This is a genomic window from Pelagibius sp., assembly GCF_028289705.1.
Taxonomy (GTDB): Bacteria; Pseudomonadota; Alphaproteobacteria; order Kiloniellales; family Kiloniellaceae; genus Pelagibius.
In genome coordinates this window covers 1-54,770 of record NZ_JANQOI010000175.1, presented here as the reverse complement: position 1 = coordinate 54,770, position 54,770 = coordinate 1, and the positions used below count along the sequence as shown (strand labels likewise).

54 protein-coding genes and 1 pseudogene are annotated in these 54,770 nt (G+C 67.4%); 22 read left to right on the top strand and 33 right to left on the bottom strand.

Features of this window, described 5'->3' with window-relative positions:
- Positions 1–136: 136 nt before the first annotated feature.
- Complete coding sequence (locus Q0996_RS21920) at positions 137–760, bottom strand: exopolysaccharide biosynthesis protein (RefSeq protein WP_299625037.1); 624 nt, start codon at positions 758–760, stop codon at positions 137–139.
- 390 nt (positions 761–1,150) lie between these two features.
- Between Q0996_RS21920 and Q0996_RS21915 the strand changes: the two genes are divergently transcribed.
- Complete coding sequence (locus Q0996_RS21915) at positions 1,151–1,798, top strand: DUF6064 family protein (protein WP_299625034.1); 648 nt, start codon at positions 1,151–1,153, stop codon at positions 1,796–1,798.
- Here the strand turns inward: Q0996_RS21915 and Q0996_RS21910 are convergent.
- The gene (locus Q0996_RS21910) at positions 1,795–2,256 is read right to left on the bottom strand and encodes a MarR family winged helix-turn-helix transcriptional regulator (RefSeq protein WP_299625031.1); all 462 of its coding nucleotides are present in this window, start codon (positions 2,254–2,256) and stop codon (positions 1,795–1,797) included. The two genes, Q0996_RS21915 and Q0996_RS21910, sit on opposite strands and share 4 nt — an antisense overlap.
- A 97-nt stretch (positions 2,257–2,353) precedes the next feature.
- Here Q0996_RS21910 and Q0996_RS21905 point away from each other — a divergent pair, with 97 nt between their 5' ends.
- From Q0996_RS21905 to Q0996_RS21880, 6 genes are all read left to right on the top strand, one after another.
- Positions 2,354–2,887 carry a hypothetical protein gene (locus Q0996_RS21905; protein ID WP_299625028.1) on the top strand — a complete coding sequence of 178 codons (534 nt, stop codon included), beginning with the start codon at positions 2,354–2,356 and terminating at the stop codon, positions 2,885–2,887.
- 14 nt (positions 2,888–2,901) lie between these two features.
- Positions 2,902–3,471: a metal-dependent hydrolase gene (locus tag Q0996_RS21900; protein WP_299625025.1), complete on the top strand. Its 570-nt coding sequence runs from the start codon at positions 2,902–2,904 to the stop codon at positions 3,469–3,471.
- Positions 3,472–3,524: 53 nt separating this feature from the next.
- A complete protein-coding gene (locus tag Q0996_RS21895; RefSeq protein ID WP_299625022.1) occupies positions 3,525–4,013 on the top strand; it encodes a YbaK/EbsC family protein in 489 nt (162 codons plus the stop codon).
- Positions 4,014–4,111: 98 nt separating this feature from the next.
- Positions 4,112–4,717 carry a TetR/AcrR family transcriptional regulator gene (locus Q0996_RS21890; protein WP_299625019.1) on the top strand — a complete coding sequence of 202 codons (606 nt, stop codon included), beginning with the start codon at positions 4,112–4,114 and terminating at the stop codon, positions 4,715–4,717.
- Positions 4,718–4,975: 258 nt separating this feature from the next.
- Positions 4,976–5,482, top strand: a complete 507-nt coding sequence (locus tag Q0996_RS21885; RefSeq protein WP_299625016.1) for a phasin family protein — start codon at positions 4,976–4,978, stop codon at positions 5,480–5,482.
- Between the two features lie 179 nt (positions 5,483–5,661).
- The gene (locus Q0996_RS21880; protein ID WP_299625013.1) at positions 5,662–6,009 is read left to right on the top strand and encodes a tRNA-binding protein; all 348 of its coding nucleotides are present in this window, start codon (positions 5,662–5,664) and stop codon (positions 6,007–6,009) included.
- 54 nt (positions 6,010–6,063) lie between these two features.
- Here Q0996_RS21880 and Q0996_RS21875 read toward each other — a convergent pair whose 3' ends face one another.
- From Q0996_RS21875 to Q0996_RS21865, 3 genes are read right to left on the bottom strand one after another with little or no spacing between them, the layout of a single operon-like run.
- Positions 6,064–6,441, bottom strand: coding sequence for a nuclear transport factor 2 family protein (locus Q0996_RS21875; RefSeq protein ID WP_299625010.1), 378 nt, complete (start codon positions 6,439–6,441; stop codon positions 6,064–6,066).
- A 14-nt stretch (positions 6,442–6,455) separates the two neighbouring features.
- Positions 6,456–10,901: a WD40 repeat domain-containing serine/threonine protein kinase gene (locus Q0996_RS21870; RefSeq protein WP_299625007.1), complete on the bottom strand. Its 4,446-nt coding sequence runs from the start codon at positions 10,899–10,901 to the stop codon at positions 6,456–6,458.
- An 8-nt stretch (positions 10,902–10,909) separates the two neighbouring features.
- Complete coding sequence (locus Q0996_RS21865) at positions 10,910–11,386, bottom strand: hypothetical protein (RefSeq protein WP_299625004.1); 477 nt, start codon at positions 11,384–11,386, stop codon at positions 10,910–10,912.
- Between the two features lie 230 nt (positions 11,387–11,616).
- Here Q0996_RS21865 and Q0996_RS21860 point away from each other — a divergent pair, with 230 nt between their 5' ends.
- Positions 11,617–13,299 carry an isovaleryl-CoA dehydrogenase gene (locus tag Q0996_RS21860; protein ID WP_299625002.1) on the top strand — a complete coding sequence of 561 codons (1,683 nt, stop codon included), beginning with the start codon at positions 11,617–11,619 and terminating at the stop codon, positions 13,297–13,299.
- A gap of 27 nt (positions 13,300–13,326) precedes the next feature.
- Here Q0996_RS21860 and Q0996_RS21855 read toward each other — a convergent pair whose 3' ends face one another.
- The 6 genes from Q0996_RS21855 to Q0996_RS21830 form a co-directional block, all read right to left on the bottom strand.
- Positions 13,327–14,406: an adenylate/guanylate cyclase domain-containing protein gene (locus Q0996_RS21855; RefSeq protein ID WP_299625000.1), complete on the bottom strand. Its 1,080-nt coding sequence runs from the start codon at positions 14,404–14,406 to the stop codon at positions 13,327–13,329.
- A gap of 12 nt (positions 14,407–14,418) precedes the next feature.
- Complete coding sequence (locus Q0996_RS21850) at positions 14,419–14,781, bottom strand: group 1 truncated hemoglobin (protein ID WP_299624998.1); 363 nt, start codon at positions 14,779–14,781, stop codon at positions 14,419–14,421.
- Positions 14,782–14,970: 189 nt separating this feature from the next.
- Positions 14,971–15,753 carry a PleD family two-component system response regulator gene (locus Q0996_RS21845; protein ID WP_299624996.1) on the bottom strand — a complete coding sequence of 261 codons (783 nt, stop codon included), beginning with the start codon at positions 15,751–15,753 and terminating at the stop codon, positions 14,971–14,973.
- Positions 15,754–15,945: 192 nt separating this feature from the next.
- Entirely contained in the window at positions 15,946–17,304 is a 1,359-nt protein-coding gene (locus Q0996_RS21840; RefSeq protein WP_299624994.1) for an ATP-binding protein, read from the bottom strand.
- A 10-nt stretch (positions 17,305–17,314) separates the two neighbouring features.
- The gene (locus Q0996_RS21835) at positions 17,315–18,013 is read right to left on the bottom strand and encodes a response regulator (RefSeq protein ID WP_299624992.1); all 699 of its coding nucleotides are present in this window, start codon (positions 18,011–18,013) and stop codon (positions 17,315–17,317) included.
- Positions 18,014–18,046: 33 nt separating this feature from the next.
- Positions 18,047–18,595, bottom strand: coding sequence for a MarR family winged helix-turn-helix transcriptional regulator (locus Q0996_RS21830; protein WP_299624989.1), 549 nt, complete (start codon positions 18,593–18,595; stop codon positions 18,047–18,049).
- A 285-nt stretch (positions 18,596–18,880) separates the two neighbouring features.
- On the opposite strand from Q0996_RS21830, the gene Q0996_RS21825 reads away from it, so the two are divergent.
- Positions 18,881–19,783 carry a branched-chain amino acid aminotransferase gene (locus Q0996_RS21825; RefSeq protein WP_299624985.1) on the top strand — a complete coding sequence of 301 codons (903 nt, stop codon included), beginning with the start codon at positions 18,881–18,883 and terminating at the stop codon, positions 19,781–19,783.
- Positions 19,784–19,947: 164 nt separating this feature from the next.
- Complete coding sequence (locus Q0996_RS21820) at positions 19,948–20,457, top strand: GreA/GreB family elongation factor (protein ID WP_299624982.1); 510 nt, start codon at positions 19,948–19,950, stop codon at positions 20,455–20,457.
- A 20-nt stretch (positions 20,458–20,477) separates the two neighbouring features.
- On the opposite strand, the gene Q0996_RS21815 is transcribed toward Q0996_RS21820, so the two are convergent.
- On the bottom strand, positions 20,478–21,272 hold the full coding sequence (locus tag Q0996_RS21815) for a hypothetical protein (protein WP_299624979.1): 795 nt from the start codon (positions 21,270–21,272) through the stop codon (positions 20,478–20,480).
- A gap of 86 nt (positions 21,273–21,358) precedes the next feature.
- Positions 21,359–21,832, bottom strand: coding sequence for an Lrp/AsnC family transcriptional regulator (locus Q0996_RS21810; protein ID WP_299624976.1), 474 nt, complete (start codon positions 21,830–21,832; stop codon positions 21,359–21,361).
- Positions 21,833–21,929: 97 nt separating this feature from the next.
- On the opposite strand from Q0996_RS21810, the gene Q0996_RS21805 reads away from it, so the two are divergent.
- The gene (locus Q0996_RS21805) at positions 21,930–23,126 is read left to right on the top strand and encodes an MFS transporter (RefSeq protein WP_299624973.1); all 1,197 of its coding nucleotides are present in this window, start codon (positions 21,930–21,932) and stop codon (positions 23,124–23,126) included.
- A 117-nt stretch (positions 23,127–23,243) separates the two neighbouring features.
- Here the strand turns inward: Q0996_RS21805 and Q0996_RS21800 are convergent, their stop codons facing one another.
- The 13 genes from Q0996_RS21800 to Q0996_RS21740 form a co-directional block, all read right to left on the bottom strand.
- Positions 23,244–23,714, bottom strand: coding sequence for a molybdenum cofactor biosynthesis protein MoaE (locus Q0996_RS21800; RefSeq protein ID WP_299624970.1), 471 nt, complete (start codon positions 23,712–23,714; stop codon positions 23,244–23,246).
- A 2-nt stretch (positions 23,715–23,716) separates the two neighbouring features.
- Positions 23,717–23,968: a molybdopterin converting factor subunit 1 gene (moaD, locus tag Q0996_RS21795; protein WP_299624967.1), complete on the bottom strand. Its 252-nt coding sequence runs from the start codon at positions 23,966–23,968 to the stop codon at positions 23,717–23,719.
- Positions 23,969–23,978: 10 nt separating this feature from the next.
- On the bottom strand, positions 23,979–25,247 hold the full coding sequence (gene glp / locus Q0996_RS21790; protein WP_299624964.1) for a gephyrin-like molybdotransferase Glp: 1,269 nt from the start codon (positions 25,245–25,247) through the stop codon (positions 23,979–23,981).
- 125 nt (positions 25,248–25,372) lie between these two features.
- On the bottom strand, positions 25,373–25,900 hold the full coding sequence (gene mobB / locus Q0996_RS21785; protein ID WP_299624961.1) for a molybdopterin-guanine dinucleotide biosynthesis protein B: 528 nt from the start codon (positions 25,898–25,900) through the stop codon (positions 25,373–25,375).
- A 44-nt stretch (positions 25,901–25,944) separates the two neighbouring features.
- Entirely contained in the window at positions 25,945–26,514 is a 570-nt protein-coding gene (gene pgsA / locus Q0996_RS21780) for a CDP-diacylglycerol--glycerol-3-phosphate 3-phosphatidyltransferase (protein WP_299624958.1), read from the bottom strand.
- Positions 26,515–26,909: 395 nt separating this feature from the next.
- Entirely contained in the window at positions 26,910–28,763 is a 1,854-nt protein-coding gene (gene uvrC, locus Q0996_RS21775; RefSeq protein ID WP_322096780.1) for an excinuclease ABC subunit UvrC, read from the bottom strand.
- Positions 28,764–29,366: 603 nt separating this feature from the next.
- A complete protein-coding gene (locus Q0996_RS21770) occupies positions 29,367–29,777 on the bottom strand; it encodes a dihydroneopterin aldolase (RefSeq protein WP_299624952.1) in 411 nt (136 codons plus the stop codon).
- Positions 29,778–29,868: 91 nt separating this feature from the next.
- Complete coding sequence (locus Q0996_RS21765; protein WP_299624949.1) at positions 29,869–30,900, bottom strand: calcium/sodium antiporter; 1,032 nt, start codon at positions 30,898–30,900, stop codon at positions 29,869–29,871.
- Between the two features lie 169 nt (positions 30,901–31,069).
- A complete protein-coding gene (gene msrB, locus Q0996_RS21760; protein WP_299624946.1) occupies positions 31,070–31,495 on the bottom strand; it encodes a peptide-methionine (R)-S-oxide reductase MsrB in 426 nt (141 codons plus the stop codon).
- A gap of 118 nt (positions 31,496–31,613) precedes the next feature.
- Complete coding sequence (locus tag Q0996_RS21755; protein WP_322096779.1) at positions 31,614–32,069, bottom strand: YaiI/YqxD family protein; 456 nt, start codon at positions 32,067–32,069, stop codon at positions 31,614–31,616.
- Between the two features lie 32 nt (positions 32,070–32,101).
- Positions 32,102–32,620 (bottom strand): DUF6653 family protein, encoded by a 519-nt coding sequence (locus Q0996_RS21750; RefSeq protein ID WP_299624940.1) that lies wholly within the window; start codon positions 32,618–32,620, stop codon positions 32,102–32,104.
- Positions 32,621–32,642: 22 nt separating this feature from the next.
- The gene (gene uvrB, locus Q0996_RS21745) at positions 32,643–34,817 is read right to left on the bottom strand and encodes an excinuclease ABC subunit UvrB (RefSeq protein ID WP_299624937.1); all 2,175 of its coding nucleotides are present in this window, start codon (positions 34,815–34,817) and stop codon (positions 32,643–32,645) included.
- A gap of 56 nt (positions 34,818–34,873) precedes the next feature.
- On the bottom strand, positions 34,874–35,515 hold the full coding sequence (locus Q0996_RS21740; RefSeq protein ID WP_299624934.1) for a hypothetical protein: 642 nt from the start codon (positions 35,513–35,515) through the stop codon (positions 34,874–34,876).
- 227 nt (positions 35,516–35,742) lie between these two features.
- Here Q0996_RS21740 and Q0996_RS21735 point away from each other — a divergent pair, with 227 nt between their 5' ends.
- The 4 genes from Q0996_RS21735 to Q0996_RS21720 all read left to right on the top strand — a co-directional run bounded on the left by Q0996_RS21735 (position 35,743) and on the right by Q0996_RS21720 (position 37,923).
- Complete coding sequence (locus tag Q0996_RS21735; RefSeq protein ID WP_299624931.1) at positions 35,743–36,111, top strand: helix-turn-helix transcriptional regulator; 369 nt, start codon at positions 35,743–35,745, stop codon at positions 36,109–36,111.
- On the top strand, positions 36,108–36,593 hold the full coding sequence (locus Q0996_RS21730) for an SRPBCC domain-containing protein (RefSeq protein ID WP_299624929.1): 486 nt from the start codon (positions 36,108–36,110) through the stop codon (positions 36,591–36,593). Before Q0996_RS21735 ends, Q0996_RS21730 begins: the two co-directional genes overlap by 4 nt.
- A gap of 42 nt (positions 36,594–36,635) precedes the next feature.
- A complete protein-coding gene (locus Q0996_RS21725; protein ID WP_299624926.1) occupies positions 36,636–37,073 on the top strand; it encodes an SRPBCC domain-containing protein in 438 nt (145 codons plus the stop codon).
- 127 nt (positions 37,074–37,200) lie between these two features.
- Positions 37,201–37,923, top strand: a complete 723-nt coding sequence (locus Q0996_RS21720; protein ID WP_299624923.1) for a DUF899 family protein — start codon at positions 37,201–37,203, stop codon at positions 37,921–37,923.
- A 212-nt stretch (positions 37,924–38,135) separates the two neighbouring features.
- Here the strand turns inward: Q0996_RS21720 and Q0996_RS21715 are convergent, their stop codons facing one another.
- From Q0996_RS21715 to Q0996_RS21705, 3 genes are read right to left on the bottom strand one after another with little or no spacing between them, the layout of a single operon-like run.
- Entirely contained in the window at positions 38,136–38,288 is a 153-nt protein-coding gene (locus Q0996_RS21715; RefSeq protein WP_299624920.1) for a hypothetical protein, read from the bottom strand.
- 18 nt (positions 38,289–38,306) lie between these two features.
- Positions 38,307–38,963 (bottom strand): class GN sortase, encoded by a 657-nt coding sequence (locus Q0996_RS21710; RefSeq protein WP_299624917.1) that lies wholly within the window; start codon positions 38,961–38,963, stop codon positions 38,307–38,309.
- On the bottom strand, positions 38,956–41,292 hold the full coding sequence (locus Q0996_RS21705; protein WP_299624914.1) for a marine proteobacterial sortase target protein: 2,337 nt from the start codon (positions 41,290–41,292) through the stop codon (positions 38,956–38,958). The genes Q0996_RS21710 and Q0996_RS21705 overlap by 8 nt, the downstream gene beginning before the upstream one ends.
- Before the next feature lie 310 nt (positions 41,293–41,602).
- Between Q0996_RS21705 and Q0996_RS21700 the strand changes: the two genes are divergently transcribed.
- From Q0996_RS21700 to Q0996_RS21685, 4 genes are all read left to right on the top strand, one after another.
- Positions 41,603–42,808: an aspartate transaminase gene (locus Q0996_RS21700; RefSeq protein WP_299624911.1), complete on the top strand. Its 1,206-nt coding sequence runs from the start codon at positions 41,603–41,605 to the stop codon at positions 42,806–42,808.
- A 38-nt stretch (positions 42,809–42,846) separates the two neighbouring features.
- On the top strand, positions 42,847–44,262 hold the full coding sequence (locus Q0996_RS21695) for an amidase (protein WP_299624908.1): 1,416 nt from the start codon (positions 42,847–42,849) through the stop codon (positions 44,260–44,262).
- Positions 44,263–44,306: 44 nt separating this feature from the next.
- Positions 44,307–44,921, top strand: a complete 615-nt coding sequence (locus Q0996_RS21690) for a glutathione S-transferase family protein (RefSeq protein WP_299624905.1) — start codon at positions 44,307–44,309, stop codon at positions 44,919–44,921.
- 97 nt (positions 44,922–45,018) lie between these two features.
- A complete protein-coding gene (locus tag Q0996_RS21685; protein WP_299624902.1) occupies positions 45,019–45,411 on the top strand; it encodes a VOC family protein in 393 nt (130 codons plus the stop codon).
- Between the two features lie 48 nt (positions 45,412–45,459).
- On the opposite strand, the gene argC is transcribed toward Q0996_RS21685, so the two are convergent.
- Positions 45,460–46,425 (bottom strand): N-acetyl-gamma-glutamyl-phosphate reductase, encoded by a 966-nt coding sequence (gene argC, locus Q0996_RS21680; RefSeq protein WP_299624899.1) that lies wholly within the window; start codon positions 46,423–46,425, stop codon positions 45,460–45,462.
- Positions 46,426–46,811: 386 nt separating this feature from the next.
- Here argC and Q0996_RS21675 point away from each other — a divergent pair, with 386 nt between their 5' ends.
- Together Q0996_RS21675 and Q0996_RS21670 are read left to right on the top strand one after the other, a co-directional pair.
- A complete protein-coding gene (locus tag Q0996_RS21675; protein ID WP_299624896.1) occupies positions 46,812–48,845 on the top strand; it encodes an elongation factor G in 2,034 nt (677 codons plus the stop codon).
- Between the two features lie 191 nt (positions 48,846–49,036).
- Complete coding sequence (locus Q0996_RS21670) at positions 49,037–49,504, top strand: Dps family protein (RefSeq protein ID WP_299624893.1); 468 nt, start codon at positions 49,037–49,039, stop codon at positions 49,502–49,504.
- Positions 49,505–49,544: 40 nt separating this feature from the next.
- On the opposite strand, the gene Q0996_RS21665 is transcribed toward Q0996_RS21670, so the two are convergent.
- On the bottom strand, positions 49,545–51,023 hold the full coding sequence (locus tag Q0996_RS21665; RefSeq protein WP_299624890.1) for a sensor histidine kinase KdpD: 1,479 nt from the start codon (positions 51,021–51,023) through the stop codon (positions 49,545–49,547).
- 248 nt (positions 51,024–51,271) lie between these two features.
- Between Q0996_RS21665 and msrP the strand changes: the two genes are divergently transcribed.
- Entirely contained in the window at positions 51,272–52,279 is a 1,008-nt protein-coding gene (gene msrP, locus Q0996_RS21660; protein WP_299624887.1) for a protein-methionine-sulfoxide reductase catalytic subunit MsrP, read from the top strand.
- Positions 52,280–52,300: 21 nt separating this feature from the next.
- Here the strand turns inward: msrP and Q0996_RS21655 are convergent, their stop codons facing one another.
- The gene (locus Q0996_RS21655) at positions 52,301–54,175 is read right to left on the bottom strand and encodes a GMC family oxidoreductase (RefSeq protein WP_299624884.1); all 1,875 of its coding nucleotides are present in this window, start codon (positions 54,173–54,175) and stop codon (positions 52,301–52,303) included.
- A gap of 6 nt (positions 54,176–54,181) precedes the next feature.
- Positions 54,182–54,770, bottom strand: a pseudogene (locus Q0996_RS21650) (hypothetical protein); the annotation flags it as partial.

Genomic DNA, 54,770 nt, shown 5'->3' with positions numbered 1-54,770 from the left:
ATTGTGGCGCTCGCTGGAGCCTCCGCCGGAGGGGTTCGGGTCTGTGCGAACCATGGATGCTCGGGACAAGCCCGAGCATGACGGCTGTGATGCAATGGACGCTGCGGAAGGTGACTGCAGACGCTGGTCCCTTGTCTCAGATCAGGCTGTTGGCGCCGATGATGAGGGCGGTGCCGGCTACCGTGGTGACGATCAGCGCCACCACGCAGAGGCCGAGGCCCAGCAGGGTGACGATGCCGTCGCGCTCGACCAGCCCCATGGCCGAGACGAAGAGGGCGGCGGCGGAAAGCCAGCCGCTGAAGGGGATCGGCAGGAACAGCGCCGAGGAAACGGCGAACAGCAGAATGCCGATCAGCCGTTCCGACTGCGCGCTGAAGAGATCCGGCGGGCGCGGGCGGATCACCTTTTCGATGGGCCGCAGCAGGGGCTTCAGCCGCAGCACCACGCGCTGGAAGTTGCGCCGCGGCACCTGGCGCCGGTTGATGAAGCCGGGCAGGCGCACATAGGTATATCCCAGGGCCATCTGGCCGGTCAGCAGCAACAGGGGGATGGCGGTAATGACGTTGGAGCCGATGGGCAGCGGCATCAGGTTGATCGCCGCGAAGATCAGGATCGACCAGCCGAAGGAGCCCTGGCCCTGGTCTTCCAGGATCCGACCCAGGGGAACCGCGTCCAACTCCCGATAGCGGCTGACGGCCCACATCAGCGCCCTGGACAGGGAGCGCCGTGCCGCGCCCGACCGATCCTGCGATGCCGTCATCCGCTGTTCCCGATCATTCCCGCCCGCGTTCATATCGTGCCAATTGCAGCCGACTGCAAGCGGCAAGTGCAGTGCTAGAGGGTTTCATGTATTGACGGCACCAGCCCGCTCCCCCGCCCGGCCACTCATAGGATACTGGCGCTGGGTGGCCGGGCGGGGGAGCGGGCTGGAACCGATTTCGACGTAGGTCGAAACCACGCTAGCCCTAATGGTTGCCGGAAACGACGTGGGGTGGATGTCCCTGCCTTGGAATGCGTTGGAATAGCGGATGGGCGTTTTCGATTCGAAAGTCGCGCGCAAGGACCGAAGTGGATGCGATATCGACGTTTTGCGAACACTGCCGCTTCCGTTAGAACCTGAAGGACCCGAGCTCAAGGAGATGGCGGAGGTATGCTGTCCTTCGACGCGGAGGTGCTTTCCGCGCTCTTCGCCGAGATCAACCGAAGCCTCTGGCCCTGGCAGATCGCCTGTCTGGCGGCAGCTTTCGGGGCGGTCGGGCTTGCGGCCACGCGCCACCGCCTTGCCGGACGCGCCATCGGGGTGATCCTCGCCGGGGCCTGGCTGGCCTGCGGCCTGGTCTTCCACCTGCACTATTTCGCCGCGCTCAGCTTCACCGCCCCGGCGTTTGGGGTCCTGTTCCTGGCCCAGGCCGCGCTGCTGGCCTGGAGCCTGGTGTTGCGCGGGGGCATCCGCTTCGCGGTGGGACGCGGCGCGTCCGCCTGGTTCGGATTCTTCTGCATCGCCACTGCGTTGGTCTTGCTGCCGTTGCTCGCGGGCCTGGGGGAGGGCTGGGCCTCGGCTCGACTCTTTGCACTGGCGCCGGGCCCGACGGCGCTCTTCACCCTGGGCCTGCTGCTGCTGGCCGAGGGACGCCACCCGCTGCATCTCCTCATCCTGCCGTTTGTCTGGACCTTGATTGCGGGCGCCACCGCCTGGGAACTGGGGATCGCGGCGGACCTCCTGCAGCCCGCCCTGGGCAGTGCTGCGCTGGCTCTCGCGCTCGCACACAATCGACGAGCTGCCCAACGGCCGGCTTAGGCGGCGCGGTCGTCGAAGCCTCTTGCGATCAGCCTTTCCAGCAGCCGGCGGAGCTGGGTCATGCCCTCCGCGCCCAGGCCCTCGGTCATGCGCGCTTCAATCAGTCTTTTGATCTGGGCGCCGTCCTTGAGGGCGGCCTTGCCCTTGGCGGTGAAGCGGATGATCTTCGCGCGCCGGTCCTCCGGGTCGGGACTGCGGCTGACGATCCCGGCGGCCTCCAGGTCGTCGACCAACTGCTGGACCGCCTGCTTGGTCAGCCCGGAGCGCGCGACCAGATCGCGCTGGCGGGTGCCGCGCGGGTCGAGAAAGGCGGTGATGTTGCTCTGCGCCCGGCCATACCAGTCGTGCCCTGCCGCCTGCATGGCGGCAATATAGGCCTCCTTCCAGAGGAAGGCTGCCTGCCATAGCGGCCAGCCGATGTGGTCCGGCCTCAGATCCTCGTTTTCGCGTGCAGTCACCTCAGCGGAGTCCTTCCTTGATGGTCAAGGAGCTTGACTAAATGTGATCTCTGTCATTATAGTCAAGTTTCTTGACCATAAATGCAAGGACGGTGCGATGCGGTGCCTCGAACGCCGGTTCTTTCTCACCGGCATGCTGCTTCTGGGCAGCTCGGTGAACAGCCAGGCGTCGCCGGGTCAAGCCGGTGCCGGTCCGGACTGGTCCGCGGTGGAGGCCGGCGGCCTGCGCTTTCGCTGGCGTCACCGTGACGATGCTCTGCAGGGCAGGCTGAGCGCGCCCACCGCCGGCTGGCTGGCGGTCGGCTTCAACGACGTGGAGCGGCTGAAGGGAACCTGTTTCGTCATCGCCCAGGTCTCGCAGGCACCCACCCGCGTGGCGCTGCACCGGGCCATCGTGCCGACCCACGCGCCGGTCGCGGATGCCGAGGCCCGCGCCGCCCTGATCCGGGAAGGTGCCTCCTTTGCCGAGGGGCGCTCCCACCTCGGCTTTCGCCTGCCGCACCGCAGCGGCAAGGCCCTGGGTGTGAGGCTTACGCCGGGCGCGGCCAGCTATCTGATGCTGGCCTGGAGCCACGCGACCGACTTCACGCACCACTCGGCCTTCCGCGGCCACCGCTGGGTCACACTCTGATAGGGGCGTGGAGCGTGAAGACTCCGACACACCTCCTTATTGGATACGGCTGTGCGCAGCTCTTCGGTTGGCGTGGGACCGCGCGCCGGGCCTGCTTGCTGGGCGCTGTGGCGCCGGACATTCCGGTGGCCGCGGTCTGGATGGCCCTGGCGACGAAGGTGACCTGGCGGGAGGGCGGATTTGCCCAGCCTGTGGTCCAGCGCGAGATGGACGCGCTCTATTTCTCCGACTCGGTGGTGATCGGCCTGCACAATCTGCTGCACGCACCCCTCAGCCTTCTGGGGCTGGCACTCCTCGCCACTCTGCTGCTCCGCGCTGCGCCGGACCTGGGCCGCTGCTGTCTGGCCTTTCTCGCCGGGGCGATGACCCATGCCCTGGCCGACATCGTGAGCCACGTGAACGACGGCCCGCTGCTATTCTGGCCCCTGGACAGCGGTTTGCGGCTGGCCGGGCCGTTCAGCCACTGGGACCCGGCCCACGGCGGCCTCTGGATCAGCGCGATGGAACTGATCTGTGCGCTGGCTGGCGGTCTCTGGCTGCTGCGGCGGCGCTGGCGGCGCCCGCTCGCGGCCGGCCGCGCTTGATGTGGCCCGGCAAAGGCGGCACCTTGGGGCGCCGCGGTGAGAGGAAAGGGTCCATGCCGGAAGGATCGCTGAAGGAAAGTGCCCGCAAGGTCCAGACCGCCCTGCAGGCTGTCGGCTATGCGTTCGAGGTGCGGGAGTTTCCCGCCTCCACGCGCAGCGCCGAAGACGCCGCTGCCGCCATCGGCTGTTCGGTGGCGCAGATCGTGAAGTCCCTGATCTTCCGCGCTGCCGGCAGCGGCGCGCCGGTGCTGGTGCTGGCCAGCGGCGCCAACCGGGTCGACGAGGCTGCCGTCGGCAGCCTGCTGGGCGAGCCCATCGAACGGGCCAGGGCGGACTTCGTGCGCGAGGCCACCGGCTTTGCCATCGGCGGCGTGCCGCCGGTGGCCCACCGCGTGAAACCCCATGCCTTCATCGACCGGGACCTGATGGACCTGCCGGAGCTCTGGGCCGCGGCGGGCACGCCCAACGCGGTCTTCTCCCTGCAGCCGGACCAGCTCCGCAGCCTCACCGACGGGGTGGTGGCGGACATCAAGCAGCGCTGAACTGCCGCAGGGCGCCGGCGGGACGGAGGCTTCACCTGGCATCCCCGGCTGCCTAGAATGGGGCCATCGACCGGCGACCGCAGCCAAGGAGTTCCCCCATGGTGAAGAAGGCCGACATTCCAAAGCACATCATCGATACCGCTTTCGCCCTGGCGGCGGAGCGGGGCTGGCGGGATCTCTCCCTCGCGGAGATTGCCGAAGCGGCAAAGGTGCCGCTGTCGACCCTCTACCCGCTCTATCCCTCCAAGCAGGCGATCATCGAGGGCTTTGCCGACCATGTCGACGCGGCGGTGATGGCCGAGGAGGACGGTGAGGCCGGGGAGGTCGGCGAGGGGCCGGCCCTAGACCGCCTGTTCGACGTCCTCATGCGGCGTTTCGAGGCCATGCAGCCGCAGCGTGAGGCCATCGGCGCGATCCTGCAGGACCAGCTTCGCGATCCGCTTTCCGTCTGCTGCGGACTGGCCCGGCTGCGCCGCTCCATGGCGGCCATGCTGGAGACCGCGGGCTTCTCCACCACGGGTCTGCGCGGCATCGTGCGGATCAAGGGCATCTCGGCAATCTATCTCTCGACCCTCAGGGTCTGGCTGCGTGACGACAGCGAGGACATGGCCAAGACCATGGCCAGCCTCGACAAGCAGTTGAAGCGGGCCGATGCCATGCTCGGGCGCTGGGCCAGCCGCAGGGCCGGCGGCGCGGCGGGCTAGAGTCTTCATAGTTTGACGGCGGCGGCCGGCGCCTCCTGCGGTGCCGGAGCCAACAGGTTTTTTGGCCCGGGCACTACCACCGGAGCCTGTGCCGGCAGCCAAATCCCAACCGAATCAGACCCTTCGCAGATTTATTGTGCAGTGCAAAAAAAATCCCTTGACCCTGTGCTGGGAACCGCCTATATCACGGTCACGCAAGGAATTGTGCGGTGCAACATAAAGGCGGGCGGCGCCCGCACAGATCGAGGAGTTCGAGTAATGGCTGTTTCCGGTAACCCCTTTCTGAACGGCGATTTTTCTAAGTTTGATTTCGCCGCCTTCATGGACCCCAGCAAGTTCGCCGAGCAGTGGGAGAAGGTCGACTTCACCGCCGTTCCCGAGCAGTTCAAGGTCCCCGGCGTTGACGCCCAGACCCTGGTCCAGGCCCAGAAGCGCAACATCGAAGCCGTCGCTTCCGCCAACAAGGTCGCCCTCGAGGGCGCTCAGGCGGTGATCCGCCGCCAGGCCGAGATCGTCCGTCAGGGCATCGAGGAAGCCTCCAAGGCTTTCACCGAAGTGAACGCCGCCGGCACCCCGCAGGACAAGCTCGCCAAGCAGCTCGAGCTGAGCAAGCAGGCCTACGAGGCCGCTCTCGCCAACCTGCGTGAGCTGTCCGAGATGGTTGCCAAGTCCAACGGTGAAGCGACCGACCTCCTGACCAAGCGCGTCAGCGAGACCTTCGGCGAGTTCACCAGCGAAGTGAAGAAGACCGCGAAGAAGAAGTAAGTCTTCGACGCATCTTCCAAGACTTGATCGGTTAAGGGGCCGCCTTCGGGCGGCCCTTGTTTTTTGCCCCGCCCGCACATCGCTGGCCTGGGCTGGCCCGGGCTTGCCCGGGCTTGGCCGGCGGTGATAGCGTCGCCGCGCCGCCGTCCCATAGCCTTACGAGAGCGATCCCCAGCGCGATGAGCGAAAACGGCCACATTTCCTACGACGATTTTCTCAAGGTCGACGTGCGCGTCGGCACCATCGCGCGGGCGGAGGCCTTCCCAGAGGCGCGGCGCCCGGCGATCAAGCTCTGGGTCGATTTCGGCGAGCCCCTGGGGGTCAAGAAGACCTCGGCCCAGATCACCGTCCACTACGCGGCGGAGCATCTGGTGGGCAAACAGGTGGCCGCCGTGGTGAACTTCCCGCCCAAGCAGATCGGCAAGTTCATGTCGGAGATCCTGGTCCTGGGCTTTCCCGATGGCGCGGGCGAGGTGGTGCTGGTGACCGCCGACCAGCCGGTGCCCAACGGCGGCCGGCTCTACTGACGGACGGGGTCTCGCCGCGATTGGTCACGTATGCTGGCCCCAAGCGATGCGCCCTCAGTCCGGACTGAAGAAGGCCTTGTTGACGATGCGCCAGCCCGCCGCGGTCTTTTGCAGCGTCAGATAATCGGTGAAATGCCGGTTCTGATAGCGGACCGCGACCTTCGCAATCGCGACGGGACCGCTACGGTCGACCGAGACGAGGTGCATGTCGAAGGGTTCGTCCTCGGTCTTGGGCACAGGCCCGCTTGCGATCTGATCCAGAAAGCCGGACAGAGGGAACTCGTGACTGCCTCGGCGGTTCTCTCCGAAGAGCCAGCACTGCGGATTGAAGATCCGCCTTAGACGCTCGACATCTCCCTCATACATGCCGAGAAAGTAGTCTTGAACCAGCGCCTCGATGGCGGGGCCCTCAACATTCGTACTGTCGGCCATGATTGATCTCCAACCTATCGGTCGAAAGGAGCCTGGCAGGCCGCGGGGTCTTCACCGAGGCCGAGGTACTGATCCCGGCGGTTGCGGTCGAAGGCCGGCCGGCTGATCGCGCAGGCGCGGGTGAGGCTGAGCTGGTTCCACAGCTGCACCTGACCATCGTCGCCGCTGGTGGCGAAGCGCTCGCCATCGGGATGGACGGCGATCCGCCAGCTCGCCCCCTGATGGCCCTGCGCGCTCGCGGCCAGCCGGCGGCCCGTCGGCGCGTCCCAGAGATGGAGCTGGCCGCTGCGGTCGGTGACCGCCAGGGTGACACCGTCGGCGAGATAGGCGAGGTCGGTGGCCCCGCCGCTGTGGCCGGTCAGGACCCCGGTCCGCTGGCCGCTCTCGACATCCCAGAGCGCCACGACTTCGTCGCTCGAGGCCGTCGCCAAATGCCGTCCGTCGGGGCTGAAGGCCACGCTCCAGACCACATCGTCCTCCGCCGCCAGTTCCCGTGTCACGCTGGCGGACTCCAGATCCCAGAGCCTGACCCGGCCGTCGGTCGCCACCGTGGCCAGCAACGCGCCGTCCGGCGACAGCGCCGCGCGGGTTATGCGCCCCGCCGGGTGGTCCAGGGTGGCTTCGGCGCTGGCCGTCTCGACGTTCCAAAGCCCGACGCCGGCGTCGCTGGCGGTCACCAGCCGGCTTCCCTCGGCGGTGAACAGCAGCGACCAGATGGCCCCCTGCTGAGCGGCGAAAGACCGGAGCAGCCGCCCGTCGCCCAGGTCCCAGAGGCGCACCTCGCCGCTGCGGTCGCCGGAGGCCAGCAGCGCCCCGTCCGGCGAAAAAGCCAGGGCCCAGACCTGGTGGCCGTGGCCGGTCAGGGTCTGGGGGCTGCTGCGCCCGTCCGGACGCCAGACCTGAATGGTCCCGTCGTTGTCGCCCGCCGCCAGGCGCAGACCGTCGGGGCTGATGGCCAGCCCCTTCGCCGCCTCGCCCGGCACGCTGCGCGTCTGGGCCAGAGCATGGCTGCTGCCCATGCTCCACAGGCGGATCAACTGGTCGCGGCCAAGGGTGGCGAGGCGCCGACCGTCCTGGCTCACCTCGATATCGGCGATGGCCTGGCTGTGTCCGCCGGGCGCCGAGGCGAGCAGGCGTTCGCGGTCCACATGCCAGAGGTGCAGGGCACCGTCCAATCCGCCGCCGAACAGCAGTTCGCCGTCCGGCGAAAAGGCGACCGCGTTGATCGGGCCGGCGTCGGCGAAGGCCGGGCCCAGGATGCGGCCGCTTGGGTAGTCGAACATCACGGCGGTCGCATCGCTGCTGGCCGTGGCGAAGCGGTCGCCCGAGGGGCTGAATTCCAGCTCCCAGACATCGCTGCTGTGGGCATCGCCGATGGGCTCGAAGAGCGGTTTCGCCGAGGGCAGGGCCCAGGCGAAGATTGCGCCGTCGCCGGTGCCGGCCACCAGGGCACGCCCGTCGGGACTGAAGGAAACGCTCAGGAAGTCGCGTACCACGTCTACCAGAGGCGCGCGCTCCGCCGCGCCTTCGCTGGCGCCCCAGAGACGGACCGTGCCGTCTTCGCCGGCGGTGGCCAGGCTCGTTCCCTGCGGGTCGAAGCGCACGCCCCAGAGGATGTCCGGCGTCTGGCCGAGGCTGCGTTCGTGGCGTCCCAGACCGTCGGCGACGCTCCAGAAGTGGACCGCGCCGTCGTCGCCCACCGAGACCAGCCGGCGGCCGTCCGGGGCGAAGTCGAGGTCCTGAACCCCGCCGGCATGCCCCTGCAGGCTTGGCCCGATGGGCCGGCGCAGGGTCGCGTCGATCAACTCGATGGAGCCGTCGCGCCGCCCTGCCGCCAGGAGGGAGCCGTCCGGCGTCATGGCGATGGCCAGCGCGTCGCCGGCCGAAATCGGGCTGCCGACGACGAAAGGTCCTGCCCCGGCCAGGGCCCGGCGTGCCGCGATCATGGCGGCGCGGGCATCGTAGCCGGGGCTCGCCGCCGGCGCGCGGGCGACCGCTTCGGCGGCGAGCGCGAGGGCGAGCAGCGGATCGGACTCCACAAGGCCGTTTGCGGCGGCGCCCAGGGCCCCGGCGAAGCGTTCGGTGGCCACGGCGGTCGCCCGCTCGGCCATCTCCTCGTTCTGACGGGCCTCGCGCCAGGCCAGGAAGGCCACCACCGAGGCGGCGGAGGCGCCGACCGAGAGGAAGGACAGCACGGCGATGGCGAAGCGCCGCGCCCGCCGGGCCCGCTGGCGCCGCTCCGCGTCGATGGCCTCGGCTTCGGCCTTGGCTCTTGTCGAGGCCTCGAGGAAGGCCAGATCCAGTTCGCCCAAGAGGTCGGGGCTCTTGGTCATCCAGTCCTGGGCGGAGAGCAGGGGCGTGCCGCGGTAGAGCAGATCCGCATCCCGCTCCGCCGCATCCCATTCGGCGGCGGCGCGGGCGATGCGCTGACGGGTGCGCAGGTCGTCGCGGCTTTCCTCGATCCAGTCGCGCAGCCGCGGCCAGGTGCGCAGCAGGGCCTCGTGGGCGATCTGCACGCTGGTATCGTCGACGGTCAGCAGCCGGACCTCGGTCAGGCGTTCCACCACCCGCCGCATGACCTCCGCGTCGGTGTCGTGGTCGATCTCGGAGCGTCCCAGGATCCGCCGGGTGTCCGGGGTCTCCTCGCCGGGGGTCACCAGCCGCAGGAAGAGCCGTTTGGTGGCCTCGCGCTCGGCCGGGCCGAAGGTGTTCTGATAGGTGGCATCGGCGGTCTGGCTGATCGCCCCGGCAACGCCCCCGGCATCGCGAAAGCCGTCGACGGTCAGGGTGTTGCCCTGGCGGCGCACCCAGGTCTCCACCAGGGCATGGGCGATCAGCGGCAGCGATCCGGCTTCTTCGCCGGCCTCGTCGATGATGGCTTCGACGAGGTTGCGCTCGACGTAGAGGCCGGCGCGGCGGGCCGGTTCGCTGATCGCGCGGCGCAGGTCCGAGCGGGTCATCGGCCCCACCAGCACCTGATTGCCGGTGATGCGTTCGGCCAGCCAGGGCACCGTCGCGCAGGCGGCGTAGAAATCCGCGCGCACGGAGATGACGACCCGGACCGTGCTGTCGGCCGGGTCGGTCATGGCGGAGAGCGCGGTGATGAAGGCGCTGCGCTGGGTCTCCGGCGCCAGGGTGAACAGTTCCTCGAACTGGTCGATGCACAGCAGCAGCGGGTTCTGCGGGTCGCCGGCCTCGCCGAGATGGCGGGCCATGGTGGGCCGGGCCAGCAGGTCTTCGATCGACACCGACGGGTTCCCATCCGGCAGGCTGGCGGCGACACGGTGGTGCAGCTCCGCCAGCGGGTCGCGGCCCGGCGTCAGCAGCGCGATCCGCCAGGACTCGCTGCCGAGCAGGGCACCGGCGCGCAAGGCGGGGATGAGCCCGGCGCGCACCAGCGAGGACTTGCCGCTGCCCGACGGCCCGCCGACCACCAGCACCCGCTCGAGCTGCACCCGGCGCACCAGCTCGTCGATCAGGGCCTCGCGGCCGAAGAAATTGCCCGCGTCTTCGGGCTGATAGGCGGCCAGACCCTTGTAGGGGCAGGCGGTCGATGGCGTGACGCGGGTCTCGGTGGGGCGGTCATCGTCGATCGTGGTGACCTCGTGGGCGAGGACGTCGTGAATGGCCGAGCGCCAGGCTTCGACGGTGGTGAAGCGGGCCCCTGGGTCCAGCGCCATGCCTTGCTCGACCACCGTGTGCCAGTGGGCGGGCAGGCCGGGCAGGCGGCCGGGAACGGCTTCGGCATTGGGCGGGCGCTCCGCGGTCAGCACGTGCCACAGCAGGGCGGTGGCGGAATAGATGTCGGCGGCGGGGGTGATCTCGGGGAGGCCGTCGCGCTGCTCCGGCGCTTCATAAAGCGGGGTGCCGCCCATGATGGTCGCCAAGGGGCCGTGCTTGGCCAGGTCCTTGGCGATGCCGAGGTCGCCGACCAGGACGCGCTCGTCCTCGGTTACCAGACGCTGCGGCGTGGCCTCCGCGCCGATCACCGTGGCGTCGGGATCGCTGGGGGCCCGGCGGGCAAGCTGAAACAGGATGTTGGCCGGCTTGACGTCGCGATGCACCAGGCCGGCCTCGTGAATCGCCGTCAGGCCGTCGGCCAGGGCGTCGATCAAAACGGTCAGATCGCGCGGATCGGGGCCGTTCCCGTCCCCCGGGCGAATGCGATCGGCCAGAGTGGCGCGGTCCGCGAAGTCCATCACGAAGTAGGGCCGGCCGTCGTTCAGCCGGCCCACGTCGTGCACGGTGACGACATTGGGCGAACGAATGCGTCGGAGGAGGCGGGCCTCCTCCAGAAAGCGCATCAGGATATCCTCGTCGTCGGCGAGATTGGGATGAAGAATCTTGATCGCTACGAAGGATTCAAGTTCCTCATCCCAGGCCCGGACGACGGTCGCGAAGCCGCCTCTCGCTATCTCATTGTCTACCCTGTAGCGGCCGACATAAGCAGGCAGCGTCATGGGCTGGACTATAAGTGGTCACCCACGTCCATGCAGTGGTAGACCTTGGCATTCAGGATGTCGTGGTTCCTGTCTGCCGCCGTGACGCAAAGGGTCCGCGCCCCGTTGCGCACGGAAAGCGAGGCCGCGCTCTGGGTCGTGTAGGCCGGGAAGTCGTCGGTCGGATGCCAGTCGCCCTGCTTGACGCCATAGGTCGGCTCGGCGTTGTTGCTGACCTGCTCCACCGTGTAGGTCTCGCCCCACCAGATGTGGATGTGGTTCTTCGACAGATCGGGCATGAAGTTGGCTTCGAAGGTGACAGCCAACTCGTTGCCGGCCTTGCTGACCGACGCGATCTTGACTTCGCAGCCGTCGACCGGACAGGCATTGGGAAGACTGCTTTGGGCAAGTGCGGCCCCGCCCGCCGCGGCCGCCAGGGAGAAACCGAAAACCGCGCAGCCTAGTTTTCCGCGAAACCTCGCGGGAATTGCATTCGACATCGTCATTGGTCCGCCTCCGCAAGTGATGGATCAATCACTGCCCCGCCAGACAGGGTTCGTTGGCGCGGTGAGGGAGTCAAGTCCTCTTGTCCCGCACCTTGGGGGCGCTCCGGGGTATTCGGTAGTACCGCCGCCGCCAGCTCTGTTCCCCGAAATCCGATCTCTGGGCGAAGGGGATCGCTGATGACGTGGCCTCCAGGGCGCCTATAGTGTCTTGAAACTGTCACGAGGCCGCGATGCCCGAATCGACCCCTGCGACCCACGAGGTGACCAACCAGAGCCCGCCCTTTGCGGACCTGAATCTCTATCTGAGCGATGCCGCCCTGCAGGACGCGGTGCGGCGCGAGGGGGCCGGGGCGGCCGCCGGCGAGCTCACGGACTTCGGCGCGCTGGTGGGCAGCGCCCAGGCCTTCGAGATCGGCCGGCTGGCCAACGAGAATCCGCCCAAACTGCAGCGCTTCGACCAGAAGGGCTTTCCGCTCGACCGGGTCGAGTTCCATCCGGCCTATCACGAGGCCATGCGCATGAGCTTCGAGGCCGGCCTGCACTGCAGCGTCTGGGAGCATCTCGGCACGCCCGGCGCTGCGCCTGGCCCCGGTACGACGGTGGCGCGCCTCGCGCGGCTGTTCATGGTGACGCAGATGGAGGCCGGGCATCTCTGCCCCCTCACCATGACCAACGCCGCGGTGCCGAGCCTGAGGATGCAGCCGGAGATCTTCACGCCGCTGCTGCCGAAGATCCTGTCGCGCCGCTACGACGAGGACTTCATCCCCCATGACCGGAAGGCGAGCGTCACCATCGGCATGGGGATGACGGAAAAGCAGGGCGGCACCGACGTCCGCGCCAACACCACGCAGGCCCGCGCGGCGGGCGCCGGCCGCCCGGGCGGTGAATACATCCTGGTCGGCCACAAGTGGTTTCTCTCGGCGCCGATGTGCGATGCCTTCCTGATACTGGCGCAGGCGCCCGGCGGTCTCTCCTGCTTCTTCGTGCCGCGCTTCCTGCCTGACGGCGCGCGCAATCCGCTGCGCCTGCAGCGCCTGAAGGAAAAACTCGGCAACCGCTCCAACGCCTCCTCGGAAGTCGAGATCCAGGGCGCCCACGGCTGGCTGATCGGCGAGGAGGGGCGCGGCGTGCCCGCCATCATCGAGATGGTAACCCTGACCCGGCTCGACTGTGCCGTCGCCTCCGCCGGCCAGATGCGTCTCGCCCTGGCGCAGGCTCTGTTTCATTGCCGCCACCGCCGGGTGTTTCAGAAGCATCTGATCGACCAGCCGCTGATGGCCCAGGTGCTGGCCGACATGGCGCTCGACGTGGAGGCGGCGACAGCCCTGGCCTTCCGCCTGGCGCGGTCCTTCGAGCGCGCGGAGACCGACGAGCGGGAGGCCGCCTGGCGCCGGCTGATGACGCCGGTCACCAAGTACTGGGTCTGCAAGATGGCCCCGGCGCTGGGCTATGAGGCCATGGAGTGCCTGGGCGGCAACGGCTATGTGGAGGAGGGGCTGGCCGCGCGGCTCTACCGCGAGCTGCCGCTGAACGCGATCTGGGAGGGCTCGGGCAACGTCATGTGCCTCGATGTCCTGCGGGTCTTGGGCAGCGACGGCGAAGCCGCCGCCACGGTGCTCGCGGAACTGGCCGAAGTGGGGCAGAGCGACCCGGTGCTGCGCAGTTCCCTGCACTCGCTGCGCGCCCTGCTCGCCGACCCTTCGATGCTGGAGGCCAACGCCCGCGGCTTCGTCGAGACCCTGGCCTTGAGCGCCGCCGCCGCGCTGCTGCGCGCCCATGCCCCCGCCGCCGTCGCCGATGCCTTCATCGCCAGCCGCCTCGACGGCACCTTCCGCCACACCTACGGCGCCGGCATGGCCCATGCCGACAGCCGCGCCATCCTGGACCGGACCCTGCCGGCGGATCTTGCCTGATCGCCGAGGAGTATCCGGAGTGCACCGTCAGTCGATGGCGCTGAGGGGCTCCATGGAGACCGCCAGGTCGTCGGACCCGAGCAGACGGTAGATGCGCTGCGGCCCGAAGCCGCGCACCTCGGCCTCGCCGCGGTCTTCTATCTGGAACTGGGTGCGCAGGTTCCGGTGCATCCCTTCGTCCATCAGGATCTCCATGGGACCGGCCAGGGCTTCCAGCCTGGCGGCCAGGTTCACGCCGGGACCGAAGATGTCGTAGACGTATTTCTGAATCCCGACCACGGAGCCGATCACCGGCCCCGGCGCCAGGCCGACGCGGCAGCGCCATTGGATCTTGTGGGTCTCGTTGCGCCGCGTCAGGTAGCGCACGCACATCAGCGCCAGCCGCGCGATGGCCTGGGCATGGTCGGCGGAGGGCTCCGGCAGCCCCGCGACCGCGACATAGGCATCGCCGATGGTCTTGATCCGCTCGCAGCCTTGGTGCTCGGCGATGCGGTCGAAGGAGGTGAAGATGTCGTTCAGCTCGGTGATCACCGTCGAGGGATCGTGCTCGACGGAGATCCGCGTGAAGCCGACGAAGTCCAGCATCAGGATCGAGGCTTCGTCGTAGCGTTGCGGCGTCGTCACGCCGAACGTCTTCAGTTCCTCGTAGACCGACTCCGGCATGATGTTGAGCAGCAGCTTCTCGGCCCGTTCCTTCTCCTTCTTGAGCTGGCGGTTCTGCCGTTCGACCATCTTGGCGTAGGAGTCGATCATCGATTCCAGCTCGCGCACCTTGGTGTCGTTCTGCAGCTCGACGATGACCCAGGGCTCGCTGGCGAAGCTCGTGCGGGTCGCGGTCAGGGCGAGAACGTGGGTGCGCCGGCGCACCTTGGTCTCGATGGTGGTCTGATAGCTGCCGCCGGCTTCCAGCTTCGCGCGCAGGGCGTTTTCGTCGATGGCCTCGAGGCGCGCGCAGAGCGATCCTTCTTCCTCGTTGAAACCCGGGAACCAGTCTGCGACCCGCTGATTTCGGAACCGCACGTCAAGTTCGGGATAGGTTGCGATGATCAGCCCGACACCGACGGTTTCAAGCAAGAGCTTGTTGAAGGCGTCGAGCTCGAAGTCCATCGCCGGCCGGGGCTACTGATCGGTGACGATGAAGGAACGGCGGCTTCTGATTTCGCTCATGACCTGGTGCATGTCGGCGGGCTCGAATTCGTACTCTTTGAGGGTCGCTTCCAGAAGATCCGCCATCTCATCGAAGGCTTCCAGGCTGATGTCGAGGTTGCGGTGGACCTGTTCCAGAACCTCGTTCGAGTAGCTGGCCGGGCCGCCCATGACCTGCGAGATGAACTTGGTCTGGTGGTCGACCAGGGCCGGCATGTCGATCTCGTCGAAGTAGGGCCCGACGATGTCGGAATCGAGCATCTTGTCGTAGAATGTCAAGACCACGCGGTGCACGACGGCGAAGCCGCCGTAGCGGTCGAACATCGTCGCCTTCATCCCCCTCGCCTCGACCTTTTTTGTTTTCTGCGGCTCGTTAGCCTAGCACGGCATTTCCGGCGGGGCGATAGGCCAGGGCTTGCCCGGCGATCCTCACGGCCTTGTAGGATCGACGGGTAGGATGCAATCTAGGCGTGTTTTTGAGGGGCGACCTCTCGGCCCGCGCCCGGCGATCGGGTGGTCCGGCGATCAGGTGATGTTGAAGCGCTGCAGAACGTCGGCGAGGTCGTCGCCGAACTGGGCGCCGCGGCGGATCAGACCGACGTTCATCGGCAGGGACTTCAGGTCGGGATGGTCGGGGTCCAGGCTGGTGAGCAGCGCGATGGGAATGGAGCGGGTCGACGGCATCGCCGAAAGCGCGCAGGCCAGGTCGACGCCGCTCAGCCGCGGCATCACCTGGGAGGTGATGACCAGATCCGGCTTGGTCTCGAGGATCAGTTCCAGGGCCTCGATGGGGTTGGTGACGCTGGAGACGCGGTAGCCGCAGGCCGCCAGTTCGCGCCCCACCACCTTCGCGGCGGCGCGCTGCGGAATGATCACCGTCACCATGGTGTCGGTGATCTCGACATCTTCGACGTTGAAGGAACTCTGCTGCGGCAGTTCGCGCAGCACCGCGGAAACCTCTTCGACCTCCACGGTCTCGCCGTCCAGCAGGCTGCCGATCCGGTCGGCGAAGGCGATCAGGTCGTCGGCGTGCCTGGTTTCGACGGACTCGATCTCGCTCAGGTATTCGTCGAGCTGGTGGGTGAGGGGGCCGAAACCGACCAAGTTCACCGAGCGCGCCTTCATGCGCAGGTTGGCCGATTCCATCGCCAGGGTCTTGGCCGCTTCCTTGGGATCGAGGATGCCGTTCTTCACCTGCTGCACGCGCAGTTCGAGGTTCGTCACCAGATCCCGGGCCTCGTCCAGGGCCTCGCCTTCGATCTGGAGTTCCACTTCTTCTTCGGAAATGAGCGCGCTCGTGGCCGCCATGACCCTCTCCCAACAAGACTTTCGTGAGTGAGCGGAGCTTAGGGGCTTGGCGTTAATGCAATCTAAATCCAGGCACTGGAAGGCGCCCCGGCGGCGTTGTGGCTTGAAAGAGCAAAGGCGAATTCGCCCGGCATTCATGTGCCCCTGGCGCGAGCTGGGGAGCGGGTCGATGCCGTTAGAATACGAAGGACTCTACCGCGGCAGCCAGATCCGGGCCCGCAGGCCGCCGCCGGGGGCGGTCTCCAGCACCACGTCGCCGCCATGGCTGCGCGCCACGTCGCGGGCGATGGTCAGGCCCAGGCCGACCCCGCCGGTCGCCGGGTTGCGCGACTGCTCCAGACGGAAGAAGGGTTTGAAGACGTCCTCGCGCTGCGCCTCGGGGATGCCCGGCCCGTCGTCGTCTATGGTCACCTCGATCAGCGTCTTTCGCCGCCCCGCCCGCACCGAGACCTGGCGTCCGTAGCGCTGGGCGTTGCCGATCAAATTGGTCAGGCAGCGGCGCATCGCCTCGCGGCGCAGCGGCAGGGTGATTTCCTGCTCCAGGTGCAGATCGACGACCCGGCCGTCCCGGGTCATCTGGCCCACCACGTCGCGCAGCAGGGCGGTCAGGTCCGTGGTGACCGGCGTCTCCTTGCCCTCGCCGCGGGCGAAGGCGAGATAGCCCTCCACCATGTGTTCCATCTCGGCGACGTCGGACTGCAGCTCCTCGGTGCCCGGCGTGTCCTTCAGCATTTCGAGCTGCAGCTTCATGCGGGTCAGCGGCGTGCGCAGGTCGTGGCTGACGCCGGCCAGCATCTCGGTGCGCTGGTGGACCTGCCGGTTCAGGCGGTCGCGCATGTTGATGAAGGCGACGGCGGCCTGGCGCACTTCGGTGGCGCCCTCCGGCTTGAAGTCCTCCACCATGCGCCCCTTGCCGAAGCCCTCGGCGGCGCTGGCCAGGCGGCGGATCGGCTTCACCTGGTTGCGCATGAAGATCACCGCCACGCCGAACAGCAGGATCGAACTGCCGATGGTCCAGATAATGAAGATGTAGGTGGTGGAGGAGAACAGCCGCTCGTCGGTCACCAGCACCCGCAGCACACCCTGGTTCAGTTGCACCAGGATTTCGACCCGTTCGTCCAGGCTGCGGGTGTCGACAGCGAAGGCCTGGACCAGCCGCTCCTCCAGGGCGGTGCGCAGGCGCTGGTCGACGATGCCGCGCAGCGGGATTTGGTCGGGGACCAGCAGGGTGGCGCCTTCGCTAACCGACAACTCCAACTGCATGGTGCGCCGGGCGAGGCTGAAAATGCGCACCAGATCGCTGTCGTCGGGGCTGCGCTCGATTAGGTTGACCACGGCGGCGACATCGCCGGCGAGGCCCTGGGCCAGACGCTTGGTGATGGTGTCGTAGTGGCGGTCGTAGAAGATCCAGGTGGAGATGACCTGCAGCAGGATCAGCGGGGTGACGATGATCAGCACCGCGCGCCCCAAAAGCGAGCGCGGCAGAAGTCGCCGGAGCGGCCCGGCGGGAACGCCGTGGGGATAGAGCGGGTTGGTGGCGCTGTCGGTCATTGGCCGGCTGTCAGTCGGGCATCAGCACATAGCCGGTGCCGCGCACGGTCTGCAGATAGCGGGGGAACTTCGGATCGGCCTCGATCTTGCGGCGCAGCCGGGTGACCTGCACGTCGATGGTGCGCGCATTGCCGCTGACCTGGCTTTCCTCGGAGAGATCTTGACGCGTGATTGGCTCCCCGGCGCGGCGCGCCAGCGCCTTGAGCAGCGAAGCCTCGGCGGCGGTGAGGCGCACGAAGTCACCGTCGCGGGTCAGCTCTTCGCGGTCCAGGTCGAAGGAGAAGGCGCCGAAGGTGATCCGGGCGCTGGGCTTGGGTACGTCGGCGGGCACCCGGCGCAGAATGGCGTGGATGCGCAGCACCAGCTCGCGCGGCTCGAAGGGCTTGGGCAGATAGTCGTCGGCCCCGCACTCGAAGCCGGCGATGCGGTCTTCGGTCTCGTTCATGGCGGTGAGCAGCAGGATCGGCACCGCGCTGTCGTGGCGCAGGGTCTGGGTCAGCTCCAGGCCGCTTTCGCCGGGCATCATGATGTCGAGCACCAGCAGGTCGAAGGCGAAGGCCGCCAGCTTGGCCCGGGCGTCGGCGGCGTCCACCGCGGTGGTGACGCGAAAGCCCTGGTCGCTGAGAAAGCGCTGCAGCAGGTCGCGCAGCCGCGTGTCGTCGTCGACCACCAGGATATGCGCCGGTTCGCTGGCAGCGGATTGGATCATGGCCGGCAGTATAGGGCGGCGCCCCGCACAAGCCTAGCCGCGGGCGGCGGACTTGGTTGGGGTCTTGGCCGACGTCTTCACCGGCGCTTTCGCCGGCGTCTCGGGGCGTTCGAAGCGGCCGCGGTCCGGTTCGTCGATGATGTTGGTGAGCACGGTGCGGAAGCCCTCCACCGCCTCGGCCCCGGCCTTGCGGTAGGCCTGGGCGATGCGCCGCTGCTGGCGCTCGCTCAGCTTGGTCTCCAGCTCGCGGCCCTTGTCGGTCAGCTCCAGCAGGCGCTGGCGGCGGTCGCGCAGGCCTGGGCGCTGGACGATGAAGCCCTCGCGCACCAGCTGGCCGAGAACGCGGGAGAGCGACTGCTTGGTGATGCGCAGGATCGCCAGCAGGTCGGAGACGGTGATCCCGGGATGGCGGCCGACGAAATAGATCACCCGGTGGTGGGCCCGCCCGAAGCCGTAGTCCACCAGGATCTTGTCCGGCTCCCCAGTGAAATCGCGGTAGGCGAAGAACAGCAGTTCCATCGCCTGGCGCAGTTCCTCCTCACGCAGGAAGAGGGGGTTGGGCCCGCCTTTTATGTCAGCCATGTTGACATATCTGCCTAATCTTGTTACATCAGACTCGATAGTTTTGAAAAAAAGTATCAATTCGAGACTATCGAGCGCATAAAATCGCTAATTGGTGAGCATTACTGACTGATTTTGCAGAGGATTCAAGGGTCAGTTTGGTGATCGCCGGACTTCCAAGGATGCAGCGACTGGGGTTTTGGGGTTAGCCGACCGGGCGGGAGAACGGGAAACAAGCGCGACAGGGTTCGCGGTCCAGCCGTCCGGCCATGAAAAGCAATCAGAGTTCTAGGGACGATAAGAGCCATGTCCATACTTCCCTTCGACGACCGTGACGGCGTCATCTGGTACAACGGCGAAATGCTGCCCTGGCGCGATGCCAAGGTCCACGTGCTGAGCCATGGGCTGCACTACGGCTCCTGCGTGTTCGAGGGCGAACGCTCCTATGCCGGGCGCATCTTCAAGATGGAGGAGCACCACCAGCGCTTGCTGGATTCCGGCAAGCTGCTGGGCTTCGATATCCCCTACGGCCGTGCCGAGATCGACGCCGCCGCCATGGCGGTCCTGGAGGCCAACTGCATCGAGGACGGCTACCTGCGCCCGGTCGCCTGGCGCGGCAGCGAGATGATGGCGGTCTCCGCCCAGCACACCAAGATCCACGTGGCCATCGCCGCCTGGCCCTGGCCGGCCTACTTCACGCCGGAAGCGCGCCTGAAGGGCATCCGCATGGCCATGGCCGACTACCGCCGCCCGGCGCCGGACACCGCGCCCTGCCGCTCCAAGGCCGCCGGCCTCTACATGATCTGCACCCTCTCCAAGCACGCTGCCGAGGCCCGGGGCTATGCCGACGCGCTGATGCTGGACTACCGCGGCCAGATCGCCGAGGCCACCGGCGCCAACGTTTTCCTGGTGCAGGACGGCAAGATCCACACGCCGACCCCGGACTGCTTCCTCGACGGCATCACCCGGCGCACGGTGATCGACCTGGCCAAGCAGCGCGGCTATGAGGTGATCGAGCGGGCGCTGATGCCGGAGGAACTGGACCGCACGCAGGAGGTCTTCATCACCGGCACCGCGGTGGAGGTGACCCCGGTCTCTGAGATCGAGGGCCGGCACTTCACCCCGGGGGAGATCACCCGGACCCTGATGACCGACTACGACGCCCTGGTGCGCGCCCACGCCCCGGCCAAGGCGGTCAAGGTGGCGTGATGCTCTTGCGGTTCCGGCCCTCGCCCCCGCCCGGCCACCCACGAGCATAATTGCATTGGGTGGCGGGCGGGGGCGCGGGCCGGCGCCGTCCGATAAGAAGAGACCGGGCGGCATCCAGGCGGTGCCGCCCGGTTTTCTTTTCCGGGATGCAAGGAGGTAGGAACGTGTCCCGAGCGTTTGTGAAAGAAGACGATGCCGGTGCGCCGGAAGAACGGGTCGACCTGCCGGTCTCCGCGCATCCGAACTTCGTGACGCCGGCCGGCCTTAAGATGCTGCGCGACAAGTTGGCCGAGTACGAGGCCGAGCGCGCCAGCCTGAAGGCGCACGACGACGAACTGGCCGCCCAGGCGCATCTGCCGCGGGTCGAGCAGGAGGTGCGCTACTGGGAGGAGCGCCTGCGCACGGCGATTCCCGTCGACCTCGCGCAACAGCCCCGCGATAAAGTGGCCTTCGGGGCCGTGGTGACGGTGGAGGACGACGAGGGGCAGAAGCGCGACTACCAGATCGTTGGCGAGGACGAGGCCGATCCCCAGGCCGGCAAGGTGAGCTACGTCTCCCCGCTGGCCCGCGCCCTCGACGGCGCCGCCGTCGGCGACCTCATCACCTGGAAACGCCCCGCCGGCGACCAGGAACTGGAGGTGGTGGCGATCCGGTACAATGAGGCGGAATACTAGACTCCTGCCCTGGCAATGACTCAATCGCCATCCAGGACCATGACCGAGAGGCCCCGCAGTTTCGCGTATTGCGCGGCGCGATAGAGTGCGGGCGACATGATCAGCGCGTGGTGGGCGCTGGCGCCCGATCCGAAATAGGGGGCCGCCTTGAACAGCGGCAGGTCACAGTCGCCCTTGAGCTTGGGAAAGAAGCCGCGGGAGACGGGCTCCCATTTGGTTCGTCCGCAATGCGGGCAGGTCTCGCTAGGATAGTCCGTCAGATCGAAGCCGAGGTCGGTCTGAGGAATTGAAAGCTGCACGAAGCGCTGCAGCTCACGACCGGGCTTTGCATCCAAGACCGGTCTCTTCTGCAGGCCATGGGGCTTGAACACCTGCTTCCAGGCTTCCGCCGAGACGAAAAGTTCATCGAAGACCCAGTTCAGTCCAAAGATATGCCGCCTGCCGTGCTTTGGGCGAAGCTTGATGCGGAAGGGGGCCTTCTGGACCAGGCCACAGCCGCATTCGGGGCAGTGGTTCGAGCAGTCATAGGTCACGTTGAGATAGCCGAAATCGTCGGAGGGTTCCGGATAACCTTGGTGATTGTCCGCAGCCACCTGCAGACGTTTCGCGTGCCGTATCTCTTTCGCTGAGAACTTGGTGGTGGCGATGTCGACGGCCTGAAAGCCCTCGATCAACTCTGCAACCTGGGGCCACCGAGGGTCCGACTCCTCGATATCGAAGCTGGAAAATCCTTCGTCCAACTGAATGCCCAGGGCGCCGAAAGCCTGCTTCTCATTGAACGAAACGGAAAGCGAAACACGGTGAATGATCTTCATGCGATGATCTCACCTAGGGTCTTGCCGTTGGTCGGGAGGCTCATGCCAGTGTCAGCTTGGAAAGACTGCTGTTCGGGCGTCGGACCTCACACCCCCGGGCCGCGCTCCAGGTAGGTGTTGAGGACGATGTAGGACTGGGTGCGGATCATGCCGGGCACCGCGTAGAGGCGGTGGAGGATGTCCTCCAGCGCCTGGGTGCTCTCGCATCGCACCTTCAGGACCATACAGGTGTTGCCGGCGACGGCGTGGATCTCCTCCACCCGGCTGTCGTCGACGATGGCCATCAGCTCCTGCGTCTTGCCCCAGCCTTCGGTGTCCATGTGGATGAAGGCGCAGAGCGGGCGGCCCACCGCCGCTCCGTCGAGCCGCGCCACCGTGCCGGTAATGGCGCCGGACTTCTTCAGCTTCTTCACCCGCTCGTGCACGGCGGGCGCCGAGAGGTGAAGCCGCTCGCCCAATTCCTTGTAGGAAAGGGTGGCGTCCTCGGCCAGCAGGCCTAACAGCTTTCGGTCCAGGGTATCCATGGTTGATACCGTATCAGGTTCGGCACTGAACGCCATTCGTATTTTCTTGGATCGGCGAGATAGGCCTTTATGCCGAATGATGTTCGACCAAATATGAGGTTGACCACGAAAGAATTGGCGACGGGAGGGGACCATGGCCGAGGCCGCACTGGGGGCGGAGCGCGCGCGTTTCACCGGCCGGCAGAGCCGCCACCTCGGCTGCCTGATGCTGGGGATCGCCGTGGTCGGCGTGCAGGCGCTGATGGTGGCGCCGATGCTGACGGACATGGCCCGCGACCTGGGTGTCGGCCCCGCGGTCATCGGCCGGGCCGTCGGGGCTTACGGCGCCGGGGTGGCGCTGGCCGCCCTGGCCGCGGCGCCGAAGCTCGACCTCTGGTCGCGCCGACCAACCTTGATCGCCGCCATGGCGGCGCTGGCCCTGGCGCTGCTGGCGGTGGCCTTCGCCGCGAATGGATGGGAACTCGCGGTTGCCATGGGCGCCTGCGGTCTCGCCGCCGGCATCATCCTGCCGTCTATCTATGCGCTCGCCGCCGACCTTACGCCCCAGGTACTGAGGGCCCGGGCCGTGGGGCGGGTGATCACCGGCTGGTCATTGGCGCTCGTGCTGGGGGTACCGTTGGCGGCCCTGCTCTCCGATCAGCTCGGCTGGCGCGGCGCCTTCGTGGCGATGGCCGGGCTGGCGGCGCTCTCGGCGCTCAGCTTCCTCACGCTCCCGGCCCGGCCGAGGTCGGCAGGCCAGGCCGGCGCCTCCTACCGCATCGCCCTGGCGCAGCCGGGCGTGGTCCGCCTGCTGCTGGTGACCCTGGCCTACATGATCGCCTTCTACGGCACCTACACCTTCCTGAGCGACCACCTACGCGGGCTGCATGACGCCGGGGCGGGGCTCGGCGGGCTCATCGCCCTCAGCTACGGCCTCGGCTTCGGCGCGGCGGTGGCCTTCGGCGGCCTCGTCGACCGCCTCGGCCCATGGCGCCTGGCGGCGCCGGTGATGCTGCTGATCGGCGGGGTCTACCTGGCCCAGCCCTGGGCGGCCGCTGCTGGTCCCCTTGCTATCGTCCTGCTGGCCGCGCCCTGGGGTGTGCTCAACCACCTCGGCCTCACCATCATCGTCTCGCTGCTCTCCAGCGGCCCGGAGCGGACCCGCGGTGCCGTCATGGGCCTCTACAGCGGCGTCACCTACGTCGCCCACTTCCTCGCTGGCGCCGCCATGGGCCTGGTCTACGCCGACTTCGGTTTTACCGTACTGGCGGTGGTAGCCGCGGGCTGGCTGGTGCTGGCGGCGGGGCTGACGTTGAGGCGTCCAGCGCCTCAATCGTCGCTCCGGACATGATTCAGGGTCCATCGCGGGGACAGGCGCGACGTATCACGGAAGGGCTCTTGCGCGCGTCACCATGGATCCCGGCTCAAGGCCGGGATGACAGCCGGTGGGGCGGCAGGGTCCGAAGCGCTACTCCGCCGCGTCGGGATCGCGCTTCACCCACCTTGCGGCGGCGGCATCGTCGCTGGCGCGGGCGTCGACCCATTGGGGCCCCTGCTCGGTTTCCTCCAGCTTCCAGAAGGGGGCCTTGGTCTTCAGCCAGTCCATGAGGAACTGGCAGGCCTCGAAGGCGGCCTCGCGATGGGCCGAGGCGGCGGCCACCATGACGATCTGGTCGCCGGGTTCGAGGCGCCCGTGGCGGTGGATGATCAGTGTCGCCTCCAGGGGCCAGCGCGCCTGCGCCTCGGTCTCGATCCCGGCGAGCATCTTCTCGGTCATCGCCGGGTAGTGCTCCAGGGTCATGGCGCTGATCCCGGCGCCGCCCGCCATATCCCGCACCAGACCGACGAAGACGGTGAGCCCTCCAATGGCGGTGTTGCCGGCGGTGAGTGCGGCCAACTCCTGGCCGACGTCGAAGTCCTGTTCCTGGACCCGGATCACCTCTAACCTCCCGTCACGGGAGGAAACAGCGCCACCTCGTCGTTGGGGCCGACGGGGTCGCTGGGCTTGGCGAAGGACTGGTTGACGGCGACGCGGATGGCCTCCCGGTCGGAGAGGGCATCGGCAAACTCCGGCCCGCGGCCTTCCAGCCAGGTCAGCAGTTCGCCCACGGTGGCGACGCCCGCCGGCGGGTTCACTTCTTCTTCCGCACGGCCGGTCTTGGTCTTCACCCAGGCGAAATACAACAGCTTCAAGGGCTTCTCCTCACTGCGCCACTTCGCTGAACGGCAGGAAGTCCACCATCGCGCCGGCCTCCAGGCGGGTCAAGTCCTCGGGCAGTTCCACCAGGCCGTCGGCGGCGACCAACGACGAAAGGATGCCGGCGCCCTCGCGCGGGAACTTCTCGGCGGTCAGCGCCCCGGAGGCATCGTCGACCAGCCGGGCGCGCACCCATTCGCGGCGGTCCTTCTTTTTCTTGTGGTCGAAGCCGGCGCGCACCCGGAAGGTGTGGGGCGGTGTATCGCGTCCGCCCATGAGGCGCAGGATCAGCGGGCGCACAACCGTCAGGAAGGTCACCACCACCGCCACCGGATTGCCCGGCAGACCGACGAAGGGAACCGGGCCCACCTGGCCGAGGGCGATGGGCCGGCCCGGTTTCACCGCCAGGCGCCAGAGGTGCAGCTTGCCCAGCGCCTCGACGGCGGTCTTCACGTGGTCCTCCTCGCCCACGGAAACACCGCCGGAGGTGACGATGAGATCGTGGCGGCCCTCGGCGTCGGCGAGCGCGGCCTGCACCGCGTCCAGACGGTCCGGCAGGATGCCCAGGTCGTCGACGGCGCAGCCGAGGCCGGTCAGGAGGGCATGGATGGTGTAGCGGTTGGAATCGTAGATGGCGCCGGCGCCGAGCTCGGTGCCGGGTTCGCGCAGCTCGTCGCCGGTGGAAAACAGCGCCACCCTGAGCCGGGTCGAGACCAGCAGCTCTTGCCGGCCGACGGCGGCGGCCTGGCCGACGTCCTGGGGGCGCAGCCGCTGGCCCGCGTGGAGCACGGTGCTGCCCCGGGTCACGTCCTCCCCGGCCTTGCGGGCGTTGGCGCCCTTCTTGATGCCCGGGCGGATGACCACGGTGTCGCCCTCGACGGTGCAGTCCTCCTGCATCATCACCGTGTCGGGACCGCCATCCTCTCCGGCTGGCATGCGCGCGCCGGTGAAGATGCGCACGGCCTTACCGCGCGGCGCGGCGGGTAGGTCCTGCTGTCCGGCGGTGATACGCCCGGCGATGGGCAGCCGGGTCTCGGCCTCGGGGTCGAGGTCGGCGTGGTAGACCGCATAGCCGTCGACGGCGGAGTTGGGGGCCGGCGGGATGTCGACGGCTGAGACCACGTCCTCGGCGAGGATGCGCCCCAGGGCTTCGGTCAGCGCCACGGTCTCGCGCCCGGTCACCGCCACCACTTGGTCGGCCAGCAGGGCGCGGGCTTCGTCGACCCGCATCAGCGGGCCGCCCTGGGCGAAGCAATCGTCACTCAACTGCGCCATGCTTAGTCGCCCTTCGGGCGGTTCGGCGCCGGCCCGCTCCCCCGCCCGGCCACCCAGCACCCGTATCCTATGGGTGGCCGGGCGGGGGAGCGGGCTGGAACCGCATTATCGCGAAGCGAAATCATCTAGCGCTCCATGACTCTACCCGCCAAGCCGCAATGCGCGACGATGAAATCGGCGATGGCGGCGGTGTCGTTGAGGTCGAGGCGCGGCACCGCCAGGCCCGGCAGGTCTTCGTCCGAGGCGACGGCGACGATCTTCGGGTCGTCGGGCTGGATCAGGGGCTTGCCGACAGAGGGGCGGTGGATCTCGATCTTCTCGTGGCCCTCGGCCTTCCAGCCCTCGATGATCAGCAGGTCCACGGGTGACATGAATTGCATTAAGGCCTGACTGTCCGGCTCCGGCGCGTCGCGCAGCTCGTGCATCAGCGCCCAGCGCTTGCCCGAGCCGATCATCACTTCCGTCGCCCCGGCGGTGCGGTGCTCGTAGGAGTCCTTGCCGGGCTTGTCGACGTCGAAGCTGTGGTGGGCGTGCTTCATGGTGGAGACCGTCAGCCCGCGGGCCACCAGCACGGGGATCAGCCCGGTGACCAGGGTGGTCTTGCCGCTGCCGCTCCAGCCGGCGAAGCCGATGACGCGCCCGGGTCCGCTCATGGCCGCCCGCTCATGACTGCCGGCGCTCTGCGTGACGTGGATCTCTACTCACCGGGGCTCTGGCTCACCATGTGCTTGAGGCCGCGGGAGAGATAGTCGTAGCCGGTGATGGCGGTGAGGACACCGGCGATCCACAGTCCGGCCTCGCCGATCCACTGCACCGGGATGATGGCCGGGCCGGCGTCGCCGACGATGAGGAAACCGAGGGCGATCATCTGGATGGTGGTCTTCCACTTCGCCAGCGTGGTCACCGGCACCGAGACCTTGATCTCGGCGAGGTATTCCCGCAGGCCGGAGACCAGGATCTCCCGCGCCAGGATGATTATGGCCGGGATGATCAGCAGGCCGGCGATCTGCTGGGTGGCCACCAGCATGACGATGAGCGAGGCCACCAGCAGCTTGTCGGCGATGGGGTCGAGGAAGCGGCCCAGCGGCGAGACCTCGTTCATATGGCGCGCCAGATAGCCGTCGAAGTAGTCGGTGACGCAGGCCAGGATGTAGCCTGCCAGGGCGAACCAGCGCAGCAGCGGCGTGTCCAGGTAGAGCAGCACCAGCAACAGGGGAATGGCCGCGATGCGCGAGAGTGTCAGCAGGTTTGGCAGGCTGGTCAGCATGACCCTCGGGAATCCTTCCTAGAGCATGATCTGGGTCTTGACGCCCCTCGGCGATGGTGCCCCCCGGCCTAGGGCCTGTCGACATTCATCTCGCCGTCGTGGCGGGAGCAGCTATTCGCCAGGGCTAGGAGCGGGCGGTGCCGTGGGGTGGTGCCCCACAAGGCGTCCGCGACGCGGCCCTGGCGCATATCTGCCCCGTCCCGAAGGGATCCGGCGCATTTGGCCCGCGGCCGCGTCGTTCCTCGTCGAATATGCTTGGGCATGTCCTTCCTCGTCGCTCCTAACCGAGGGCCAAATTCGCTCGGACCACGACGGCGAGATGAATGCCGACAGGCCCTAATGCGGCTGGGTTCCTTCTACCACAGACGCCCGCGGCAACCCAGAGCCCGAGCCGTTCAACTCTCTTTATGAAAATGATCATAGATCTTGCGGGCGACGGCCTTGCTGATGCCCTCCACCGCCTCAAGATCGGCCAACCCCGCCCGGGCCACCGCCTTGGCGGCGCCGAAATGCAGCAGCAGGGCCTTCTTGCGCTTGGCGCCGATCCCCGGCACCTCGTCCAGGACCGAGCGCAGCCGCGCCTTGGCCCGGCCGGCGCGGTGGCTGCCGATGGCAAAGCGGTGCGCCTCGTCGCGCAGCCGCTGAATGAAGTAAAGCAGCGGGTCGCGGGGCTGCAGCATGAAGGAGGGCTTGCCGGGCACGAAGATGCGCTCCCGCCCGGCGTCACGGTCCGGGCCCTTGGCAATGGCGGCGATGGCCAGGTCGCCGAGGCCGAGATCGGCCAGCACCTCGACCCCCGCGTTGAGTTGCCCAAGGCCGCCATCCAGCAGCACCAGGTCCGGCCAGCTCTCGCCGCTGCGCTCCGGGTCTTCCTTCAGGGCGCGCTTGAAGCGCCGGGTCAACACCTCGCGCATCATCGCGTAGTCGTCGCCGCCGACGGTGTTCGGGTCCTTGATGCGGAACTTGCGGTAGGCGTTCTTGACGAAGCCCTCGGGCCCCGCCACCACCATGCCGCCGTAGGGCTCGCTGCCCTGGATGTGGCTGTTGTCGTAGATCTCGATCCGCTCCGGCGTTGTCTCCAGGCCGAAGGCCTCGCCGAGCCGTTCCAGGAGGCGGCGCTGGCTGCTGCTTTCCGCCAGGCGCCGGGCGAGAGCCTCGCGGGCGTTGTGCAGGGCGTTGTCGATCAGCTTGCGCTTGGCCCCGCGCCGCGGCTGCAGGATCTGTACCTTGCGCTCCGCCTTCACGGTCAAGGCCTCGGTCAGGAGTTCCTCCTCCGCCAGGGCGTGGCTGACGAGGATCGCCTTGGGCACCGGCTTGTTCTCATAGAACTGTGCGACGAAGGCGCTCAACACGGCGCGCACGCCGAGGCTCTTGTCGTGGCTCGGGAAGTAGGCGCGGTTGCCGTAGTTGCGCCCGGCGCGGAAGAAAAACACCTGGATGCAGATCTGGCCGCCCTCCTCATGGGCGGCGATGACGTCGGCGTTGTCGACGCCTTCGATGTTGATGTCCTGGTGCGACTGGATGTGGGCGAGGGCGCGGATGCGGTCGCGGAAGACGGCGGCGCCCTCGTAGTCCAGCTTGGCGGCGGCGGCCTCCATGGCACCGGCGAGCTGCTGCTGCACGTCCTGGGAGCGGCCGGTGAGGAAGGCGCGCGCCTGGCGCACCAGGTCGAGATAGTCGGCGGCGGAGATGCGGTCGACGCAGGGCGCCGAGCAGCGCTTGATCTGATACATCAGGCAGGGGCGCGTGCGGGCGGCGTAGACGGCATCGGAGCAGGAGCGCAGCAGGAAGGCACGCTCCAGCGCGGTGATGGTGCGATTCACCGCGCCGGCGGAAGCGAAGGGGCCGAAGTAGTCGCCCTCGCGTTCCTGCGCGCCGCGGTGCTTGGTGATCTGCGGCACCGCGTGATCGTCGGTCAGCAGGATGTAGGGGAAGGACTTGTCGTCGCGCAGCAGCACGTTGTAGCGCGGCATGAAGCGCTTGATGAGGTTGCTTTCCAGCAGCAGCGCCTCGACCTCGGTATGGGTCTCCACCACTTCCATGGCGACGGTCTCCGCCACCATGCGCTGCAGGCGCCGCGGCAGCTTGGCCATCTGGGTGTAGGCGGTGACCCGGCGTTTCAGGTTGCGCGCCTTGCCGACGTAGAGGGCATCGCCGCGGCGGTTCAGCATACGATAGACACCCGGACCGGCGGCCAGCGTTTTGACCGTCTCGGCGATGACCGCGACGCCATGGGCCAGACCGCGCAGGCCTGCCTCGGCGGCGGCCTCGTCATCCTCGGGCGTGGCCTGATCCGGGTCCGCCGGCTCCGGCGTGAAGGGCTCCGGCGGGTCCTCTTCCATCCCCATGGCCGAACGCTTGCCCCCGATGGAGGGGTCGTTCACACGGCGCTTGGGGGCTTTGGTCATTGCGAATCAGACGCTTATGCGGAGAGGCCGGCGGGTAGAGAAACAACTGTCGGCGCCCCGGTCAACGCCCCGGTCACGCCCGGGCTGGGGCCGCTGGTCATCCATCCGGCAGACCTTCCCGCGACGTTCCGGGAACGCCGATATTCTATCCACGGGTGCTGTGGATAACTCTGTTATTATCCATAGGGGCTGGAGGACGAGCCTTAGTTATTTCTACATTTTTGTTAATCTGCATATTTTTTAGGCAGATAATTCTAATCTATTGATTTTTCAAACAGAAAAACAAGTCAAGAATAAAGTAAACGGCGGAGCCCCAAATTTGCCATAGGCTCATTAGGGGGAGCGGAGCGGCCGCCCAACCCTGTGCACAACTGGCCCCCCGCGCGCGGTGTATTGGCTTCAAATGCAAGGGCTTAGCGATCTTTGTGGCGCTATCGAGACCGGCTAGGACGTCTCGCGCCGGCGCTCGATCTCGATCCCGATCCCGCCGATGTCGGCATAGCGGTCGAGTTTCTCGATCCGGATGACCGCGCTCAGCACCTGCGGGAAGCCGAAACAGATCCCGGCCAGGTCCTCGGCCAAGGTTTCGAGCAAGCGGACGTTGGCGGTGAGGCAGTGCTCCCGCACCGCATCGGCGAGCACGCCGTAGTCCAACACCTCGCCGATGTGGTCCCTGCGCGGCGGCACGGGCTCGACCAGCAGATCAAGGTTGAGCCTTAGGCGCTGTCGCGTCGCGCGCTCCTCGTCGCTCACCCCGATGCTGCAGGAGAGGGTGAGGTCACGGATCACGATACGCTGCGCCACCGCCACCCTGTCCGCACCGGGCGCGATCTGCTCTCTTTGGTTCTTGCTCATAAGCTCGGGCATTCCACGACGGTTGTGGTGTCCGCTTGGAGGAGACTATCCGAATTCCGTCTGTCGGGCAGTTCTTCGTTGGCCGCGGCCGTCATCCGCGAGAGGGCGCCGTCGCCGGATGCAGGCTCTGCGCCGGCGCGTCGAGGGGATCGGCGACGGCCGGCTTGTGCGGGTCGAACTGCACCCAGATGAAGGCACAGTAGAGTACGACGAAAACCGCGCCTTCGACTCGGCCGATGCGCCGGCCGACGAGCATCACCGGCACCGCGATCAGGGTTGCGCCGAGCAGCACCCAGATGTCGAACCCGAGGATCTCCGGCGCCACCGCCACCGGCGTCACGACAAAGAGTGCGCCCAGGATCAGCAGGATGTTGAAGATGTTGGAGCCGAGGACGTTGCCCAGGGCGACCTCGGTATGGCCGCGGACCGCGGCGACGATGGCGGTGGCCAGTTCCGGCAGGGAGGTGCCGAAGGCCACGAGGGTGAGCCCGATGACGGTCTCCGAAACGCCGGCGGCGCGGGCGATCTGCAGGGCGCCGCGCACCAGCAGTTCGGAGCCCGCCGCCAGGGCGACGATCCCGCCGACCACCAGCATCAGCGCCACCCAGGCCGAGCGCGGGGCGGCACCGGTCTCCTCGATCGCCTCCAACCCGGCCTCGGCGTCGTTGCCGCCCTTCAACTCGGCGCGATAGCTGGCCCAGAGGTAGACGGCCAGCAGGGCGATCATCATCACACCGTGGACCAGCCCGATCCGCTGCATGAAGGCGAGCGCGACGAAGAGCGCGGTGGCCGCCACCATGGCCCCAATATCGCGCAGAATCCGCTTCGGCTCCTTGAGGATCGGGCAGAGCAGGGCGGCGACGCCGAGGATCAGCAGAATGTTGGCGATGTTGGAGCCGACGACGTTGCCCACGCCGACGTCGGGGGCGCCTTGCAGGCCCGCGGTCAGGGTGACCACCAGTTCCGGCATGGAGGTGGCGAAGGCCACCACCGTCAGGCCGATGAGCAGCGGGGAGAGGCCGAAGCGCAGGGACAGGCCCACCGCGCCGCGCAACAGCACTTCGCCACCGATGAACAACAGCACCAATCCGCCACCCGCCTGCAAAAACGCTAATGCTGTCATGGTCGGTGTGGCACTCAGGATCGTTGGAGCAGGGGGCCAGAGGCCAAGTGGCCGGAAAAGCCTGGGGTTCGCGTCGCGGCAGGCCGCACAATGGCCGAGCCGGCTTTAAATGTCGATGCTTCTTGCGTTTTTCAATCAGTTCTTCCGGCGGCCGGAACGCCGGGGGCCGTCAGTCTTCCGGTCCACCCGCCGGATCGAGCGTCAATGCCGCCGAGTTCATGCAATAGCGCTTGCCGGTCGGGGCGGGGCCGTCGTCGAAGACATGGCCCAGATGGGCATCGCAGCGCGCGCAGAGCACCTCGGTCCGGCGGACCCAGAGGCTGCGGTCGTCCCGCGTCTCGACTGCCTCCGCCGCCAGGGGCGCGGTGAAGGAGGGCCAGCCGGTGCCGGAGTCGAACTTGGCCTCGGAGGCGAAGAGCGGCTGGCCGCAGCAGACGCAGGCGTAGATGCCGGGGGTCTTGCAATCGTGGTAGGCGCCGGTGAAAGCGCGCTCGGTGCCGGCCCGCCGGGTGACACGGTACTGCTCGGGGGTCAGCAGCGCCCGCCATTCCCGGTCGCTTTTCTGGATCTTTTCCGCCACTTCCGGCTTTGCCACCACGTCCGGATGCTCCTGCTTCGTTCCCCAGCTATGTGAGTTGCCTTGCGGCAGCCTGCAAGGCCCGGAGCGGGGGCCAGTCGCGCAACTGTGATCGCGGATATGCGGGTTTCGGGGCTCAGCCGGCCCGGGTCAACCGAACGATGGTCTCGTGCAGGGCGGAGAGAAAGGCCGAGCGGTCGCGCTGGGAGAAGGGCCTGGGCCCGCCGGTCACTTGGCCCGCCTCGCGCAGCTCGGCCATCAGGTTGCGGGTCGCCAGCGCCATGCCGATGGAGCGGTCGGAGAAGCCCTTGCCGTTGTGCGCCAGCACCTCGGCGCCGGCCGTCACGCAGCGGCTGGCCAGCGGCACGTCGGCGGTGATTACGATGTCGCCAGGCCCGGCGCGCTCGGCAATCCAGTCGTCGGCGGCATCGAAGCCGCCGTCCACCACCACCCGCCGGATCAGCGGATGCACCGGCAGGGCGATGATGTCGTTGGCCACCACCTGCACCGTCCAGCCGTGGCGCTCGGCGACCTTGTAGATCTCCGGCTTCACCGGGCAGGCGTCAGCGTCGACATAGATGGTCCCTGGGATGGTCCCGGCGCCGGCGGGTTCAAGGGCTTCGCTCACCGGACCCAGTCCTTCAGCCTGGGGTCCTGCGCGGCCATGTCCTCGTAGAGCCAGACCATGCGGTCGCAGAACCAGAGTTTGGCGGCGGCGGAGAGCAGCAGGCCGAACAGCGTCGGCCAGAGGGCATTGGCCAGCGCAGCCCAGATCGCGATGACGAAGCCGAGGCCGGCGAGGCCGCCCAGCAGGACCGGCAGGCCGCGGTGGCGCCGTGGCACCACCCGGCGTTTGCGGTCCAGCCAGAGGCGCTCGCCGAAAGTGGCGCGGGCGGCCCAGGAGTCGGTGCTGCGCGGCCGCGCGAAGATCCGCGGGTTGAACCAGATCCAGGCGCAAGCCAGCATGATCGGCACGAGCGCGCCCCAGCCGAACCAGGCATGGGACCAGAGTGCCAGCAGCAGCAGGGGCAGCGCGGTGAAGCGGGTATAGACGCTCCAAGGGTTGGCATGGCGCGCCCAGGTCTCGTCGTCCATGGCAAAGGCCCGGGCGATACGCGCTTCGAAGGTCGTGCCTGTACTCATGAGGGTTGCCGGGCCGAGAGCTTTACCGCCGCCGGCCACGGTACTTGCCTTTACCCTTGCGGGACTTGCTGGCGGCGCCGGCGTGGGCGATGCGGTCGGCGAAACCGGCCCCGCTGCCGTCGCCGCTGGCGGTGCCGGGCTTGTCGAGGCCCAGTTCCTGGTCCTGCAGGCGCTTGATCTCGTCGCGCAGGCGCGCCGCCTCCTCGAACTCCAGGTCGGCGGCGGCGGCGTGCATGCGCTTTTCCAGGTCCTCGATATAGGTCCTGAGGTTGTGGCCGACGAGATGCTTGGTCTGCTCGTCGCCGGTCTTCACCAGCACATGATCGCCCTCGTAGACGCTCTCCAGGATGTCGGCGATCTGCTTCTTCACCGACTCCGGGGTGATGCCGTTGGCGTCGTTGTAGACCTGCTGCTTCTCGCGCCGGCGGTTGGTCTCCTCCAGCGCCGCGGTCAGGCTGTCGGTCATCTTGTCGGCGTAGAGGATGACCCGCCCCTCCACATTGCGCGCCGCCCGTCCGATGGTCTGGATGAGGGAGGTGGTGGAGCGCAGGTAACCCTCCTTGTCGGCATCGAGGATGCAGACCAGGGCGCATTCGGGGATGTCCAGGCCCTCGCGCAGCAGGTTGATGCCGACCAGCACGTCGAACACGCCGAGGCGCAGGTCGCGGATGATCTCGATGCGCTCCAGGGTGTCCACGTCGGAGTGGATGTAGCGCACCTTCAGGCCTGCCTCGTGGAGGTATTCGGTCAGGTCCTCGGCCATGCGCTTGGTCAGGGTCGTGACCAGCACCCGGTTGCCCGCGGCGGCCATGTCCTTGCACTCGCCGATCAGGTCGTCCACCTGGCTCTCGGTGGGGCGCACGATGCAGACCGGATCGATGAGGCCCGTGGGGCGGATCACCTGTTCGACGAAAACGCCGCCGGTCTGATTCAGCTCCCAATTGCCGGGGGTGGCCGAGACGTAGACGGTCTGCGGGCGCATGACCTCCCACTCCTCGAACTTCAGCGGCCGGTTGTCGATGCAGGACGGCAGGCGGAAGCCGTATTCGGCCAGCGTCGATTTGCGCGAGTAGTCGCCGCGGAACATGCCGTTCAACTGGCCGACGGTGACATGGCTTTCGTCGACGAAGAGCAGCGAGTCCTCCGGCAGGTATTCGAAGAGGGTGGGCGGCGGTTCGCCGGGGTTGCGGCCGGTCAGATAGCGCGAGTAGTTCTCGATCCCGGCGCAGGAGCCCGTCGCGTCGATCATCTCCATATCGAAGGTGGTGCGCTGCTCCAGGCGCTGGGCTTCCAAGAGCTTGCCCTGCTGGTTGAACAACTCGAGTTGGATCTTCAGATCCTCTTTGATCTGCTTCACCGCCTGCTGCAGGGTCGGGCGCGGGGTCACGTAGTGGCTGTTGGCGTAGATCTTGACGGCGTCCAGGCTATCGGTCTTCTCGCCGGTCAGCGGATCGAACTCGTGGATCGATTCCACCTCGTCGCCGAAGAGGGTGAGGCGCCAGGCGCGGTCCTCGTAGTGGGCGGGGAAGATGTCGATGGTGTCGCCGCGCACGCGGAAGGTGCCGCGGTGGAAGTTGCCGTCGTTGCGCTTGTACTGCAGCTCCACCAGCTTCTTCAGCAGAACCGCGCGCTGGATCTCCTGGCCGGCCTTCACCTCGACGATCATCGTGGCATAGGTCTCCGGCGAGCCGATGCCGTAGATGCAGGAGACCGAAGCGACGATCACCACGTCGCGGCGCTCGAAGAGGGCGCGGGTGGCGGCGTGGCGCATGCGGTCGATCTGCTCGTTGATCGAGCTTTCCTTCTCGATATAGGTGTCGCTGCGCGGGACGTAGGCCTCCGGCTGGTAGTAGTCGTAGTAGGAGACGAAGTACTCCACCGCGTTGTTGGGGAAGACGCTCTTCATCTCCGCGTAGAGCTGGGCGGCCAGGGTCTTGTTGGGCGCCAGGATCAGCGAGGGGCGCTGCAGCTCGGCGATGACGTGGGCCATGGTGAAGGTCTTGCCGGAGCCCGTGACCCCCAGCAGCACCTGGTCGCGCTCACCCTCGTTCAGGCCGCCGTTGAGCTCGATAATCGCCTGCGGCTGATCGCCCGCCGGCACGAAGTCGGACTCGATCCTGAAGGGCGTGGCCGGGGCGGTGCCTGCGGGCGGGGCGATCTGCTTCGCCGGGAAGGGGGTCAGAACGGAACTTGGCATCGGCGGTTCATCTCGTTTGCTGGTTTCGGCGGGCCCTCGGTTGCGCGGGCTCCTGGCTAAAGTTCCTGGCCGAGGCTGATGGCCATCTCTCGCTCGTCAACATCCGCCCACCTAAGGCTGGCCATCAAATCATCAAGGTGGGGCCGGATAAAGTCTTCCAGCTCCACCGGGTAGGTGTGCCGGAACTTGACGAAGCGGTCGCCCAGCATGAAGAGGTGCAGTTCCGAAAAGACCTCGCGGATCTCGCCCATAAAGCTGGTGCGAAAGCGGTAAGTGGCCGAGAGCCCCTCGATCGGCCCTTCGGGCTGCAGGGTGTCGACGGCCTCGCGCCGCACCTCCCAGCTTCCGTCGGGATAGCGCGCGATCTGTGCCTTGGTGGTGTCGAATTCCCAGTTGAAGGTGGTCTCGGCGTCGCCCACGCGGTCGTAAACCGGGTAGATGTAGATCGTCGACACGGCGGGGTCGTCGCCCTCTGTCGAGTTGTAGCCGATGGAGACATCCTGCAGTCCCTCCGCATAGGCGAAAACCGGCCCGCGGAGGAAAATCCCGACCCGCCGGGGAAAGCGCAGGCTCTCACCGACCCCGGTGATCTCCCTGATCTGCTGGTCCTGCGTGGGACGGGCCGTCTGCCGGCTCGGCTCGCAGGCCGCCAGCACGAGGGCGCAGGCGAGACCGAGAAAGCCGATCCGTCCCAGCATTCGCATGCTCCTCCCCAGTGTTGACGTTGCTGACATTGCTGACGTTGCGGCCTCGGGCGCTCTGCCGGATCTGGTCCGCTGCCGCCCACTATGACTCCTCGCGTGCCGGGCAGCCAGGGCAGAGCGCGGGGCCTCCTGCCAGCTTTCTGTCAGCAGAGTCGGGAGCTTGGCAGGAAGGCGAAGCCGCGCTCTTGACCGGCAAGCCCCAAACCCATATATTCAACCAGATGGTTGAATATTCAGAAGATGCCCTGGACCGCACCTTTTCCGCCCTCGCCGACCCGACGCGGCGGGCCATTCTGGCCCGTCTGATGACCGGGGAGGCGCGGGTGACGGAGATCGCTGCGCCCTTCGACATGTCCCTGAACGCCGTCTCCAAGCACGTCTCCGTGCTGGAGCGGGCGGGGCTGGTGCGGCGCGACGTGCAGGGCCGGGTCCATCAGCTCTCCTTCGAAGGTGCGCCGATTCTGGAGGCGGCCCGCTGGATGGAAGAGACCCGCAGGTTCTGGGAGGCCCGGCTGGATGCCCTGGAGGCCTTCCTCGAGAAGCAGAAACCCAAGACCGATTCCCCCGAGAAAAAGGACAAACGACCATGAGCGAAGCCTTAGCGAGCGACAGCGTGGCCCCGGCGGCCGCCTTCGGGACCGCACCCACCGTGCGCATCACCCGCCTTTACGAGGCCTGCCCCCAGGCGGTCTTCGACGCCTGGACCAAGCCGGACCAACTGAGCCAGTGGCTCTGCCCCTACGATCTGAAAGTGGCCAAGGTGGAGTTGGACCTGAGGGTCGGTGGCGCCTACAGCATCGTGATGCGCGGCGAAGACGATCACGAACATCACGGCGTCTTCGAGGTCATCGAGCCGCCGCAGCGGCTGGTCATGTCCTGGGCCGGTGGCGGCCTGAAAGGCGTCGAGAGCCGCCTGACCATCGGCATCGAAGCGGCAGAGACCGAAAGCGGCAGGCAGGGTGCCCGCATGACCCTGATCCACGAGCGCTTCCCCGACGCCGAGACCTCCGCCAACTACCAGAGCGGCTGGAACAGCGCCTTCGACAAGCTGGCGCTGGCGTTGGATGCCTGAACGCCGCCCGGCGGGTCAGCCCATGAGAAAAGGAGACGAACGATGAGCGACACAGCCTTGAGCCGGCCGACGGTGCGCCTGACCCGCCAGTTGGCGGCCAGCCCGGAGCGGGTCTTCGACGCCTGGACCGACCCGGAGCAGGTGCGCCAGTGGCTGGTGCCCGGCACCATGGTCATGGCGGCCATCGAGGTCGAGCTGAAGGTCGGCGGCCGCTTCCACTTCACCATGCAGGGCGAGGACAAGCACGAGCACCTCTGCGTCTACCGGGAGATCGAGCGGCCGCGCCGGCTGGTCTTCACCTGGTCCTCCTCGGCCACCGATGGCAAGGACACCCTGGTGACCGTCGAGATCGAACCTGCGGGCGAGGGCTCCGAGTTGACCGTGACCCACGAGGGCTTTGCCGACGACGCCATGGCGGCCCTGCACAACGGCGGCTGGACCGCCTGCCTGGAGAAGCTCGGTCCCTTCGTGGAAGGCTGACTCGGTTTCGCCTCGCTCGTTCTCGGTTCCAGCCCGCTCCCCTCCCGGCCACCCGCTAGGATAATGCTGCTGGGTGGCCGGGAGGGGGAGCGGGCCGGCGCCGCAACCTCAATGAAGGAGGCTTACCATGTCCGACATGCAGGAAGCCCTGGCCCGGGTGGCCGCCCGTTCGCCGATCCTCCTGGCCACGGCCAGCGACGAACAGCGCCGGCTGCGCGAGGAGCTGCTGGCCGCGGAAATCGCCCTCAAGGAGCAACGGGAGAGGGTGGCCGCGCTGCGCCGCCGTCTGCCCTTGGATACGGTCGTTGAGACCGACTATGTGTTCAAGGAAGGTCCCGCCGATCTCGCGCGCAACGACCCGGCCGAGATGGTCGAGACCAGGCTCAGCGACCTCTTCGCGCCGGGCCAGGACAGCCTGATCCTGATCCACTTCATGTTTGGCGCCGAAGCGGAGCGGCCCTGCCCGATGTGCACCATGTGGGCCGACGGCTACGACGCCGTGGCCGCGCACGTGGGCCAGCGGGCGAGCTTCGTCTTGGTCGCCAAGGCGGAGATCGCCAAGCTGCGCCGCTTCGCCGCCGAACGCGGCTGGACCCGGATCCGCCTGCTCTCCAGCCACGGGTCGCGCTTCAATGCAGACTTCGGGATGGAGGACGATTTCGGCCAGTGGCCCGGGGTCTCGGTGTTCCGCAAGGGCGACGACGGCCGCATCTGCCACTTCTACACCGCGTCGGCTCCCATCGGCGCGGACCTCTCCCGCGGCATCGACCTGATGTCGCCGGTCTGGCATCTCCTGGATCTTTTGCCCGAAGGCCGCGGCGACTGGTTCCCCAGCCTCCGCTACGACTGATCGCGCGTCTTCTTCCAACCGCTTCCCAGTGAGGGCGACCCCATCAGGGGAGGCGGGGTGCGGAAAGCGCGGCGCAGGGACAGCGATTGGTCCTCTGCGTCGGCGCCGGCGGCGGCAGGCGCGGGATTGGAGGCCACCTGCGCGGGCCTTTCCGATCGTGCCGCCAGTGGGAACGGCCAGGCTGGATTGGATCTCATGGAACTTTCCGGTCTCTAGAGAAGTGGGGCGAAGAGGACGAGGGCGGCGCCGAAACCGGCGGCCAGCACGGCGAGAAATGCCAGCCTGGCCAGCCAGCGGCGCAGGCGGCTGCCCCGGCCGAGGGGGCCGGGCCGGTGCTGCGTCAGCAGCGTCGGATCGAAGAGCATGGTCTGGGGGTGCCTTTCCTAGCTTTGTTCTTCCGGGCGTGCTTGCCCGGAACTCTCTCCCCCCAAGGTGTTCCCCCCAATCGACAGACCGTCTCCTTCGACCGCCTCGGCGGTCACCGCATAGCGCAGCGGCCCGCCGGGATCGACGGCGTCGAAGGGATAGCAGGTGACCAGTGTCAGAAGCGTCCGGCCGTTGCCGGGCCGCACCCGGATCTCCTGGCGCACGTCCAGAATGCTGTGGCCGCGGACCACGTAGTCCTGCCAGGCGCCCTTTCGGTCCTGCAGGCGAAAGCGTTTGCCCGCCTCGAGATGGCGCAGGAATGCGAAGTGGGTATCGCGGTGGCCGGAAACGATGCTGTGGTCCAGGGCGGCGGTGTCCTCCAGCGCTGTGGGGCCGAAGGCCAGGTTGCGGGCGCTGGTGCCGGAAAGCACGAAGAGGTCGATGCCCAGATCCGCGACCTCCAGGCGGGCGACCGGCCAGGTGTCGGCCCAAGGCCAGGGCCGCACCGGCGCGTCGCCGGCGAGTGTCGTGGCCCAGGCCTGGTCGAGCAGGCGCTGGGCCAGCCAGGCCTTGGCCTTGATCCACCCGGCCCCGCCGAGCTGCCAGAGGCCGAGGGCCAGTAGCAGCAGGGCGAGGCCGAGCAGGACCCGGTTCTGGACCGCGACGCTAGGCAAGCTTCGCCACCAGATTTTGCTCGAGGCGGCGCCGGCGGAACAGCACCAGCAACAGTAGGCCCAGGCCGAACAGCAGATAGGCGCCGCCGATGATCACCATGCGCTCCGCCGGCGTGGCGGTCTGCGGCAGCGTGACGGCCTGGTCCTGGAAGCCCTGCAGGGCAAACAGCGCCGGGGCGGAGGCAAGCGCGTGCCGGCGCAGCGCCGCGGACTGATCCTGGGACGCGCTGTCCCCGAAGACCTTGCCCGCGTCCCAGCCGGCCGGCAGATCGCGCGGGATCTCTTCGCTGCTCAGCGGCGCGTCGTCAGGCCGCGCCACCGCCTCGTCAATGGCCACCAGGCTGGTGTAGCGGGTGACCATCTGATGCTCCAGGGCGAGCGCCAGGGCATCCGCGCGGATGGCGGCAGGATCGACCGGAGTGTCGCCTGGTTGGTAGAGGCGGTCTTCGATGGCGGCCAGCTTGGCGCGGGCCCAGAGGCTCGCCGTGCCCGGCGCCTCGCTGAGGCCGTCCAGGCTGAGGCGCTGCTGCCAGGGCCCCTGCGGCCCGTCGCCGGTCACCAGCATCTGCCCCTCCAGCTCCGCCAGGGCCACGCCGCCGAGGCGGGCGGAGAAGGTCACCGGCTCGCCGGCATAGAGATCGGGCAGCGGGCTCGGATAGGTCTCCACCCGCTTGCCGGCGGCATTGGGCCAGCCGACACGGATGTCGGTCAGGGCCGGGTTCTCCAGCTTGGCGAAGAGCGCTTCCATGCGGGTCGCCACCTCGTCCAGCTTGCCGATGTGGGTGAAGCTGCCGCGCCCCAGCTCGGCGGCCTTGCGCATGAAGTAGCTGTTGGGGGCGGCGCCGATGCCCACGGTGAAGAGGCGGCGTTGCTCCAGGCGCTCGCCGACGATCCGGAACAGTGCCTCCTCGTTGCCCACCGCGCCGTCGGTGAGGAAGACGACCTGCTGCAGATGCTCGTCCGGTGCCCCGCCGGTGAGGGCGAGGTCCAGGGCCGGCGCCATCTCCGTGCCGCCGTCGGACTCCAGGGCGCTGACGTAGTGAAAGGCGCGGGCAACGTTGGCAACGCTGGCCTCCACCGGCCGGCGATAGAGCGCGTAGGTCACGCTGTTGAACTGGATCACGTTGAAGCGGTCCTCGGGGTTCAGCCGTTTGAGCGCCGCGATCACCGCCGCCTTGGCCTGGTCCAGGGACTCGCCGTGCATGGAGCCGGAGGTGTCGATGACGAAGACCAGCTCCCGCGGCCGGGGCGCGTCTGGCTCCGGCGCTTCGATCTCGTCGGACGAGGGCGGGACCATCATCACAAGCAGGTGGGCCTCGCCGCCGACCTCCTCGGCAAAGACCGCCGCTTGCGGGGCGGCGCTGGGGACCGGTGTCCACTCCAGGACGAAGTCGCGGTCTGCCGGCACCTGCCCGGCCTGCAAGGTGATTTCCTGCAGGCCCCCATCGCGGCTTTCGATCACCACGGCGTGGTGGAGGCTGCGCAGGGCCTGTAGTTCCACCCCGGCGTTCAGCAACACGGTGAGGGACAGCGGGTTGCGGGTCTCGCCGTCGGTGGCCACCGGGCCGAAGAGGTCGCGCGCTTCGTCCTGGCTGGGGCCGCTGACAACGGGCTGCAAAGGCGCGGGCGTCGGTCCCCCGGCAACCGGCGCCTCGTCGCGCGGCTCAGGCGCGGGGCTGTAGCGCGGCGCCACCACCATGGGAAAGCGCAGGGAGAAGACACCGTTTTCGTAGGCGGCGGCGTCCTGGTAGCCGATCTCCACGGCGATCTCCTCGCCGGGCCCGATGTTGGCGACGGCGGTGACGAAGACGTTGGGGCGCTCGCCGCTCACCAGACTGGCGCGTTGGCCGTTCTCGGCGGCGGCCTTGTAGGCCCGCTCCGCCTCGGCCCGCTCCAGGATGCGCCCTTGGACCTGCCGCTCGCCGACGGTCATGGTCAGGCGGTCGACGGCGGAGCGCTCGGGCAGCGGAAAGACGTAGACGCCCTCCAGCCAATGGATTGTCGGATTGCGGAAGACCTGGCGCAGCGTCACCCGGTTCACCATGCCGTTGACCGTCATGGTGACGTCGCTGCTGAGGGTCGGCGCTTCCAGGCCGCCCCCCTCCTTGCCGGCGTAGAAGTAGAGCCCGGCGGGCAGTCGGTCCTTCGTCGGGCCGGCGGCTTCGGCGCCGAGGGCCGTCGGCAGGCCCCGGGCGAAGATGGCCAGCAACAGCAGCGCCAGCGCCGTGCCGAGGGCGCCGCTCACCACCAGGACAGACCGCAGGCAGGCGCGGATCGTTTGCGGCGGGATCAGACTGGCCGGCCGGTAAGGCAGAATCTTGTGTCGCATCGCTCTCGTCCCCCAAGTCTCAATCGACCTCCATGGGACCGGGCGCGCCGGTTCCCTGAAGGTGGCCAGTGGGCCCGGGGACCGTGGCGAGAGCGGACCGAGATTGCGGCGATTCCGTGATCGCTTGTGGCCGAATAAGGCTGCCGGCGCTTCCATGGTGGGTCGGGGGGCGCCCTTGCCGATCCAGGGCGCAACCCTGCCCTGCGCCGCGGCCGTGCCCTTGCCGGTTGCCAGCCTGCCGCGCCGAGGACTAAGTTGCCCCTTGGTCCGTTGTCGTGGCGCGACCCGTCACCAAACTGGGAGAACACCGATGTCCGTGATCGCGGAGCGTTTGTCGCGTATCAAGCCCTCGCCGACCATTGCCGTCTCGACCAAGGCGCGCGAACTGAAAGACGCCGGCCGCGATGTCATCGGCCTGGGCGCCGGCGAACCGGACTTCGACACCCCGGACAACATCAAGGACGCCGCCATCACCGCGATCCGCGCCGGCGAGACCAAGTACACCGCCGTCGACGGCACCCCGGCGCTGAAGGAGGCCATCGTCGCTAAGTTCAAGCGCGAGAACGGGCTGGACTACGCGGCGGGGGAGATCACCGTCGGCACCGGCGGCAAGCAGGTGCTCTACAACGCCTTTCAGGCGACCCTCAACGCCGGCGACGAGGTGATCATCCCGGCGCCCTACTGGGTCTCCTATCCCGACATGGTGCTGCTGGCCGAGGGCGAGCCGGTCTTCGTTTCCTGCGGTGCCAACCAGAACTTCAAACTGCAGCCGGAGGCGCTGGAAGCGGCCATCACACCGAAGACCCGCTGGCTGGTCCTCAACAGCCCCTCCAACCCCACCGGCGCCGCCTATAGTTGCGAAGAGATGAAGGCGCTGACCGATGTGCTGATGCGCCACCCTCATGTCTGGGTGCTGACCGACGACATGTACGAGCACCTGGTCTACGACGACTTCGAGTTCACCACGCCGGCCCAGGTGGAGCCGGGCCTGAAGGACCGGACCCTGACCATGAACGGCGTTTCGAAAGCTTATGCGATGACCGGTTGGCGCATCGGTTATGCCGGCGGGCCGCAGTCCCTGATCAAGGCCATTGCCAAGGTGCAGTCCCAGTCGACCTCCAACCCCTCCTCGGTCAGCCAGGCCGCCGCCGTGGAGGCGCTGAACGGGACCCAGGACTTCATCGGCGAGCGGGCGGAGGTCTTCAGGCAGCGCCGCGATCTCGTGGTCTCCATGCTGAACGACTGCCCCGGGCTGCACTGCCACAAGCCGGAAGGCGCGTTCTACGTCTATCCCTCCTGCGCCGGCTGCATCGGCAAGACGACGCCCGAGGGCAAGGTGATCGAGACCGACGAGGACTTCGTCACCTATCTGCTGGAGTCGGTCGGCGTTGCCGCTGTGCACGGCGCGGCCTTCGGCCTCTCGCCCCACTTCCGGGTTTCCTATGCCACCTCGACCGAGGCGCTGGAAGAGGCCTGCAAGCGCATCAAGCAGGCCTGCGAGGCGCTGAGCGACTAGACGGCCCCGGGGGTCAGACCGGGCCGGACCGCGCCGCGATGTCCCTCGACGGGCTGCTGGACAGTCACGACGGGCTGGGCCTGGCGGCGCTGATCCGCAGTGGCGAGATTACCGCCCCGGAGCTGTTGGAGGCGGTGATCGCGCGTATCGAGGCGCGCAATCCCCGGGTCAACGCGGTGGTCCACAAGCTCTATGACCACGCGAAATCGGTCTTGGCGGTGCGGACTCCGAGCGGGCCTTTCGCCGGCCTGCCGTTCCTCCTGAAGGACCTCTATACCTTTCGCCGCGGCCTTCCCTGCGGCAACGGCAGCCGCTGGCTCGCCGACTACCGCGCCCCCTTCGACGACGCCATGGCGGCGCGCTGGGACGCCGCCGGCCTGGTCGTTGCCGGCAAGACCACCACCTCCGAGTTCGGCCTCAATGTCGTCACCGAAACCCGCGAGCACGGCGCCACCCGCAATCCCTGGAATCCGGAGCATTCGCCGGGCGGGTCCAGCGGCGGCGCCGCGGCGGCGGTGGCGGCGGGCATGGTGCCTTTGGCCCATGCCTCCGACGGTGGCGGCTCGATCCGCATTCCCGCCTCCTGCTGCGGGCTCTTCGGGCTGAAGCCGAGCCGCGGGCGCAATCTCACCAGCGATGCCTGGGCGGGGCTCACCGCCTTTCACGCGGTGACCCGTTCGGTGCGGGATTCGGCGGCGCTGCTCGATGCGATCTGCGGTCCGCCGGCCTATCACCCCTATGCGTTGCCCAAGCCGGAAACCCCTTTCCTGGAGGCAGTGGGGCGGGACCCCGGCCGGCTGCGCATCGCCTGGTCGGTGCGGCGGGCGGACGATGTGCCGCTGCACGAGGACTGCCGCACAGCGATCGAAGAGGCCGTCAGGCTGGCGGAAAAGCTGGGGCATGTCGTCGAGGAAGCCGATCCGCCGATCGACTATCCGCGGCTGCGCCAGTCGATGATTGCCATCGTCGCGGCGAACATGGCCGATGCCCTGATGGTCGGCAATCCGCTGCGCACCAAGGCCGCCCGCCGCGAAGAGGTGGAGACCATGAGCTGGCGCTTTGCCGAGGTCGGGGCGCGCCTGCCCGCGCCGCGCTATCTGCGCGCCCAGCACAACGTGCGTCTGATTGGCGACCGCCTCAACGCCTTCCTTCAGGACTACGACGTGCTGATGACCCCGACCATGGCGCAGCCGCCGCCGAAACTCGGGACCATCGATCCGATGCACGACGACTTCGATGGCTTCAACCGGGCGGTCCAGCCTTACGTTACCTACACCCAGCCCTTCAACATGTCGGGTCAGCCGGCGGCCTCCCTGCCGCTGCACTGGTCGGCGCAGGGTCTGCCCATCGGCGTGCAGATCGCCGCGGCGGTGGGCGAGGAAGCGCGCCTTTTCGCCCTGGCAGCCCAGTTCGAACAAGCTTGTCCGTGGTTTGACAGGAGGCCCCCGGGCTAAGCTGCCGTTTCGCGCGGTTTGGATCGAGCGCACGAGGAACGGCGATGTACAAACTCTACTGGGCCGAGAACACCGGCGCCTTCGCGCCGGAGGTGGCGATGGTTCTGGCCGGGGCGCCCTACGAAACGGTGCTTGTGGATTGGGACGCCAAGGAGCATTGGGGGGCCGAGTTCCGCAGGCTGAACCCTATGGGCCAGGTGCCGGTCCTGGTGCTGCCCGGCGGCCGGATCATGACCGAGTCGGCGGCGATGATGCAGCATCTGGCCGACAGCCATCCCGACTCCGGCCTGGCGCCGCCGCCCGGCAGCGTGGCGCGCGCCGAATTCGACCGCTGGCTGTTCTTCATGGCGGTGAACCTCTATGGCGCCGACCTGCGCTATTACTATCCCAAGCGCTTCACCGCCGAGGAGGCGGGGATCGCAGGCGTCAAGCAGGCGGCGGCGGACGAACTGGACCGGCTGTTCGCCCTCCTCGAGAAGCCGCTGAGCCCGGGCCCCTTCTTTGCCGGGGCGCAGGTCTCCGCCCTCGATCCCTATCTCCTGATGCTGACGGACTGGTATCCGCCGGTGCAGGACAGGCCGGCGGTCGCACGCCTGCGCCAGGCGCTGATGGAGATCCCGGCGGTCCAGGGCGTATGGGCCCGCTACCAGCCGGGCTGAACGCCGCCGGGGGAACCATGGAGGGGATGAGAAATGCGGGTTAAAGTCGCGTGGCGGGCATGGGGCCCTGCCGCCGGGCAATGAGAGGAGAGGGAAGATGAGTGATGTTTTCCAGACCCACGGGGCCTTCAGTTGGTGCGAACTACAGACCGACGACGACGAGAAGGCCAAGTCTTTCTACAGCGATGTCATCGGCTGGGAAACCGAAGCCATGGAGATGGCCGAAGGCGGGACTTACACCGTGCTGAAGGCCGGGGGCGAGCCGGTCGGCGGGATCCTGAAGCGGCCGCCGCAGATGGCCAACCTGCCGCAACGCTGGGCCAGCTACATCACCGTCGACGACGTGGATGACCGCGCCAAGAAGGCGGCGGACGCCGGGGCCCGGGTACTGGCCCCGCCCTTCGACATTCCCGGGGTCGGGCGCATTGCTACCCTGCAGGACCCTATGGGCGCGCTGATCAGCTTCATCACCTACGAAAAGAAGGACTGATCGAAGGGCGGCGGTGGCCGGGCAGGCTGCCCGGCCGCGGTCGGAATCCTACGCCGCGAGGCGCTGGTCGAGGCCGGTCTGCGGGTCCAGGCCCAGCATGAGGTTCATGTTCTGGACCGCCGCGCCGGAGGCGCCCTTGCCGAGGTTGTCCAGCACTGCCGCCAGCACCGCCTGGTCGCCCGCGGGGCTGCCGAAGACGTAAAGGCGCATGGTGTTGGTGCCGTTGAGGCCCTCGGGGTCCAGATCCTCCAGGCCTGCGCAGTCCTCCGCCGCGGCGACGCTGACGAAATCCTGGCCGGCATAGTGCTCCGCCAGGGTCGCGCGCAGGCGCGCCGGCTCCGGTTTGCCCGGCAGGGCCCAGAGCTGCAGGGGAACCTGCACCATCATGCCCTGGCGGTAGTTGCCGACGCTGGGCACGAAGAGCGGTGTGTGATCGAGCCCGCTGTGAACCCGCATCTCCGGCAGATGCTTGTGCTGCAGGCCGAGGGCATAGCTGCGCAGGGCCGCGGTGATGTGGTCCGGGTTGGAGGGGTCTTCGTAGCGTTCGATCAGCTTGCGCCCGCCGCCGCTATAGCCGGAGACGGCGTTGACCGTCACCGGGAAGTCGGCGGGAACCAGGCCCGCCGCCACCAGTGGGCGCAGCAGGGCGATGGCGCCGGTCGAATAGCAGCCGGGATTGCTGATGCGCTTGGCTTCCGTCACGGCCGCCGCCTGGGCGGCATCCATCTCCGGAAAGCCGTAAGTCCAGGCCGGGTCGGTGCGGTGGGCGGTGCTGGCGTCGATCACCTTGACGGCGGGGTTGTCGATCAAGGCGACAGCCTCCCGCGCCGCCTGATCGGGCAGGCAGAGGATGGCCAGGTCGGCCGCATTCAGGGCGCGGGCGCGGGCGGCGGGGTCCTTGCGCTCATGATCGGCGAGGCGGATCAGGCGCACGTCGGCACGCGCCTCGAGGCGCGCCCGGATCTGGAGCCCCGTGGTGCCGGCTTCGCCGTCGATGAATACCTCTGCCGTCATGTCACCCTCGCTTGCTGCCGCATGCCGCGGTCCGGCGACCGGCGCAATCCTTAGCGTGAAGTGGCGCAGCAGGCAAGGTCGGCCCCCCTTGCTGCCGCAGCGTAATGGGCAGGATGCCTGAGCACAGTCGCTTCGTTAACACTCTTCTGTTGGCTTTCAACCCCTTGATTTCCTTGGAAGGACCGGGAAGAGCGCCGGGACAACCGCGCGCTACCCCCTGATTTTTGTTGCCAGTGCGGTGCGATCTTTGAAACCATAGTGCCCATAAAGCGGTCGTTAAGATCCGATGCCCAACCACTGAGGTTCATTCACTCAAGGACAGTTCGCCCCAAGGCTCGCCATGGGGAAACTCATGGTCCAGTCCCCGGGGCGAAGGGGAGGAAACCATGACGTCAAGATCGGTAGCGGCGGCGCGATGCGCCGCACTCGTTGGACCCTATACCAGCGGCAAGACGACGCTGCTGGAAGCGCTGCTCATGCAGACCGGCGCGATTCACCGCAAGGGTTCCGTGGTCGACGGCAACAGCGTCGGCGATTCGGTGCCCGAGGCGCGGGCCCGGCAGATGACAACGGAGCCCAACTTCGCACACTGCGAATACCTGGGCGAACGCTGGTCCTTTATCGACTGTCCCGGCTCGATCGAGCTTTCCCAAGACACCCACACCGCCCTGATGGGCGTCGATGTCGCGATCATCGTGGCGCCGCCGGAACCGGAGCGCAGCCTGATCCTCGCGCCGATCTTCAAGTATCTCGACGACTATCAGATCCCGCACATCCTCTTCGTCAACAAGATGGACAAGGCGACCATCCGGGTGCGCGACCTTCTGGAATCGCTGCAGGGCGTCTGCGGCAAGCCGCTGGTGCTGCGCCAGGTCCCGATCCGTGACGACGAACAGGTCACCGGCTTTGTCGATCTGGTGAGCGAGCGGGCCTGGCGCTACAACATCAACAAGCAGTCCGAGCTGATCGAAATGCCGGACCAGGTGAAGGATCGCGAGCAGGAAGCCCGCCAGGAAATGCTGGAGTCTCTGGCGGACTTCGACGACAGCCTCCTGGAGCAGCTCCTGGAGGACAAGGTCCCACCGCCCGACGACATCTACGAACAGCTCAGCAAGGATCTGGCGGACGACCTGATCGTGCCGGTGCTGTTCGGTTCCGCCGAACAGGGGCACGGCATCACCCGCCTGCTGAAAGCGTTGCGCCACGAGGGGCCCGATCCCTCGGTCACCGCGCAGCGCCTGGGCGTGCCCGACGGCGATGGCCTGGCCGCCAGCGTCATCCGCTCGGTCCATCAGTCCCACACCGGCAAGCTGTCGATCGCGCGGGTCTGGCGCGGCGGCATCAAGGACGGCGACACCCTGGGCGACGAGCGGGTCTCCGGCCTCTACCGCCTCATGGGTGGCGACAACCAGAAGACCGAACAGGCTGAAGCGGGGGACCTTGTGGCCCTGGGCCGCATGGACTCGGTGGCAAGCGGCGATCTTCTGACCGAGGAGGGACGCAACCCGGATGCCGGCCTTCTGTGGCCGGAGACACCGGGCCCGGTCTTCTCGCTCGCCATCACGCCGCACAACCGCCAGGACGAAGTGAAGCTGACGGCTTCCATCGGCAAGCTGGTGGAGGAGGACCCCTCCCTGATCATGGAGCACAACGGCGACACCAATCAGATGCTGTTGCGCGGCCAGGGGGAGATCCACCTGAAGCTCGCCCTCGAGCGGCTGAAGAACCGCTACAACGTGGAGGTCGACTCGACGCGGCCGCAGACGGCCTACAAGGAAACCATTCGCAAATCGACCAAACAGCATTCGCGCTTCAAACGCCAGACCGGCGGTCACGGTCAGTTCGGGGACGTTCATGTCGAGATCCGCCCGCTGCCCCGCGGCCAGGGCTTCGAGTTCATCGACAAGGTGGTGGGCGGTTCGGTGCCGCGCCAGTACATCGGCGCGGTCGAACACGGGACCAAGGAGTATCTCGACCGCGGTCCCCTCGGGTTCCCGGTGGTCGATGTCTCGGTGACCCTCTACGACGGGCAGCACCACTCCGTCGATTCCTCGGACCAGGCTTTCAAGACCGTCGGCCGCATGGCCATGGCCGAGGGCATGCCCAACTGCGAACCGGTGCTGCTGGAGCCGATCTACGAGGTCACGATCTCGGTGCCCAACGAGTTCACCAACAAGGTCCACTCGCTGGTCAGCGGCCGTCGCGGCCAGATTCTGGGCTTCGAGATGCGGGCCGGCTGGAAGGGCTGGGACGATCTGAAGTGCCATTTGCCGGAGGCCGAGTTGCAGGATCTGATCATCGAACTGCGCTCGCTCACCGTCGGTGTCGGCAGCTTCGAGTGGAGGTTCGACCACCTGCAGGAGCTGACCGGCCGGCTGGCCGATCAGGTGATTTCGCAGCGGCAGACCGCGGACTCGTAAGGTACTGATCTGACGGAGATTTTCTGTTGGGGGAGAGAGGCGCGCGCCCTAGGGCGGGCGCCTCTCGTCGATGCCATCATGTTTCTGGAATAATTCCAAAAAACCTTGTAACTGACGAGAAAAATACTATATTTCAAGTCAACAAAGAGTGAGACCGCCGAAGGCGGTTTGATGGAGAGAAGGAAGTGACAATGCAGATCAACACGGGCATTCCGGCCGAGGACCGCAAGACCATTGCCGACGGCCTTTCGCACCTGCTGGCAGACACCTACAGCCTCTATCTGAAGACCCACGGCTTCCATTGGAATGTCACTGGTCCGATGTTCCAGACGCTGCACACCATGTTCGAAGAGGAATACACCGAGCTCTGGACCGCGCTGGACGAGGTGGCCGAGCGCATCCGTGCGCTGGGCGAACCGGCCCCCAGCAGCTACGCCGCCTTCGCCAAGCTGACCTCCATCGAGGAGGAGCCGGGCGTGCCCGAGGCCAAGGACATGATCCGCCAGCTTGTCGCCGGCCACGAGGCCCTGGCGAAAACCGCCCGCTCCGTGTTTCCGGCCGCCGAGGCGGGCCAGGACGAGGTGACCGCCGACCTCCTGACCCAGCGGATGACGGTGCACGAGAAGACCGCCTGGATGTTGAGGTCCCTGCTCGACTGACTTGTGCTGCCGGGGTTCGCTCCGCGGCAGCGAAAGAGGATCAGGCCGGCATCGCCAGAGGCGCGATGTCGGCCTCTCTTTCGGGGGCCGGCAGGTTGAAGCTGACCGTCGTGCCCTTGCCGGGCTGGCTTTCCAGGGAAAGGCCGCCGCCGTGCATCTCGACCAGGGACTTGGCGATGGTCAGGCCGAGGCCCGTACCGCCGAAGCGCCGCGCATAGCTCGATTCGACCTGACCGAAGGGCGACAGCACCTTCTCGATGTCCGCGGCCTCGATGCCGATGCCGGTATCGCTGGTGGTGAACACCAACTCGTCGGCATCGTTACCGCTGACCGAAAGGCGTACACGGCCCCCGGCCGGGGTGAACTTGATGCCATTGGACAGCAGGTTGAGCAGCACCTGCTTGATGCGGCGCTCGTCGCCGAAGGCGACCGGCAAGCCGTCGGCCACTTCGGCATCGAGGCTCACGCCCTCAGCCAGAGCCTGGTTTTCCACTTGTTTGATGCAGGCCCGCACGAGGTCATGCGGATCGAAGACGGCGGTCTTGAGCTCCAGCGCTCCGGACTCGACCTTCGACATGTCCAGCACGTCGTCGACGATGTTCAGGAGCAGACGGCCGGATGACCAGATGCTGTCGGCGTAGTCCCGCGTGGTCGCCTCGCCCTTGACGCTCGGCAATTGTGCCTTGAGGATTTCCGAGAAGCCGAGGATGGCGTTGAGCGGGGTGCGCAGCTCGTGACTCATGGTGGCCAGGAACTCGGACTTCATGCGGTTGGCTTCCTCGGCCCGCGCTGCCGCCCGCGCCAGTTCCAGGTTTTGGCGGTGGTGGCGATGGCTGCGCTTCTCGCTGCGCCAGACCGTGAGAATCAAGAGCAGGTAGAGCAAGAGGAAGGTGCCGCCGACCACGGCCTCCAGAACGTACTGGCGCTGACGCACGGCGGTCAGCAGGTCGGTGACGTCGTAGTAGACCTCCAGCACGCCCTCGATGGCGCCGGAGGCGCTGGTGATGGGGACGTAGCTCGACAGCACGTCGCGGTTCTCCACCACCTGCTCGAAAGCGCTGAACCTCTCGCGGTAGGTCAGTTCGCTGGCCGCCGAACCGATGCGCGCGGCGAGGAAGCCCTCGTAGCCGCTCTTGTCTTCGCCGATCTGCTGCGGATCGGTGGAAAAGACCGTGAGCCCGTTGAGATCGTAGATCTTGATCTTGAGGATCGAGAGATTGCGCATTTTCGTCAGGACGCTCTTCCGGATCGCCAAGGTTTCCGGGTGGGCCCGGATCGCGTCCGCGGTGAGAAAATGCGCCGTCGTCAGAAAGCCGGCGTGGCTGTCCCAGACCACATTGGAGAAGACCCGCGCCACCGCGGAGTTGCTGCGCTCCGCCATGTCGTTGAGGTCGTCGGCCGCGATTTCCTTGTAGAGCGCCATCAGCAGAACGCCCGCGGCGACCACCACAAACCCCGCAAAAAGGGCAAATTGCCTGGTCAGGGGGTGGGACTGCTCCGCCGTTGCGGTCTGTGACATGTCGACTTCGGGGCCGGGCTCAAGTGCGAATCGTTGCTCAGGTCTTAACCAATGAGCATCTGCTAAATATCAAGAAGCACTTTACAATTGATTAAGGAAACTGCTCAGAACTCTCATCCAGGTTGCATAGAGCCGGGTGCTACGTCGCGCCTGTGGGTTGCCGCTCCTCGCATTTTGTTGACTTGTCGTCTGCTATCCTGCGGGCTAACTCCAAGAGCCAGGGATCTGAACCCGGGAGCGAGCCTCACATGCTGATTCGCATCAAGCGCGGATGGGAACTGCCGGAATCCGCGGCGACCCCTGAATCCGTCTATCTTGGCCGCCGCCAGCTCTTGAAGGCGGCTGCGGCCGGCCCCTTGCTGCTGGGCACGGGAAGCCTGCTGGCGGGTTGCGACGAGGGCCCCAGCCAGGTGGCGCAAGCCTCGGAGAACGTCGGGGAGGCCGATCCCTCGGCAGGCCTCTATCCGGTGGAGCGCAATCCCCGCTATACCCTGGACCGGCCGGTGACCGAGGAGAAGCTCGCCACCACCTACAACAACTACTATGAGTTCGGTTCCTCCAAGAACATCTGGCAGAAGGCGCAGGCCCTGCCCCTGCGCCCCTGGACCGTGACCCTCGACGGCATGGTCGAAGAGCCGATGCAGATCGGCATCGACGAGCTGCTGGCCAAGATGCCGCTGGAGGAGCGCCTCTACCGGCACCGCTGCGTGGAGGCCTGGTCCATGGCGGTGCCCTACAGCGGCTTTCCGATGAAGGCCCTGGTCGATCTGGCAAGGCCGCTGTCCTCGGCACGCTATGTGCGCATGGAAACCTTCCTCAACCGCGAGGTGGCCTCGGGCCAGAACGCGGCCTGGTACCCCTGGCCCTATATCGAGGGGCTGACCATCGCCGAGGCGACCCACGAACTGGCCTTCATCGCCACCGGGCTCTACGGCAAGCCGATCCCCAAGCAGAACGGGGCGCCGCTGCGCCTTGCCGTGCCCTGGAAGTACGGCTTCAAGCACTTAAAGGGCATCGTGCGTTTCGAGTTCACCGACAAGCGCCCGGTGTCCTTCTGGGAGGAGATCCAGGGCGGCGAATACGGCTTCTGGGCCAACGTGAACCCGGAGGTTTCCCATCCGCGCTGGAGCCAGGCAACCGAGCGGGTGCTGGGCGTCGACGAGCGGGTGCCGACCCTGCTCTACAACGGCTATGGGGAATTCGTCGCCGACCTCTACAAGGACATGGACCCGGTGAAAGACCGCCTGTTCATGTAGGTCTGCGCTGCGGCGCTTTCCTCAGCCGCCTTCCAGAATCACGTCGGCGGCCTTCTCGGCGATCATGTAGACCGATGTGACGATGAAAAACCCGGGAATGCGCGGGAAGATCGAGGCGTCGACCACGCGCAGGTTTTCCACGCCATAGACCCGGAACCGGCTGTCCACCACACCATCCTCTGCCTCGGGCATCATGGCGCAGGTGCCGCAGGCGTGGTGTCCCCAGGCGGTATCGCGGATGTAGGCCTTCAGGTCGTCGTCTGTGACCAGATGGCGCCCCGGCGCCTCTTCCTCGTCCACCAGGTCGCCGATGCCGTCGATCACCCGGCGCACGAAACGCAGGCCCGTCACCACCGCGTCGAGATCGTCGCCGCTCGCGTCGCTGCCTTCCTCGAAGTAGCGAAAGCATATTTCGGGCCGATCGAGGGCGTTGTTCGATTTCAGCCGCACCGCTCCCGCCCGGTTGCGGGTATGGGCCTTGAGGACGATCCAGGACATGTAGTCGAGCTTCGGGATGCGCTTGGAGTAACCGGGGTAGTAGCCGCGGAAGTCGGCGAGCAGCCCCAGACAGAAGAGGTCGGGCCGCTGGCGGTCCGACTTCGAGCGCAGGATCACCGAGGTCATAGCGCCGTTGCTGATGTAGAGGCCGCGGCGAAACCGCTGCCAGAGGCGGTGGTGTTTGTCGCCGGCTTCGAAGCGGGCGCCACGCATGGCCGCCCAGGGCCGCTTCATCCGGTTGACCACGCCGACCTCGTAGCGGTCCTGCAGGTTCTTGCCGACGCCAGGCAGATGCCAGACCAGCGGAATCTCGTTCTCGGCCAGGTGTTCGGCATCGCCGATGCCCGACAGCATCAGCAGTTGCGGGGTGTTGAAGACACCGCCGGCCAGGATCACCTCCTTGCGGGCGCGGACCAGCACCTCCGAAGGCTCCGATGTTCCGACAGATTCGGATTGTGCCGCCGCGCGGTAGAGCCCGCGGCCATGGCGATAGACGACCCCAGTTGCTCTGCGGCCCTCGCAGACAACCCGGCTGACCAGCGCATGGGTGCGGATGGTCAGGGCCTCGGGGTGGCGGTCGCGAACCTCCAGCAGGCGCTCGCGCGGCCCGGCCCTGGTGTGGCGGCGCGTCGACATCGGCGCGAGGCGCAGGCCGAAGGCGCGCTCGTCCACCAAGCGCTCGTCGTTAGGGTCGCTCTGGCCGGTCACCAGCCAGCGCCAGCGCAAGGTCGCGTCGGGCAGCCAGCGTAGGGCCGCCTTGGCGGCGCCGAGGATCGCCCGGCGCATGAACCAGTCCCTGAGAATGCGCAGGGGCACCGCCTTGTCGGTGGTCATCCAGCCATCCCAGCCGTGCCCGGTCGGGTTCCAGCCGGTGAGCTTGGCGACCCAGCGATAGAGGAACAGCCGGTGGCGGCAGCGTTCGATGCGCCGCCAGTAGCGGTTCATCCGCGAGGCCTTCCAGGAGGGATCGCCCATCGTCTCGGCGATGTGGTTCCAGTCCGCGTTGTGGGGGCGCACGATGATCATCGCGTGATGGGCGGCACAGCCGCCCAGGGCGCTACAACGCGGATAGAGCACGCCGTCGACCTCTTCGCCGTCGTAGACCTTCCGGTACTTCCAATCACGCGCGCGGGCCTCCGGGTCGTCGTAGTGCTTTACCCAGAAGTCCCACCTCATGCCCGGGTGTTCGGAGGCGAAGGGATGAAAGGCGGGCACCGCCACGTCGTCAGCCAGGGGCCGCTCGCCAGCGGCAGTCGCATCCGCTTCTGCTTCCAGGGGATCGTCCCCGGCCTCTAGCAGCAGCACCTCGCGGCCCGCCTCGGCCAGACGCGCCGCCAGCACGGCCCCGGCGGCACCGGCGCCGACGATGATGTAGTCGAAGGTCCCGCCGTCTTCCATTGGCGCTCAGAAGCGCTTGAGGAAGGCGATCAATGCCTCCTTGTCGTCATCCGACAGTCCCGCGCCGAAGGTGTGGCCGCGGTTGACGACGAAGTCGGGACACTTGCTGAGACCCACCAGCGTGTCGACGAGGCCGTTGTCGGCGACGATCCGTTCGGCCCGGGCCTGCGCGCCGGGGCTCTCAAGCTCCGCATCGGAGCACTGGCCGCCCAGTTGCTTGAAGGTCCTCAGCAGCGTCGGCCCCGCCTTGGCCAGGCGCCAGAGATGGCGCATGCCGGCCGGTTCGTCATTGTCCGGCAGCACCTCCACGTTGGTGAGCGCGTTGATGGGAAAGCCCCCGGGCAGCGGCCCCAGGGCCACCGAGCCGTCTTCTTCGAAAACCCAGTCGGCCAGCCAGTGGAAGAGGCGGGGGTTGTCGCGAATGAAGCTCGGCAGATAGCCGCTGGGGACCTTGACGCAGGCGGCCGCCGTGATGCGGTAGATGTAGCCGGGCACCGGCAGCTCGGTCAGGCTGTCCTTACGCCGCAGTTCCGGCCAGAGCATCTTGCGGATGGACTGGTCGAACTGGCGCATGCGGTTTTCCACGCAAGGCAGG

Bases quoted from the DNA above. Each gene is read 5' to 3' on its own strand.
- Q0996_RS21920 (WP_299625037.1), bottom strand. From the start codon at position 760: ATGACGGCATCGCAGGATCGGTCGGGCGCGGCACGGCGCTCCCTGTCC.
- Q0996_RS21915 (WP_299625034.1), top strand. From the start codon at position 1,151: ATGCTGTCCTTCGACGCGGAGGTGCTTTCCGCGCTCTTCGCCGAGATC.
- Q0996_RS21905 (WP_299625028.1), top strand. From the start codon at position 2,354: ATGCGGTGCCTCGAACGCCGGTTCTTTCTCACCGGCATGCTGCTTCTG.
- Q0996_RS21895 (WP_299625022.1), top strand. From the start codon at position 3,525: ATGCCGGAAGGATCGCTGAAGGAAAGTGCCCGCAAGGTCCAGACCGCC.
- Q0996_RS21890 (WP_299625019.1), top strand. From the start codon at position 4,112: ATGGTGAAGAAGGCCGACATTCCAAAGCACATCATCGATACCGCTTTC.
- Q0996_RS21885 (WP_299625016.1), top strand. From the start codon at position 4,976: ATGGCTGTTTCCGGTAACCCCTTTCTGAACGGCGATTTTTCTAAGTTT.
- Q0996_RS21880 (WP_299625013.1), top strand. From the start codon at position 5,662: ATGAGCGAAAACGGCCACATTTCCTACGACGATTTTCTCAAGGTCGAC.
- Q0996_RS21875 (WP_299625010.1), bottom strand. From the start codon at position 6,441: ATGGCCGACAGTACGAATGTTGAGGGCCCCGCCATCGAGGCGCTGGTT.
- Q0996_RS21870 (WP_299625007.1), bottom strand. From the start codon at position 10,901: ATGACGCTGCCTGCTTATGTCGGCCGCTACAGGGTAGACAATGAGATA.
- Q0996_RS21865 (WP_299625004.1), bottom strand. From the start codon at position 11,386: ATGACGATGTCGAATGCAATTCCCGCGAGGTTTCGCGGAAAACTAGGC.
- Q0996_RS21860 (WP_299625002.1), top strand. From the start codon at position 11,617: ATGCCCGAATCGACCCCTGCGACCCACGAGGTGACCAACCAGAGCCCG.
- Q0996_RS21855 (WP_299625000.1), bottom strand. From the start codon at position 14,406: ATGGACTTCGAGCTCGACGCCTTCAACAAGCTCTTGCTTGAAACCGTC.
- Q0996_RS21850 (WP_299624998.1), bottom strand. From the start codon at position 14,781: ATGAAGGCGACGATGTTCGACCGCTACGGCGGCTTCGCCGTCGTGCAC.
- Q0996_RS21845 (WP_299624996.1), bottom strand. From the start codon at position 15,753: ATGGCGGCCACGAGCGCGCTCATTTCCGAAGAAGAAGTGGAACTCCAG.
- Q0996_RS21840 (WP_299624994.1), bottom strand. From the start codon at position 17,304: ATGACCGACAGCGCCACCAACCCGCTCTATCCCCACGGCGTTCCCGCC.
- Q0996_RS21835 (WP_299624992.1), bottom strand. From the start codon at position 18,013: ATGATCCAATCCGCTGCCAGCGAACCGGCGCATATCCTGGTGGTCGAC.
- Q0996_RS21830 (WP_299624989.1), bottom strand. From the start codon at position 18,595: ATGGCTGACATAAAAGGCGGGCCCAACCCCCTCTTCCTGCGTGAGGAG.
- Q0996_RS21825 (WP_299624985.1), top strand. From the start codon at position 18,881: ATGTCCATACTTCCCTTCGACGACCGTGACGGCGTCATCTGGTACAAC.
- Q0996_RS21815 (WP_299624979.1), bottom strand. From the start codon at position 21,272: ATGAAGATCATTCACCGTGTTTCGCTTTCCGTTTCGTTCAATGAGAAG.
- Q0996_RS21810 (WP_299624976.1), bottom strand. From the start codon at position 21,832: ATGGCGTTCAGTGCCGAACCTGATACGGTATCAACCATGGATACCCTG.
- Q0996_RS21805 (WP_299624973.1), top strand. From the start codon at position 21,930: ATGGCCGAGGCCGCACTGGGGGCGGAGCGCGCGCGTTTCACCGGCCGG.
- glp (WP_299624964.1), bottom strand. From the start codon at position 25,247: ATGGCGCAGTTGAGTGACGATTGCTTCGCCCAGGGCGGCCCGCTGATG.
- mobB (WP_299624961.1), bottom strand. From the start codon at position 25,900: ATGAGCGGACCCGGGCGCGTCATCGGCTTCGCCGGCTGGAGCGGCAGC.
- pgsA (WP_299624958.1), bottom strand. From the start codon at position 26,514: ATGCTGACCAGCCTGCCAAACCTGCTGACACTCTCGCGCATCGCGGCC.
- Q0996_RS21770 (WP_299624952.1), bottom strand. From the start codon at position 29,777: ATGAGCAAGAACCAAAGAGAGCAGATCGCGCCCGGTGCGGACAGGGTG.
- Q0996_RS21765 (WP_299624949.1), bottom strand. From the start codon at position 30,900: ATGACAGCATTAGCGTTTTTGCAGGCGGGTGGCGGATTGGTGCTGTTG.
- Q0996_RS21750 (WP_299624940.1), bottom strand. From the start codon at position 32,620: ATGAGTACAGGCACGACCTTCGAAGCGCGTATCGCCCGGGCCTTTGCC.
- uvrB (WP_299624937.1), bottom strand. From the start codon at position 34,817: ATGCCAAGTTCCGTTCTGACCCCCTTCCCGGCGAAGCAGATCGCCCCG.
- Q0996_RS21740 (WP_299624934.1), bottom strand. From the start codon at position 35,515: ATGCTGGGACGGATCGGCTTTCTCGGTCTCGCCTGCGCCCTCGTGCTG.
- Q0996_RS21735 (WP_299624931.1), top strand. From the start codon at position 35,743: ATGGTTGAATATTCAGAAGATGCCCTGGACCGCACCTTTTCCGCCCTC.
- Q0996_RS21730 (WP_299624929.1), top strand. From the start codon at position 36,108: ATGAGCGAAGCCTTAGCGAGCGACAGCGTGGCCCCGGCGGCCGCCTTC.
- Q0996_RS21725 (WP_299624926.1), top strand. From the start codon at position 36,636: ATGAGCGACACAGCCTTGAGCCGGCCGACGGTGCGCCTGACCCGCCAG.
- Q0996_RS21720 (WP_299624923.1), top strand. From the start codon at position 37,201: ATGTCCGACATGCAGGAAGCCCTGGCCCGGGTGGCCGCCCGTTCGCCG.
- Q0996_RS21715 (WP_299624920.1), bottom strand. From the start codon at position 38,288: ATGCTCTTCGATCCGACGCTGCTGACGCAGCACCGGCCCGGCCCCCTC.
- Q0996_RS21705 (WP_299624914.1), bottom strand. From the start codon at position 41,292: ATGCGACACAAGATTCTGCCTTACCGGCCGGCCAGTCTGATCCCGCCG.
- Q0996_RS21700 (WP_299624911.1), top strand. From the start codon at position 41,603: ATGTCCGTGATCGCGGAGCGTTTGTCGCGTATCAAGCCCTCGCCGACC.
- Q0996_RS21695 (WP_299624908.1), top strand. From the start codon at position 42,847: ATGTCCCTCGACGGGCTGCTGGACAGTCACGACGGGCTGGGCCTGGCG.
- Q0996_RS21690 (WP_299624905.1), top strand. From the start codon at position 44,307: ATGTACAAACTCTACTGGGCCGAGAACACCGGCGCCTTCGCGCCGGAG.
- Q0996_RS21685 (WP_299624902.1), top strand. From the start codon at position 45,019: ATGAGTGATGTTTTCCAGACCCACGGGGCCTTCAGTTGGTGCGAACTA.
- argC (WP_299624899.1), bottom strand. From the start codon at position 46,425: ATGACGGCAGAGGTATTCATCGACGGCGAAGCCGGCACCACGGGGCTC.
- Q0996_RS21675 (WP_299624896.1), top strand. From the start codon at position 46,812: ATGACGTCAAGATCGGTAGCGGCGGCGCGATGCGCCGCACTCGTTGGA.
- Q0996_RS21670 (WP_299624893.1), top strand. From the start codon at position 49,037: ATGCAGATCAACACGGGCATTCCGGCCGAGGACCGCAAGACCATTGCC.
- Q0996_RS21665 (WP_299624890.1), bottom strand. From the start codon at position 51,023: ATGTCACAGACCGCAACGGCGGAGCAGTCCCACCCCCTGACCAGGCAA.
- msrP (WP_299624887.1), top strand. From the start codon at position 51,272: ATGCTGATTCGCATCAAGCGCGGATGGGAACTGCCGGAATCCGCGGCG.
- Q0996_RS21655 (WP_299624884.1), bottom strand. From the start codon at position 54,175: ATGGAAGACGGCGGGACCTTCGACTACATCATCGTCGGCGCCGGTGCC.